The sequence below is a fragment of the Streptomyces sp. NPDC001401 genome, from assembly GCF_042895385.1.
GTDB lineage: Bacteria > Actinomycetota > Actinomycetes > Streptomycetales > Streptomycetaceae > Streptomyces.
Genome location: NZ_JBIAWI010000013.1, coordinates 227,122 through 283,458 on the forward strand (window position 1 = coordinate 227,122; position 56,337 = coordinate 283,458).

Genomic DNA, 56,337 nt, shown 5'->3' on the forward strand with positions numbered 1-56,337 from the left:
CCGCCGTGGTGTCACCCCCGCTGCCGCCTTCGCCTTCCTCCTCTCCGCCCCCGCGATCAACCCGATCGTGCTCACCGCCACGGCCGTCGCCTTCCCGGGAAACCCCGCCATGGTCGCCGCCCGGCTGCTGGCCTCCCTCGTCACCGCAGCCGCGATGGGCTGGCTGTGGCTCTGGCTGGGACGCGAGGAGTGGCTGCGGCCGGCCGCGCGCCATACGGGCCACCGGCCCGGACGCAGTCGCTGGAGGGAGTTCCGCCTCGGCTTCCAGCACGACTTCCTGCACGCAGGAGGCTTCCTGGTGCTGGGCGCCATGGCAGCGGCCACCTTCAACGTGGCCGTGCCGCGCTCGGTCCTCGACACCTTTTCCGGCTCGCCCTGGCTGTCCGTGTTCTTCCTGGCCGCGCTCGCCGTCCTGCTCGCCGTCTGCTCGGAGGCCGACGCGTTCGTCGCTGCCTCGCTCACCGGCTTCTCGCCCACTGCGCGGCTGGTGTTCATGGTGGTCGGCCCGATGGTCGACCTGAAGCTGATCGCCCTTCAGGCGGGCACGTTCGGCCGGGCCTTCGCACTCCGCTTCTCCACTGCGACGACGGTGGTGGCCGTGGCCGCCGGCGTCCTGATCGGAGGCGCACTGCTGTGAAGCGCCACGCCCAAGTCCTCCTGCTGGTCCTGACCGGCCTGGGCCTGCTGCACGCCGCCCTGTTCAGCGACCTCTGCCTGCGCTACGTCAAGGAAGGCCTGCGCCCCCTGCTGATCGCCTCCGGCGTGCTGCTCCTGTTGCTGGGCGTGGCAGGAGCAGCGCTGGACCGCACGGCCCCCGAAGCCGACGCACACGCACACGGCCACGACCACTCCACCGCCCCCCGCATCGCCTGGCTGCTGTTCCTGCCCGCGCTCAGCCTGCTCCTCTACGCCCCGCCCGCCCTCGGCGCATACACGGCCTCGCACACGAACAACAAGGTCGTGGCGAAGGAGCAGCGGTTCGACCCGCTGCCCGCGACCGTCCCCCTGCCGATGACCCTCACCGACTTCACCGCCCGGGTCCAGCAGGACCGGGAACAGGCCGTCAGAGGCCGCAGCATCCGCATGACCGGCTTCGCCACCCCGGCGGGGCAGGGCGGCGGCTGGTATCTGACCCGGATCATCTTCACCTGCTGCGCGGCGGACTCCCAGTCGGTCAAGGTCCGCATGTACGGGACTCCCGCACCGCCTGCCAACACCTGGGTGGCCGTCACCGGAACCTGGCACGCCAACGGCACGCTCGGCACGAAGTCCGCGACGGCGGCCCTCGACATCCACCGCACCGAGCGCATCTCCCCGCCCGTCAACGCATACACGGACGACCTTCCGCTCACCCCCTCGTGAGGCCGCGCAGGTTCGCCGGGCGCGACCGGATCAGACGGGCCCGCAAGGGCGGGTCAGACGTCCTTGCAGGAGGTACTCGTGGTCGGCCTCCAGGGCGTCCAGGACGGAGGGGAGGTCGGTGGGGACCTGGGGGACGCTCGCGTGTTCCTCGGGGGCGAGTTCGTAGAGGTCCTTGTCGACCGGCTCCGGTGGCTCCGTCTTGTTCTTGATGCCGTCCAGGCCCGCCAGGAGCATGGCCGAGAAGGCCAGATACGGGTTGCACGACGGGTCCGGGGCCCGGAACTCCAGGCGTTTGGTCAGGGCGCAGTGGACGAGCGCACGAACTCCCGGATGATCCGGGCCAGTTCCGTCGGTCGGTCCAGGGGGAGCAGCGTGTAGCCGTCGTCCACCTCGACCAGCCGCCCCTGCGGCAGCAACGCCGCGAGACGCCGGCCGTGTTCGGGCGGCATCACCCGGTCCTCGCGCGCCCAGACCACCAGAGCGGGCCGGTCGAAGAGCGGCAGACGTTCGGCGGTCGCTTCGAGCAGGCGGCGGGTGGCCCGGTTCGCGGTGCGCAGCAGTCGTACGGCGTCACGGCGGATCCCAGGCTGCCGCAGCACCGGCCGCATCCAGCGCGCGGTGGCCGCGTCGCCCCGCTTGGTCAGCCAGCCGAACGCGATCGGCAGCCGGCGCACCGTCCGCACCCGCATCTGCTGCATGAACAGCCCGAACATTCGGGGCGAGAGACGACCGGTGAGGACCAGGGTCCGGCCGGTCAGCCCGGGCGGGAAGTTGTCGAACGCGTCGCAGGACACCAGTACTGCCCGCCCCAGCCGCTCCTCCCCGTCGGCCATCAGGAACTGCGCGAGAGCACCACCCGTGTCGTTCCCGACCAGGGTGACCTCCCGCAGATCCAGCCGCTGAAGGAACTCCGCGACGAGCCGCGCCACCCCGGGCAGCGACAGATCCGCGTCCGGGTGCATCGGGTGGCGGTGCGCGCCCAGCGGGAGGGTCGGGGCGATGCACCGGTGGTCGGCGGACAGGTCGGCCGACGGGCCCTCCCACAGCGAGGCATCCATCATCAGGCCGTGCAGCAGCACCAGTACGGGACCGTCGCCGCCGGTGTCCTCGTACGCGATCGTGCCCGCGGAGAGCTCGATCTCGTACGCACCTGCAGTGCGGGCAGTGGTGTTCATGAAGGCCTCCCGTACGCGTCCGCCACGTGTCCGCACTCAAGAGGGCCGAGCGGCCCGGAGTGTGACATCCGACCGGCAGGACACGTCATCCCACCCCGCCCCCGGTGGCAGAATCGGCGGCGTGGACCGGGGGATCCTCGAGCGCGAGCCCGAGCTGGCACAGCTGGCCACGGCCGCACGGGAGGCGGCGGACGGGGCCGGTTCGGTGGTGCTCGTCTTCGGCGAGGCCGGAATCGGCAAGTCGAGCCTGGTGAGGGCCATGCCCGACCGGCTCCCCCTGCAGGCCCGCGTGCTCGTCGGACAGTGCGACGACCTCGCCACCCGGCGGCCCCTGGGCCCGTTCCGCGACCTCGTCGGCAGTGTCGGAGCCGAACTCGCCCGCGCCGTCACCGAGGGCGGCGACCGCCACCGCGTCTACGAGGCCCTGCACGGCGAGCTGGCCGTGACTCCGCATCCTGCAGTACTCGTCGTCGAGGACGTGCACTGGGCCGACGAGGCGTCCCTGGACGCGCTGCGCTTCCTGGTGCGGCGCATGGAGCGGCTGCCCGCCCTCCTCGTTCTCACCTACCGCGACGACGAGTTGAGCCGCGGACACCCCCTGCGCCACCTCCTCGGCCAGGTCTCCCGCGCACCCCGCGTGCACCGCCTGCCCCTGGCCCGGCTGTCACTGGACGCCGTTCGCACGCTCAGCGCTGCCGGCCGGCTCGACCCGGCGCAGGTCTACGAAGTCACGTCCGGGAACCCATTCTTCGTCGCCGAGGTCCTCGCGGCCGGCGGCACCGGGGGAGTGCCCCCGACGGTCGTCGACGCCGTGCTCGCCCGGCTGCGCGGACTGGATCCGGCCACCGTGGACGCGCTCGAGCAGCTCGCCGTCGTCCCGTCGGCGGTCGAACGCCCCCTGGTCGACGCGCTGCTGAACGGTGGGGTGGCGGTTCTCGCCGCGGCCGAGCAGCGCGGGCTGCTGGCCGTTGCCCCGGAACGGGTCGCGTTCCGGCACGAGCTGATCCGGCGGGCGGTCGCCGACTCCGTGCCCGCCGCCCGGAGCATCGACCTCAACCGCAACGTCCTCGCGGCGCTCGTCGCCCGCCCCGGCTCGGACGCCGCCCGCATCGTCCATCACGCCGCCCAGGCCGGAGACCAGGACGCCATCGCCCGCTACGGGCCCGACGCGGCCCGCGACGCCGCCGGAGCCGGCGCCCACCGCGAGGCCGCCGCCCAGCTGCGGCTCGTCCTGCAGCAACGGCACCGCTACACCCCGCCCGACCTCGCCGACCTGCTGGAACGCTATGCCGTGGAGAGCTACACCATCGCCGACTCGGCCGCCGCCGTCAGCGCCCAGCGGGAGGCGGTGGCCCTGCGCCGCTCGCTCGGCGACACCCTCGCCCTCGGCGCCGATCTGCGCTGGCTCTCCCGTATCCACTGGTGGGCCGGGGACGCCGACGAGGCGCAGGACGCCGCCCGCGAGGCCGTCGCCGTCCTGGAACACGCGGGCGACGACCGGCTGCTGGCGCTCGCCGTCAGCAACATCGCCCAGCTGCGGATGCTGTCCGACCGCTACCCCGAGGCCGTCGAACACGCCGAGCGCGCCATCGTGCTGGCCCAGAAGACCGACGACGCGGCGATCCTCTCGCACGCCCTCAACAACATGGGCACGGCCCGCTGGCGGGGCGGGGACCCGGGCGGGCGGCACCAGCTGGAGGAGAGCCTGGAGGTCGCCCTCGACGCCGGTGAGGTCGAACACGCCTGCCGCGCCTACGCCAATCTCATCTGGACCCTGCTCGACCACCTGCAGTACACGGAGGCCGACCGCTTCCTGCCCCCGGCCATGGACCTGGCCGACCGCGCCGAACATCTCGGTTTCCTCACCTATCTCCACGTCGAGCTGGCCATGCGCCGGCTCGCCGCCGCCGACTGGGAGGACGCCGAGCGGCACGCCGAGTTCGGCATCCACGACTTCCTGCCCGCCCGCTGCCCGGCGCTGACCGTCCTGGCCCGCATCCGCACCCGCTGCGGCCGCCCCGGCGTCGGCGAACTCCTCACCGAGGCCCGGGAGATCGCCGTACGGACCCGGGAACTCCAGCGCACCGGCCCCGTCGCGGCAGCACTGGCGGAGGCGGCCTGGCTGCGCGGCGACCACGCCGCCGTCGTCGAGGCCGTCGCCCCGGTCCACGCCCAGGCCCGCCACCTGGCCGGTGTCCCCTACCGCGCCGAACTCGGCTACTGGCTCACCAAGGCCGGGTACCCGGTCCCGGTGGACGACTCGGGGCATCCGTACGCGTTGCAGGCCCGCGGGCAGTGGCGGCGGGCCGCGGCCCTGTGGCACACGGCGGGCTGCCCCTACGAGTACGCCGCCGCGCTCGCGGAGAGCCCGGAACCCGCCGACAAGCTCACCGCCCTCGCCCGGCTCGACGCCCTGGGCGCCGAACCCCTGGCCCGGCTGGTCCGCGCCGAACTGCGCGGGCTCGGCGTGCGCCGCATCCCGCGCGGCCCGCTCGCCGCCACCCGGGGCAACCCGGCCGGTCTCACGGAACGCCAGCTGCAGGTCATGCGGCTGCTGGCCGAGGGCCTGACCAACTCCGAGATCGCCGCCCGCCTCGTCGTGTCCGTCCGGACCGTCGACAACCACGTCCGCGCGGTCCTCGACAAGCTGGACGCACCCACCCGGCGCCACGTCGCCGTCCGCGCCGCGGAGCTCGGACTGCTCGCCGAGCGCGAAACGTAGGTACCCCGCCGGCCCGAGCTAGGTGGCACCCACGGATGCCCGGGCTCGCGCAACCCGAGTAGAACGTGCAGATCGACCCGACTCCGAAAAAACGGGGGATATCCGTATGTCCAGCACACCCGCCCAGGCGGCACGCAGGGAACTGGCCGACTTCACCGGGGAGTTGATCGGAGCCGAGGACTCCGGCTACGAACAGGCCCGCGCCGTCTACAACGCGATGATCGACCGGCGCCCGGCACTGATCGCACGCTGCACCGACGCGGACGCCGTGGCCCGAGTGATCGGCTTCGCCCGAGCGCACGACCTGCCCCTCGCCGTCCGCGGCGGCGGCCACCACGGAGCCGGACTCGGCACCGCGGACGGCGGCGTGGTGGCCGACCTGTCACCCCTGAAGAACATCCAGGTCGACCCCGTGGCCCGCTCCGTGAGGGTCGGCGGCGGCTGCGTCTGGGGCGAGGTGGACCGCGCCACCAACCCGCACGGCCTCGCCACCCCCAGCGGCATCGTCTCCACCACCGGCGTCGGCGGCCTCGCGCTCGGCGGCGGGCTCGGCCACCTCACCCGCAAGTGCGGCCTGACCATCGACAACCTCCTCGCCGCCGACATCGTCCTGGCCGACGGACAGCAGGTGCGCGCGAGCGCCGACGAGAACACCGACCTGTTCTGGGCGATCCGCGGAGGCGGCGGCAACTTCGGCGTCGTCACCTCCTTCCTGTTCCGGCTGCACGAGGTCGGCACCGTCGTCGGCGGCCCGACCTTCTGGCCCGTCGAGATCAGCGCCGAAGTCCTCAGCGCCTACCGGGACTTCCTGCCGAACGCACCGCGCGACCTCAACGCCTTCTTCCTGCACGGCACCGTCCCACCCGCCCCGCCGTTCCCCGAGGACATCCACCTGCGCAAGACGGCCGGCGTCGTCTGGTGCTACGCGGGCGACGACCCCGAGGCCGCCGCACGCGAGATGGCCCCGCTGCTCGACGCCCTGCCGACGCCGATGCTGCACGCCGTCGGGCCGATGCCCCACCCCGACCTGCAGTCCATGTTCGACGGGCTCTACCCGCCCGGCCACCAGTGGTACTGGCGCGCCGACTTCGTCAACGAGATCCCCGACGAGGCCGTCGAACTGCACGCCAAGTTCGGCGCCGAGGTGCCGACGGTCCAGTCGACCATGCACCTGTACCCGATCGACGGCGCAGCCCACGACGTGGGCCCCGACGACACGCCCTGGGCCTACCGCGGCGCCCAGTGGTCCACCGTCTACGCCGGCGTCGACCCCGACCCCGCCAACGCGGACCTCGTCAAGCGGTGGACCGTCGACTACTTCGAGGCCCTGCACCCGTACTCGGCGGGCGGCGCCTACGTGAACATGATGATGGACGAGGGCCAGGACCGCGTCCGGGCCAGCTACCGCGGCAACTACGACCGCCTGGCCAAGGTCAAGGCCGACCGAGACCCGGACAACGTGTTCCGCCTCAACCAGAACATCCGGCCCGGCCGAGGCCCGATGTGATCACCAGGCGTCGATGAACGGGCGGTGCCCCGGGCGGGGGCCGGGGCACCGCTCCAGCGCCGCAAGAATCCAGGCCCGCGACCCGGCCGGGTCGATCACCGCGTCGATCTCCAGCGCGGCCGCCGCGTTGACCGCCTTCCCGCGCTCGTACAACTCGGCGACCCGCTCCTCGAAGACGCGCGCACGCTCGGCCGGGTCCGCGATCGCCGCCAACTCCCTGCGGTAGCCGAGCCGCACGGCGCCCTCCAGCCCCATCCCGCCGAACTCGCCGCTCGGCCAGGCCGCCGTGGCCAGCGGGGCCCGCGTCGAGCCGCCCATCATGGCCATCGCACCGAGCCCGTACGCCTTGCGCAGCACGAGACTCACCAGCGGCACCCGCAGATTGGCGCCGGTCACGAACAGCCGCGCGAAGTGCCGCACGGTGGCGGTCCGTTCGGCGTCCGGGCCGACCATGAACCCCGGGGTGTCGCACAGCGAGACCACCGGCAGCCCGAACGCGTCGCACAACTGCAGGAACCGCGCCGCCTTGTCGGCCGCGTCCCGGTCGATCGCCCCGCCCAGATGCGCCGGGTTGCTGGCCAGCAGCCCCAGCGGACGCCCCTCGATCCGGACCAGACAGGTCAGCACCCCCACGCCGAACTCCGGCCGCAGCTCCAGCACCGAGCCCGTGTCGGCGAGCCCGGTGACCGCCGCCCGCACGTCGTAGGCCCGCCGCCGGTTCTCCGGCACCACCTGCCGCAGCAGCCGCTGATCCAGCGCCTCCCAACTCCCTTGCTCTGACTGGAAGTACGAGAGATACCGCCGCGCCACCTGCACGGCTTCCGCCTCGTCGGCGACCGCGACGTCCACCACCCCATTGGGCACCTGTACCGACAGCGGCCCCACCTCCTCCGGCCGGTACACCCCCAGCCCGCCGCCCTCGATCATCGCGGGCCCGCCCATCCCGATCGTCGCATCGGGCGTGGCGATCACGACGTCGCAGGAGCCGAGCAGCGCCGCATTGCCCGCGAAACACCGCCCCGAGACGATGCCCACCAGCGGGACCAGCCCGCTCAGCCGCCCCATCCGCTGGAACGTGGTCACGTCAAGACCCGCCACGGACGTGGTGTCCGTGTCCCCGGGCCGCCCGCCGCCGCCCTCCGCGAACAGCACCACGGGCAGCCGCCGCTCCTCGGCGATCTCCAGCATCCGGTCGGTCTTGCGGTGGTTCTGCAGCCCCTGGGTGCCGGCGAGGACCGTGTAGTCGTACGACATCGCCACGCACGGCTCGCCGTTCACGCGCCCGGTGCCGGTGACCATGCCGTCCGCCGGCGTCGACCGGATCAGGTCCTCCAGGGAGCGGCGCCTGCGCTGCGCGGCGATGGCGAGGGCACCGAACTCGGTGAAGCTGCCCGCGTCGCACAGGTCCTCGATGTTCTCGCGGGCCGTACGCCTGCCGAGGGCGTGCCGCCCCGCGACCGCCTGCGGCCGGTTCTCGTCGAGACCGAAGGAGTGCCGGCGCACGACCTCGGCACGGTCCGGGCGCACGGCATCCGGATCGACCGCCTCCGCTGCGGGCCCCTCGCCATGCGCACCGGTGACGTCGTCCAGGGTGGCCAACGGGGAGCCCTCGCCCACCGTTTCGCCCACGCGCGCGTGCAGCAGCCGTACCGTCCCGGAGCCGGGAGCCCGCACCACGTGCTCCATCTTCATCGCTTCCAGCACCAGCAACTGCTGCCCGGCACGCACCGGTTCACCGGGGGAGACGTCGACGGAGACGACGGTGCCGCTGAGCGGCGCGACGACCGCGCCGTCCCCAGCCCCCTCCTCGGGAACGACATGGGCCGGCGCAAGCTCCGCCACCACACCCGTGTGCGCCCAGAACCGCGGCCGGGCCAGCACCTCCCGCAGCAGTGGAATCCCGGTCCGCACCCCCTCCACCCCGAACTCGCCCAACGCCCGCCGCGCCCGCGCACAAGCCGCCTCCGCATCGCCCGCCGGGACGTGCGCGACGACCTTGGCGAGCAACGGGTCGTAGCGGACGCCGACCTCGGCCCCCGCGCGGATGGCGGTGTCGACCCGCACACCGGGCCCGGTCGGCACGTCGAAGCGCGTGATCCGCCCCGCCCCCTCGGCAGTGACCCGCGCCTGCACGGCGAACCCGCGCGGCGCAGCCGGCTGCCCCGACAGCCCGAGCTCGTCCAGCGTGGCCCCGGCCGCCAGGCGCAGCTGCACGGCGACCAGGTCGACCCCCGTCACCTCCTCGGTGACCGTGTGCTCCACCTGAAGCCGCGGATTGGCCTCGATGAACCAGAACTCCTCGCCCCGGAGCATGAATTCGAAGGTGACCAGGCTCGAGCAGCGGGCGGCGCGGGCCATCCGCAGCGCGGCGTCGAGTATCCGCTCCCTGGTGTCCTCGGGGAGTCCGGGGGCGGGCGCGATCTCGATCACCTTCTGGTGGCGGCGCTGCGCACTGCAGTCCCGGTCCCACAGATGCGTGACCGCGCCGGTCGCGTCCCCGACGACCTGCACCTCGATGTGCCGGGCGCCCTCCAGCAGCCGTTCCGCATACAACTCGCCCCGTCGGAAGCCCTGTTGGGCCTCGGAGACGCACCGCTCCCAGGCCTCGTCCAGCTCCTCGGCCCGCCGCACGACCCGCATCCCGCGCCCGCCGCCACCGCCGACCGCCTTGATCATCACGGGCCCGGCAGCGAGCAGCTCGCGCGCCCCGTCCCGGCCGTCGGCCCCGGCGAGCACGGGCACCCCCGCCTCGACGGCGAACTCACGGGCACGCGCCTTGTCCCCGAAGACCGCCAGCACCTCGGGCGTGGGCCCGACGAAGGTGACCCCGGCCTCGGCGCAGCGGCGCGCGAAGTCCGCGTTCTCGCTCAGAAAGCCGTACCCCGGGTGGAGGAAGTCGCATCCGGCGGTGCGCGCGGCGGCGAGCAGTGCGCCGCCGTCGAGATAGTCGCCCAACGGCACGGCCTCGTCGGCCTGCCGGGCGTGCGCGTCGTCCCCTTCGACGTACACCGCGACCGAGCGCAGCCCGGCCTCCGACGCGGCCCGCAGGACGCGTACGGCGATCTCCCCGCGGTTGGCGACGAGCACGGCGGCAGTACCCATGGGAGCCCTCCAGGACACGGACCTCATCGACCGGCCCCGCCATGCTCATTGACATTGACGTCAACGTCAATACGCTCCCCGTGTGGCACGCACACACAAGGCCTGGGCGGTCCGCACCGCCCGTGACCGCACCGAGGCCCCGGCCCGCGCCCGGCTGCTGGACGCCGCCGAGGCCGTCTTCGCGCGGCTCGGACTCGGCCCCGCCACCGTCGCCGACATCACCACGGAAGCCGAGGTCTCCCGGGCCGGCTTCTACGTGTACTTCGCCTCCAAGGAGGAGATCTTCCGCGTCCTGGCGGTACGCGTACGGGACGCGTTCCTCGCCGCGCAGGAGGTGCCGGGCATCGACACGGACGACCCGCACGCCGTGGCGGAGGCGTCCATCGGCGCCTTCATCGCCGCCTACGCCCGGCACCGGCCGCTGCTGGGCCTGTTGGAGCAGCAGGCCCGCACCGACCCCGACATGGCGCAGCTGTGGGACGAGATCCGCGAACGGCCCGTCCATCGCCACGCCCGCTACATCCGCCGCCTCATCGACCGGGGCCTGGCCGCCCCGGTCGCCGAACCGCTCACCCTGGCCCGCGCGGTGGGCGGCATGTGCGTCGAGTTCGCCCGCCGTATCGCCGCGCACCCCGACGCGTACGACGACGCCGTTCGCGACGTCACCGCCATGTATCTGCACCTGCTCGGAGCCGCACGAACACGTCAGGAGTAGCCGCACCATGACGCCAACGCCACGCACCGACGAATACCTCGCCGACCTGCGCGCCCGCTGGGCGAAGTCGCGGCGGGGCAGGCAGCCGGACACCGTCACGCACCGCGCGGGTGAGCGGACGGTGCCGGGGTACGTACGGCACTGGGCGCGGGAGGCACCCGACCGGCCCGCGTTCGTCGCCCACGGGCAGACGCTCACCTACCGCGAACTCGACGATGCCACCGACCGGTTGGCCGGCTGGCTCGAGAGCCGGGGCGTGCGCCCGGGTGACCGCGTGGCCGTCCAGCTGCCCAACAGCGTGTTCTTCGCCGTCGCGTTCCTCGCGATCCTGCGGCTCGGAGCGGTCCACGCGCCGGTGAACCCGATGTTCAAGGCGGCGGAGATACGGCACGAGATCGACGACTCCGGAGCCGAACTGGTGCTGTCCTTCGAGCCGTTGCGGGACGTGCTTGCCGAAGCGCTCGACGGCACGGGCGCACGCGCGGTCGTGCTGGAGGACGAGTGGCCCGCCATCATGGAGCACCCGCCCCTGGCCGCGCCGGCCGAGGACCTGGACGCGCTCGCCGCCCTCAACTACACGGGCGGCACGACCGGGCTGCCCAAGGGCGTCGAGCACACCCAGCGCCACATGGTCTACACGGCCACCGCCATCCAGAACGGCATGCCCGGCGCCGAGGACGGCATCGTCTGCCTGTGCTACCTGCCCGTGTTCTGGATCGCGGGCGAGAACCTCGGCCTCCTCGCCCCGCTGGTCTCCGGCGGCACGAGTGTGCTGCTCACCCGCTGGGATCCGGCCGCAGTGCTCGACGCGGTCCAGACACACCGGGTCACCACCCTGGCCGGAACCGTCGAGAACTACCTCGAACTCCTCGACCACCCGGACCTCCCGCGCCGCGACCTCAGCAGCCTCACCGCCCCGCTCGCCATCTCCTTCATCCGCAAACTCACCCCCGAGGTGCGCGCACGCTGGCGGCAGGCCACCGGCGGCATCCTGCGCGAGGCCTCGTACGGCATGACCGAGACCCACACCAGCGACACCAACACCCACGGTTTCCAGGACGGCGACCACGACCTGCTCGGCGACCCCGTGTTCTGCGGACTGCCCGTGCCCGGCACCGAGTTCATGGTCGTCGACTTCACGACCGGCGAGCCGCTGCCGCTGGGCGAACCGGGTGAGATCGTCGTCCGTGGCCCCTCGGTCCTCACCCGCTACTGGCGCGCACCCGAGGCCACCGCCCGCGCGCTGCGCGACGGCTGGCTGCACACCGGCGACATCGGCAGCCTCGACGAGGACGGCTGTCTGCGCTACCTCGGCCGGAACAAGGACATGATCAAGGTGAAGGGGATGAGCGTGTTCCCGACCGAGGTCGAGACCCTGCTCGGACGGCACCCCGAGGTGCTCGCGGCAGCCGTCGTCGCCGTCGCGGACGAGCACAGCGGACAACTGCCGTACGCCTTCGTACGGACCGTGCCGGGTTCGGCGCTGACCGCCGACGAACTGCGCACATGGGCGAAGGGGGCGATGGCGACGTACAAGGTGCCGCTGGTCGAGATCGTGCCCGAACTGCCCCTCACCCCGACCGGAAAGATCAGGAAGACCGAGCTGAGCGCACGAGCCAGTCGAACGCGCCCCGCGCCGTGAACTCAGCCTGACCGCCGCGCAGCAGCAGGTCCGCGGTGGCGAACTCCGGTGCGTCGGCCTGTGCGGCGACGTACGGGATCGCGATGCAGCGCATGCCGGCGGCGTGCGCTGCGGCGGCGCCCGGGGCGGCGTCCTCCAGGACCACGCAGTCGGCCGGGGCCGCCCCCAGGCGCAGGGCCGCCTCCAGGAAGACGTCCGGGGCCGGCTTGCCGCGGGGGACCTCGTCGGCCGAGACGACGGTGCCCAGGTACGCGTCAAGACCGGTGCCGGCCAGGATCGCCTCGATCGCTTCCGACGACGACCCCGAGGCCACGGCCATCGGCACGCCCTCGGTCGCGAGCAGCTCCACGAACTTGCGCATCTGCGGGTACGCGCGCGTGGCGGCGCGGGCCAGCTCCAGATAGCGGCGGTTGGTGTCGGCGAGGAGCTCGGCGACGGGGGCCGCGAGGCCGTACTCCTGCTTCAACAGGACGGCCGTCTCCAGGGTGCTGACACCGACGTACCGCTCGTGCTCCGCCCATGTGAAGTCCGGGACACCGTACTCGGCCAGGGTCTGCCGGCCCGCTTCGTAGTAGTTCGGCTCGCTGTCCACCAGCGTTCCGTCGAGATCGAAGATGACCGAGGTGTTGCCGAACTTGCTCATGCCCTCAGCATCGCAAAGGTCATGTGCGGGCCGCGCGTCCGATCGACTCGACCAGGGGCAGCAGCCGCTGCGGGACGCGCTCGCGCAGCGCCACCTCCGTGCGGGTACGGACCACGCCCGGCAGGCTGATCAGCTTCTGGATCACGTCCTCCAGATGGGCGTTGTCGCGCGCCACGACCCGGGTCAGCAGATCGCCGCCGCCCGTGATCGAGAAGGCCTCGACGATCTCCGGTACGGCGGCCAGCGCGTCGCCCACGTCGTCCAGATGCCCCTGGGTGACCTCGATGTGGACGAACGCGAGCACCGGGTGGCCGAGCGCGGCGGGGGAGAGCGTCGGGCCGGTGCCGGTGATCACTCCGTCCCGCTCCAGCCGGTCCAGGCGGGCCTGCAGGGTGCCCCGGGCGACACCGAGGATCCGGGCGTACTCGCGCACGCTGGTGCGGGGCTGCTCCATCAGCAGCCGCAGGATACGGGTGTCGAGCTCGTCGACGGCCATGGTGCCCGGCCTCCTCGTGCGTGGTCCGTTGGCTCGCTCATGGCCGCCGACAGACCGATATGTCTGTGCCAATGGTCCAGTATATTGGAGCGCACTTGAGCCAGCTGACGTCTTGATGCTGCAATGTTCCCGTCGATGGCGCTGCGGACCCCGCGGCGCCTTTTTCATGCCGGTGTGCGAGGGGTGGGAAGCAGTGCTGCAGAGGGTGTTCGTGGCTCCGGATCCGGGCCGGATCCGGCTGCGTTTCGCCGCGCGGGCCGTCGTCGGCATCGGGCTCGCGGTCGTCGTCTGCGGTCTGGCCGGACTCTCCCTCGTCGGCGCCGTCACCGGCGGGCTGGCCGCGCTGCTCGCCCTGTTCACCGTCACGGACGCCACGGTCCGCGGGCAGGCCGTCACCACCGCGCTGCTGCCCGCGGTCGGGCTGCCGGTGCTCGCCGCCGCAGCCGAACTGCACGACCACCCCGTGGCGCGCGACCTCGCCTTTCTCGCGGTCATCGGCGCAGGCGTGTACGCGCGCCGCTGGGGGCCGCGCGGGCACAGCCTCGGCGTGTTCGCGTTCATGACCTTCTTCGTGGCGCAGTTCCTGCACGCGACCACGGACCGGCTGCCCGAGCTGTACGCGGCCGTCCTGCTGTCCGTGCTCACCGCATCCGCGGTCCGCTTCGGCCTGTGGTGCTACGAGGCCCATCTGCCCCCGGCGCCCGTGCCCGCCCCGCCCGCCGGCACCGGCCTGGCCCGCGTCACCACACGCCAGGCCGTCCAGGCCACCGCGGGGGCGGGCTTCGCCCTCGTCGTGGGCCAGCTGGTGTCGGGGCAGCGCTGGTACTGGGCCGTCGGCGCCACCTGGTGGATCTTCGTCAACACCGCCTCGCGCGGCGAGACCCTGGTCCGCGGCTTCCGCCGGGTCCTGGGCACGGTGATCGGCATCGCCCTGGGAGTGCTGATCGCCGTCCCGGTGAACGGAGCGGCCGCCCCCACCGCCGTACTCCTCGCCGTCTGCGTCTTCGGCATCTTCTACACGGCCGCGGTGTCGTACACCTGGATGATGCTCTGGGTCACTCTTCTCGCCGAACTCCTCTACGGCCTGCTGGGCGTGCTGAACCCGGGTCTGCTCGCCCTGCGCCTCGCGGAGACCGGCGTCGGCGCACTCGGCGCCGTACTCGCCGTGCTCTTGGTCCTGCCCGTCACCACCCACACCATCACTGACGCCTGGATCCAGCGCGCCCTGCGCTGCGTCCACGCGTGCACGGCAGAGGCCGCCGCGCGTCTCGCGGGCTCCACGGCCGCCGACCCGGCGCGACGGATCGCGGAACTGGAGCAACTGCTCGGCCGTGTACGGCTGTCCGTCGCGCCCCTAGTGCACCCGCTCAATCCGATGCTCGGCCGCAAACGACGCGCCCGCCGGGTGCTGGCCCTCCTGGACGACTGCGCCCGCGAGACCCGCGGCCTGGTCGCCGTCGCCGCCGACCCGGAGGCCTCCCACGACGCTCGGCTGGCAGCCGCCTGCTGGCGCGTGGAGGCGGCGGTCGAGGCACTCACGGGCGGCAACCGCGACCACGTCACGGCCGCCCCGGAATCACCGGCCACGGAACCCGCCCTGGCCCACGTACACGGCCTGGAACGGGCCCTCGCGGAACTGGCCGCACCGCTGCGGACACCCCCTGGTTAGGCTGGTCGCAGACCGCTCGGCTCAGCCACGGTCGACGCGGCACCGGGAAAGCAAAAGAGGTGGCGTCATGGCACAGGCACCTGACAGCCAGGCCGGCCCGGACACAGTCCGCCAGTACGACGAGGTGCGCGGGGTCGTGCAGCTCTTCCTCGACGGCGAGGCGAAGGGCGACACCGCGAAGCTCAAGGAGGCCTCGCACCCGGACGCCCGGATGTTCGGCTCGGTCGCGGGCACCCGCTACGACATGCCCATCGCGGAGTTCATCGAACTGGCCGCAAAGGAACCGGGCGACACGGGCAGCCATCGGGCGCGCATCCTCTCGGTACAGCAGACGGGAGACGCGGCCGCGGCCGTGGTGGCCGAGGAGGGCTACTGGGGGTCGCTCTCCTTCATCGACTACTTCCAGCTCGCGCGTATCGGGGGGACGTGGAAGGTGGTCAGCAAGCTGTTCGCCCACACTTTCGGGGACGTGCCCCCATCGACGTAGCCCAAGCCCTCGGCTCCGCCCCGAGGCACTTTTATCGGCCACCTAGAGGGTGGATCAGGCCACACGATGGGTAATCCCGCCGCTATCGGACGCCCGACCCCCGCGGGCCGTGCGGGAGCGGCCCGCGGGCGAGCCGCCTGGGGGTGCACCATGCGGAACTTCCCACGTAGCAACGGACATGGGAAACCTGTGGCCGAGGACGCCGGAGGCTGCCCGCCGCCCCGGGCGGACGATCCCGGCGGGTGGCTGGAGAGGGTCGAGGCCGATGGTTGTCCAGGGGCCCGAGGGGCACGTTCCGCAGTCGCCCAAGTGACCGGACTTCAGGGGCGGGTGCTCACCGGCGGCCCGCCCGTCCCCGTTCGGCGCGATCCGCCGCCGTACGAACTCCTGCGCGCCGCCGCCGAGTTCCTCACCCTGCACCACACCGAGGAACGGCTCGGCGACCCCGCCCGCCGCATCGCCGCCGCGCACGCCGAGATCGCGGCCACCGGCACGTACCGCCACACCACCCAGGAACTCGTCTTCGGCGCCCGGGTGGCCTGGCGCAACGCCAACCGGTGCATAGGGCGCCTGTACTGGCGCTCCCTGCGCGTGCGCGACCTGCGGGACGTGCGCGGCGCGGACGCCGTGGCCGAAGCGTCCGCCGACCATCTGCGGGAGGCCACCCGCGACGGCCGGATCCGCGCTCTCATCTCGGTCTTCGCGCCCGACGAACCCGGCCGCCCCGGACCGCGCATCTGGAACGAACAGCTCGTCCGCTACGCCGGCTACGCCCGCCCCGACGGCAGGGTCACCGGCGACCCGCGCAACACCGGCATCACCGCCCTCGCCCTCCGCCTGGGCTGGCCCGGCGGTCCCGGCACCCCCTTCGACGTCCTGCCGCTGATCGTCCAGGGCGCCGGTGAGGACCGGCCCGACTGGTTCGACGTACCGGAAGACGCCGTACTCGAGGTCGACCTCACTCATCCCGAATACACGTGGTGGCAGACGCTCGGACTGCGCTGGCACGCGGTGCCCGCGCTCGCCAACATGTGCCTGGAGATCGGCGGGATCTGCTATCCGGCGGCCCCGTTCAACGGCTGGTACATGGGCACCGAGATCGGCGCCCGCAACCTCGCCGACGCCGACCGCTACGACCTCCTGCCGCACATCGCAGGCCGCCTCGGCCTCGACACCCGCACCGACCGCACCCTCTGGAAGGACCGCGCACTCGTCGAGCTGAACCGCTCGGTGCTGCACTCCTTCGACCGCGCGGGCGTCACCGTCACCGACCACCACACCGAGTCCCGGCGCTTCATCGACCACCTCGGCCGCGAGGAGCGCAAGGGCCGCCGGGTGGGCGCCGACTGGTCCTGGATCGTGCCGCCGATCTCGGGCAGCACCACACCCGTCTTCCATCGCACCTACGACACCGTGGAGTGCCGCCCCGGCTACGTCCACCACCCCGAGGCCCTCGCCCGGGCGCGCGGCGAGACAGGGGCCGCGTCCATTGCGGCCCGGTCAAATCCCCCGCGTATGGTCTAGACCGCTGGTGATCGACTGCTAACGTCGCCCCGACGGCACAGGACCGAGAGGGGACTGCGGTGACAGACGGCGGCGGGCGGCGACGGAGGGCCTTCATCGGGTCGTTCACGGCAGCGGGAGGCCCCGGGATCGTGACCGCGGCCGTGGCTGCTCAGGGCGGCGCGCTGACCGCCCTGAGCAGGGTGGACGGCGTACCCGATCCCTCGTACCTGGTGCCGGCGCCCGACGGGCGTACCCTCTACGCGGTCAGCGAGACCGCCGAGGGCGCGGTGGCCGCGTACCGGGTGACGGGGGACCGGCCGGAGAAGGCGGGCGCGCCGGTCCCGGTCGGCGGGAACAGCCCCACGCACCTCAGCGTCTTCGCCGGTCATGTCCTCACCGCCAACTACGGCTCCGGCAGTGTCACCGCCGTGCCGGTCCGCTCCGACGGCACCCTCGCGGGCGCCGCGTCGGACGTCCTGCAGCACAAGGGCTCCGGCCCGCACACCCTCCGCCAGCAGGGGCCGCACGCCCACCAGGTGCAGCCCGATCCGAGCGGGCGGTGGGCCGTCAGCGTCGACCTCGGCACGGACTCGGTCCGTGTGTGCACGCTGACCGACGGCCGCCTCGAACTGCACCGGGAGATCGCCCTGCGGCCCGGCTGCGGACCGCGCCACCTGGCCTTCCACCCGGACGGCACGCACGCGTACGTCCTCAACGAGCTGACGCCGACCGTCACTGTCTGCCGCTGGGACGCCCTGGGCGGCTCCCTGGAGCCGCTGACCGAGCGGCAGGTGCTGCCCGGCGCCCCGACCGGCGACGCCTACCCGTCCGGCATCGTCGCCTCGCCCGACGGCCGCTTCGTGTGGACCGCCACCCGCGGCGAGGACGTCCTGTCCACGTTCGCCGTCGAGGGGGAGGAGCTGCGGCTGATCGGCACGGTCCCCTGCGGCGGCCACTGGCCCCGCGCGATCGCCGAGTCGGGAGGATTCCTCTATGCCGCGAACGAGCGCTCCGGCGAGGTGACCTGGTTCGCGCTCGACCCGGACACGGGACTGCCGCGCTACGAGGGCGCACTCGCGGTCCCTGCCGCGTCCTGCGTGGTCTTCGGCTGAGCGCAGCGGCGAGCGGCCGGGCCAAGCCGGTCGGGCGAAGCCCGCCGCCACGCGGCGGAGCCGCATGTCGATACGCAGTCGCGCCCCGAAGGGGCGCGGGGAACTGCGCGACCAGCCACGACAGGCCCGCAGGCGATCCACAGCCAATCGCGGCCCCGCGACGAAGCCGCAGATCGGCACAGTGGGCGGAGCCGCTCCGCAGCCGTGCCGCACGGCGAAGGGCCCGCTCCGGTGCGTGGAGCGGGCCCTTCGGTGTTCGTGCCTTCGTGCGGTGCCGGCGTGCGCGTCAGCGGACCGGCGTGCCCTGCGGCTGCGGCGGGGCGATGCCCAGGGCCGTCGTGTACTTGGCCAGCGCGAGCTTGCCGATCGCCGGGTAGGGGCCGAGCGCCTCGGCGGCGGAGCAGCCCGCCTCCTTGGCCGCCGCCTCGATCAGGCCCGGGTCGATCTCCGGCCCTATCAGGTACGGCGCGAGCGCCAGCTGCTGCGAGCCCGAGCCGCGCAGCTGCTCGGCGACGGCCGCGATCGAGCCGTCCTGGTCCAGAGCCGCCGCCATCACCGGCACGGCGAGACGCGCGGCGAGCAGCATGCCGGTGATCCCGGCCGCCTGAACGGCCTCGTCACCGCCCACCGAGGCCAGGATGATGCCGTCCGCCGCGGTCGCCACCGTGAACAGGCGGGCGCGGTCGGCGCGGGCCAGACCGGCCTCCGACAGGCGCACGTGCAGCGCCTCGGCGAGCAGCGGGTGCGGGCCCAGCACATCGGTCAGGTCGGCCGCCACGCGGCTGTCCATCACGGCCTGGCGGATACGGCGCAGCAGCGCGCCGTCCGGGCCGGCCAGCAGCGGCACGACGACGGCGACGGGCCCGTCCGGCTCCTTGACGTCCAGGCCGGCGGCGCGGGCGTGCTCGAAGCGGGCCGCACGCTCCTCGGCTGCATGCGCGAGCACGGCCTGCAGCGTGGGGAACTCCCCTTCGTCCCCGTCCAGGTACCCGATCCGCGCATCGAGGCCGGGGAGCTCGGAGCGGGCGATGCTCACGACCTCCTCGGCGAGGCTGCGGGTGGGGGCGCCGGGAGTCCCCGGCACCGCGAGGACGAGCGCGGGCGCGCCCTCGGGAGCCGCCAGGGGCTCGGGTCGGCGGTGCCGCCCGGGCTGGCGAGGTCGCGGCATTCGTACTGGCAGGCCGGACGCGGGCCCAGTGGGGGAGCTCATGGCGACGCATGTTACTGGCTTCCTGGGCTCCCCTGTTCGGGGAGGGTGCAGGTGAGCGGTTTCTGTCCCATTTTGTCTGATGAGTTACATGCGGATCAGAAGCTTGCGGCGTGCGGTGATCAGTCCCCGGCGCCGGTCACCACGGACAACATCGCCGCATCACTCGGGAGAGTGAGTGTTCCCGCCGCGAGATCGTCGGCGATACGCACCGAGCCCGCCAGCGGATCGCCGCAGGCCGGCACCAGCGGCGCATGCGGCAACCGCTGCGACACCTCTTCCCCCAGGGGGACGAGCAGGGGGTCCCCCATCTTGAACAGGCCGCCCGTGACGGCCACTCGGGGCTCTCCCGCGGCCGGGCAGACCGCGGCCGCCGACTCGGCCATGTGCCGGGCCGCGGCGCGCAGGATGCCCGCGGCGACCGGGTCGCCGTCGGCGCAGGCGGCCACCTGGGGTGCGAAGGAGGCGAGAACGGCGGGGCGGTCCTGGCGGGGGTAGAGCCTGCCCGGCAGCCCCGGCATCGGACCGAACAACTCCTCGGCGCGGGCCAGCAGCCCGGTCGAACCGCCCGGTCTGCCGTCGTGGCCGCGCAGGGCGGCCTCCAGCCCGGCCCGCCCGATCCAGGCGCCGCTGCCGCAGTCGCCCAGCAGATGCCCCCAGCCGTCCGCGCGGCGCCAGCACGTCAGGTCGGTGCCCACGGCGATCAGGCCCGTACCGGCGGCGACCACGGCACCGGGGCGTGGCCCGAGGGCGCCGACATAGGCGGTGACGGCGTCGGCGACCAGGGCGACGGAACGGATGCCGAACTCCCGCCCCAGCGCACCGGGGAGTTCGGCGCGCAGGGCGTCGCCCAGGGATGCCAGGCCGGCGGCACCCACGGCGGCCGTGCTCAGCGCGGAGACACCGGTCTCGGCGGTCAACGCCCGCACCATCGGCACCAGTTGGGCCATCAGGTGCCCGGGATCGATTCCCCGGGCTCCGGTCCGCACCGGCTCCCGGGACTCCCGCTGGGCCGGTGGACCGCCGTCCGCTCTCTTGACGACGACCCGCAGACCCGAGCCCCCCGAGTCGACCGCGAGGATTCCGGTCGTGCCCGCCCGCGCCCCGTGCCCCGCCGCGTCCGTACCCGATCCGTCCCCCGCACCCCTCACGGCAGGCGCCAGTCCACCGGCTGTCCGCCCTGTCCGACCAGGAGGTCGTTGGCCCGGCTGAAGGGACGCGAGCCGAAGAAGCCGCGGTCGGCCGACATCGGGGACGGGTGGGCGGACTCCACCGACGGGAGAGCGCCGAGCAGCGGGCGCAGGTTGCGGGCGTCCCGGCCCCAGAGGATCGACACCAGGGGCTTGCCACGCCCGGCCAGGGCGCGAATGGCCTGCTCGGTGACCTCCTCCCAGCCCTTGCCGCGGTGCGCACCCGGCTTGCGCGGGGCGGTGGTGAGCGCCCTGTTGAGCAACAGCACGCCCTGCTGGGTCCATGGCGTCAGATCGCCGTTGGAGGGCTGCGGCATTCCTATGTCGGTGTTCAGCTCCCGGAAGATGTTGATGAGACTGCCGGGCAGCGGACGCACCTCGGGCGCCACCGAGAACGACAGCCCCACCGCATGCCCCGGCGTCGGATACGGATCCTGTCCGACGATCAGGACGCGTACGTCGTCGAAGGGTTGCTGGAAGGCCCGCAGAACATTCGGTCCGGCCGGAAGATAGGTGCGCCCCGCGGTGATCTCCGCCCGCAGGAAGTCCCCCATCCCGGCGATCCGTCCGGCCACGGGTTCCAGGGCCTTCGCCCAGCCCGCCTCGACGATTTCATGCAACGGTCGTGGTGCCACGGGCGTCACCCTACTGCCGTACGGGCGACGGAGATCAACCGGTGGCCATGGCCCTGCGGTCCCCCCGCCGGACTCATCCGGCTCATCCGACCACCGCTGCCCGTACGCACAGCACGTCCGGCAGATGCGACATCAACTGCCGCCAGCTGTCGCCGTCGTCGGCCGATGCGTACACCTCGCCGTTGCGGTTGCCGAAGTACACGCCCGCGGGATCCGCGCCGTCGGTGCACAGCGCGTCGCGCAGCACCGTGCCGTAGTGGTCCTCCTGCGGCAGGCCGGCCGACAGTGGCTCCCAGCTCTTGCCCGCGTCGGCCGTGCGGAAGACCCGGCAGCGGTGGCCGGCGGGCACCCGGTCCGCGTCCGCGTTGATCGGGAACACGTACGCCGTGTCGCCGCGGCGCGGGTGGGCGGCCGCGGCGAAGCCGAAGGTGGACGGCAGGCCTTCGCCGATGTCGCTCCAGTGGGCGCCCGCATCGTCGCTGCGGTACACGCCCCAGTGGTTCTGCAGGTACAGCCGGTCCGGGGTCGCCCCATCCTGGGCGATCTTGTGGACGCACTGCCCGAACTCCGGGTTCGGATCGGGCAGGAACACCGCGGAGACACCGGAGTTGGACGGCGCCCAACTCGCTCCGCCGTCAGTGGTCTTGAACACCCCGGCCGTCGACACGGCGACCGTCACCGCCTGCGGGTCGCGCTTGTCGGTGAGCACGGTGTGCAGGCCCTCACCGCCGCCGCCCGGCACCCACTTCGAACGGGTGGGGTGCTCCCACAGGGGGCGGACCAGCTCGAAGGTCTCCCCGCGGTCCTCGGAGCGGTACAGCGCGGCCGGTTCCGTGCCCGCGTACACCACGTCCTGTTCCGCGGCCGCCGGATGCAGCTGCCACACCCGCTCCAGCGAAGCCCCCGTGTCCTTGGGGAACTTGACGGCCGGTTGCGCCGGTTCCGTCCAGGTGCGGCCCAGGTCGTCGGAGTGGAACACGGACGGGCCCCAGTGGGCGCTGTCGCCGCCGGCCAGCAGGCGCGGACGATCGCCGCGGGTGTCGACCGCGACCGAGTACACGGCCTGCGCGTTGAAGTAAGGAGTCTCGTCGAACTCCCATGCGCCACCGCGCCGACGCCCGATGAACAGGCCCTTGCGCGTGCCCACGGCGAGCAGTACCTCGGTCATGCCGATCACCTCCGCTGTGCTTTCGGCGTCATTGCCCCAGACACCGGCCAGTCTGCACCCCGCCACTGACAGTCACCTCTGGGATCGCAGTCGCCGCAGGTCAGAGCGGTGTCGGCGGCTTGAGCGGCGATAACCGGCCCCCTTTGCGCAGACGCCTGCGCGAGCGACGGGACTCGTGCGACCGTCGAGTCCGTGGAGTCGACCTGAGCATCCAGCGGCCTTCGCCCGTATGGGAGGGAGGTTCCGGATGATCGTGCGCTCATGAGGAGGATGCCTTCGATGGCGTTCCGTGGTCCGAAGGTGTGGCTGTGGCGCTGGCGGCGCAACCCGCTCAAGCGTCGCGCCGACGCGGTGGAGGCATGGGTCGTGCTCGGTGCCTGGCTGGTCACCGTCCTGGCCGGGGTGCTCGCAGGTCTGACGGCGACGAGGTCGGTCGAGGACGGTCTGGCCCGTGAGCGGGTCGAGTGGCGGCAGGTCGTGGCCCGGCTGACGGAGAAGGCGCCCGGAACGGCCTCCGACCACATCCCCACGTCCAGCGGCGAACAGGTGTGGGGGAACGTGCGCTGGACCGCACCGGACGGCTCCACGCACACCGGGCAGGTCCGGGTCGGCCCCGGCAGCGGCGCCGGCACGGCGGTCACCATCTGGACCGACCCGCAGGGCCATCTGGTCTCCAGGCCCGCCACCGCCGCCCAGGCCCAGCTGCGTTCCTCGCTGATCGGCGTCCTGGTGGGCATGAGCGCCGCGGCCGTCCCCTTCATCGGCGGCCGCGTCCTGTGCGGGCGCCTGGAACGCCGCCGCATGTCCCGGTGGGACACGGAATGGGCCCGCTTCGGTCCCCTGTGGGGGCGCAAGACGAGCTGACGATCCCGGCTCGCGACGGCGCCGCGGCAGGGCGCCGCGCTGCGGGCTCGTGGACGCTGTGCCATGGTCGTAGGGGACGCCCCGGCGGCGGTGCATCCAGGCGTTGGCTCAGGGCAGAAGTGGTGGCGGTTGCTCCAGTTGATGCTGGGCCCCTGGACGCCTCGCGCCTGACAACTACCCTCGCGGACACAACCATTTCTGGCGGAAGGCGGTGCCTCCCATGGCGGAGCAGACTTCCAGAAGGGGACTGGTCGGCGAACTGTCGGCGGAGTTCCTGGGCACCATGATCCTGATCCTCTTCGGCTGCGGTGTGGTCGCCCAGGTCGTGGCCGCCGGCATCGGCGACCACGACAGCATCGCCTGGGCCTGGGGCCTCGGCGTCACGATGGGCGTGTACGTCGCCGCCCGGCTCAGCGGCGCCCATATCAACCCCGCAGTCACGCTGGCTCTGGCCTGTTTCAAGGGCTTCGAGTGGAAGAAGGTCGTCCCGTACTGGGTGGCGCAGTTCGCCGGCGCCTTCGTCGCCGCGCTGCTGGTGCGCTGGAACTACACCGAGGTCCTGGCCAAGGCCGACCCCGGCCACACCATCAAGACCCAGGGCGTCTTCTCCACCCTCCCGGGCAACGGCGCCCTGCCGGTGAGCGAACTGGGCGCCCTGCGCGACCAGGTGATCGGCACCGCCATCCTGGTCCTGGTCATCTTCGCCGTCACCGACCTGCTCAACACCCCGCCCGGCGCCAACCTGGCCCCGTTCATCATCGGTTTGCTGGTCGTGGCGATCGGCATGGCCTGGGGCACCGACGCCGGTTACGCCATCAACCCGGCCCGCGACTTGGGACCGCGGCTCGCCAGCTACTTCACCGGGTACGGGACCGCCTGGCGGGACCAGTACGGCAACCTCTACTTCTGGGTGCCGATCGTCGGGCCCCTGGTCGGCGGCCCGCTCGGCGCCGCAATCTACCGGCTGTTCATCTCGCCCTTCCTGACCGGAACGGAGGAACAGGAGCCGGGCGACATCCCGACACCCGACGCCACCCGGACGGAGTAGCCGCGACGACCGCGCCGAGCCGGGCGGGCGCGGGCGCTCAGCAGTCGAGCCCGCCGCCCGCCCGGCCGCACTCGGCCCGAAGGGTGCAGCTACCGTCGTACGAGGCGGTGTGCGCCCGTTCGCGCAGGGCGACGAGGTGCCGCACGCCGGGCGAGGAGCGCCACGGGCATGCGCGGGACGGGCGGCAAGGTCACACCGGAGTCCGCGGCGGCCGGGCCGGGGATGCGTCCGTGGCGGTTCGTCCTCGTCTTCGGCACGGTCAGCCTGCTGGCCGACTTCGTCTACGAGGGCGCCCGCTCGATCACCGGCCCCCTGCTCGCCTCGCTCGGTGCGTCCGCCCTGGTCGTCGGCGTGGTCACCGGCGTCGGCGAGGCCGCGGCGCTGGTGCTGCGGCTGGTCTCCGGGCCGCTGACGGACCGCACCCGCCGCTTCTGGACGTGGACGATCGCCGGATACACGCTCACGGTGGTCTCCGTGCCGGTACTCGGTCTGACCGGGGTGCTGTGGGCGGCGAGCGCGCTGGTGATCGCCGAACGCGTCGGCAAGGCGGTGCGTTCACCGGCCAAGGACACCCTCCTGTCGCACGCCACCGCCGCCACCGGCCGCGGCCGCGGCTTTGCCGTCCATGAGGCGATGGACCAGGTCGGAGCGCTCATCGGCCCGCTGGTCGTGGCCGGGATGCTGGCCGCCACCGGCGACGACTACGCGCCCGCGCTGGGCGTCCTGGCCGCCCCCGGAGTCGCCGTACTGGCCCTGCTGGTGTGGCTGCGCCACCGGGTGCCGGATCCGGCCGCCTACGAACCCGGAGCGGAACCCACGGCCGCCGTCGCGCAGGGCGGACGGGCGCCGCTGCCGCGCACCTTCTGGGTGTACGCCGCGTTCACGGCCGCGACGCTGGCCGGGTTCGCGACCTTCGGCGTGCTCTCCTACCACCTGGTCGAGCGGCATCTGCTGCCCACCGCCGCGGTGCCGGTGCTGTACGCCGCCGCCATGGGCGCCGACGCGCTCGCCGCGCTGGCCACCGGCTGGGCCTACGACCGGTACGGCGCCCGCACCTTGGCCGTCCTGCCCGTCCTCGCCGCCGGCGTGCCCCTGCTGGCCTTCACCGACACCGTCGCTCTGGTCGTGGCCGGCGCGCTGCTTTGGGGTGCCGCCATGGGCGTACAGGAATCGACCCTGCGGGCCACTGTCGCCGACCTCGTCCCGCCCAGGCGCCGCGCCACCGCGTATGGCGTGTTCGCCGCCGTGGTGGGCGCGGGCACGCTGGTCGGCGGCATCCTCGCGGGAGCCCTGTACGCCCGCTCGATCCCGGCGCTGATCGTCGTCACTGTGGCCATCCAGGCCCTGGCGCTCGTCCTGCTCGCCGTCACCCGCCCGGGGCATCCGTCCTGAACAGCGCGGATGGGCCGCGGACGAGTGCCCGCGGCCCATCCGATACAGGCTCCTACCGGGCCGCGGCCGCGGGCCCGATGCGCCGCTTGCGGCGGTGCAGGGCGAAGGCGGTGCCGGTGGCGCCGGCGGTGAGCAGACCGGCGGCGACGGCTATCGGCAGGGCCGGGGAGGCCGAGCCGGTGTCGGCGACGTTCTGCGCCTTGAGGTCCTGGACGTAGGGCGGGTAGGCGCCCTGGGCGGAGACGGCGGTGACCGTCCCGCTGTGGTGCGGGATGCCCTTCACGGACTTGACCGAGCCGTCCGTGTTCAGCAGCACCTGCTTGTTGTTGGGGTGCTTGAAGTCGAACAGGCCGCTCAGGGTGCCGGAGCGCCGGTCGAAGGAGGCGTCACCGATGCGGCCGGTGTGCCAGTTGTTCTCGATGAACCTGGTGATCGACGCCTGCTCGGTGGCGGTGTGGTCGATCGAATTGACCTTGCTGTAGGGGGAGATGACCAGCAGCGGCTGCCGGGTGCCGGGGCCGCAGCGGTCCGCGTAGCCGCCGGCCGGGGCCGGGCCGGACTGGCAGGCGGGGCTGTCCAGGGCCTTGCCGTTGGAGCCTGTGGTGGAGTCCTTGGAGCCGTTGAGCACCTTGGCGGCCACGTGGTCGTACCAGCCGTCGGAGTCGTCGTAGGCGAGAACGACCGCGGTGGACTTCCACTGCGGCGACTGCTGCAGCGCGTTGATCTCCTTGATCAGGAAGTGCTGCTCGTCCGTCGGGTCCGAGTAGCCGGCGTGACCGTCCTGGTACTCGGCCGCCTTCAGGAAGCTCACCGCGGGCAGGCTGCCGGCCTTGAGGGCGGCGTCGAAGTCCGTCAGGTCGTAGTTGTGGTTGGCCCGGCCGCCGTGTCCGATCTCGGCGACGCTCTTGGGGGCCAGGTGGTGCGGGTTGGACGTCGACTTGTAGTACTCGAACGGCGAGTGGTGCGGGCTGTAGTCCTCCGACGCGGCGCCGCCGATGTTGGCGTGGGTGGTCCCGCCGCACTTGGCGTAGTCGCCCTGCTTGCCGTCCCAGGCGGTGCTGGGCCGGAAGCCGCCCTGGAACCAACCCCAGCTCACACCCCTGGAGTTGAGCAGGTCACCGATGTTCTTGCCCTGCATCACCGCCAGCGCGTTGGTCGAGGTGTGGTCCTTGTCCGAGCAGTCGTCGAACGCGGGGTCCGGGTCGTTGACCAGCGTGCCGACGCCCTTGGCGTCGGGGGAGAGGACCGTGTACGGGTCCGGCGTCGAGGTCTGCTTCGGGTTCTCCGTGCCGGAGGCCGGGTCGACGGAGATCACGCCGTGGGTCTGGCCCGAGATCAGGTTGAGGGCGCCGGGGGTGGAGGGCCCGTAGACCGAGCTGAACGACTTGTCGTTCAGGGCGTAGTGCTGGGCGTAGTTCCACAGCGCGGTGACGGTGTTGCCGTCGTAGTAGTCCATCACCAGGCCGGGCTCGCCGAAGAGCCCGCTGCACTTGTTGACCTCGGTGTTCTCGACGTACTTGTCGGCCTTGCCGCCGTCGGCCGCGTACTGCTCGGGGCCGTAGGAGTGGTTCTGGTCGCAGGTCATGGCCTGCGAACTGGCCAGCCGCTTGGGCTTGTAGAGGTTCGGGTTGTTCGTCAGCAGCCCGGCGTTGAGGAGGTTGTCGGCCTTCGGGGTGTGCGCCGCTGCCTTGAAGGTGGTGCCGTCGGTGTTGGCGGCCTTCGGATAGGTGGCGAAGTAGTGGTCGAACGAGATGTTCTCGTCGTAGATCACCACCAGGTGCTTGATCGGTGTCGCGGTGTGGGCGCCGGAGTGGCTCTGACCGCCGGAGGCCGCCGTGGCGGGGACGGCACCGCCCGCGCTCGCCAGGGCGGCCGCACCGAGCAGGGCGCCCACGCGGGTCAACCTGCGCCGCGCCCTTGAGGTTCTACCTGTGCCGATCATGCTGTCTCGCCTTCCGAGAGCACTGAGTTCCACTGCATCCCATGGCCGCGGTATCCGTGGCCATGGCATCTACGGCTGGATCCTGGGCAATGGTGGCGGCGGTGCGGCGGAGCGGCAATGACGGGTCAGCGAATGTTCGGTCAGGAATTCCTCATTGTCCTTTGGCGTGTTCTTGACCAGTACGGCGAGGGCGGGATCAGGCCAGCAGGGTGCGCCCCAGCCAGTCGGAGCCGTCCCGCACCCCGGGCAGGGCGAAGAAGTAGCCGCCGCCGAACGGGGTGATGTAGTCGACCAGAGGCTCGCCGGCCAGCCGCTTCTGCACAGTCTCGAACTGGCGGGCAAGGTCCTGCTGGTAGCAGCAGAACAGCAGGCCCATGTCGAGGTTGCCGTTGCTGTCGGTGCCGCGGTCGTAGTTGTAGCCGCGCCGCAGGATGCGCTGCTCGTCGGTGGCGCCGGTGCGCGGATTGGCCCGCCGGATGTGGCTGTCCAGGGGGATCACATCGCCCTGGGGGTCCTGCGGGTAGTTGGGGGTGTCGCTCTCGTGGCGTCCGTCCAGGGGTGCTCCGGTGTCCCGCGCGCGGCCGAACATCCGCTCCTGCTCGCTGATCGAGACCCGGTCCCAGAACTCCACCAGCATGCGGATCAGCCGTACGACCTGATAACTGCCGCCGACCGCCCAGTCCGGCTCACCCGCGCCGCTGCCCACCCACACCAGGCGGTCCATCGCCCGGGCGTCGCGCCGGTCGGGGTTGGCGATGCCGTCCTTGAACCCCATGTGGTTGCGGGGCGTGCCGGCAGGGCGGGGCGGGCTGATGAAGCCGTCCATGCGCCAGCGCACCTGCATGCCGCCGCGGGTGTGCCGGGTGATGTCGCGCAGGGCGTGCAGCACCGTGTCCTGGTTGGCGGCGCAAAGCTGCACACTCAGATCGCCGTGGCACCAGGCGGCATCCAGGTCGTCATCGGGGAACGACGGCATGGTGGTGAGCCGGTGGGGCCTGCGGGAGCCCAGGCCGTACCGTTCGTCGAAGAGCGCGGCGCCGACGCCCACGGTGCAGGTCAGGGCGTCCGCCGGGACCTCCGGGCCGAGCGTGCCGGAGTCGGCGGGCGGGGCGGTGATGCCCAGCTCGTCCGGACTGCCACCGGACGTGAGGAACCGGGCCCGGTCCGTCAACGTCCGCAGAAGATCTGCCAGTTCACGGCGGTTGTCCGCGGTCGAGTCGAAGGACACGAACGCCGTGGCGCGCTGCGCCGGAGTGACGATGCCGGCCTGGTGCCGCCCGTGAAAGCCCACGCTCGCACTCTCGCGGGGCTGCGCGGCGGCGGAGGCGGTCTGGTGGTCGGCGGCCACGAGCCCGGTCCCGGCCACGGCGGCTGCGCCGGCGAGGAAGCCGCGGCGTGCGATGTCGTGTGCCGGATTCACGCGGTCCTCCGGATGTCGGTGGGGGTGGCCAGGGTGGAGGTTTGCTCGGGCGGCTTGCCCGGGTCGGTGTCGGTGGTCTTGTGCTGGGTGTGGGGCTGCGGGGAGGCGGTCTGGTGGTCGGCGGCCATGAGCCCGGTCCCCGCCACGGCCGCCGTGCCGGCGAGGAAGCCGCGGCGTGCGATGTTGTGCGCCGGGTTCACGCGGTCCTCCGTACGTCGGTGAGGGCGGCCACGGCGGAGAGCCGCTCGACCAGCTCGCCCAGGTCGGCGTCGATCTTCTCGCGCTGCGTGCGCGTGAGTCGGTCCAGCGGTGTCCAGTGGCCGTCGCGATCGCAGCCGTCGAGCGTGCGTCGGGTGCGGGCCAGCCAGGAGTCGAGGCCGGACAGGCCCGTGTCGCGGGTCTTCAGCAACGGCCGCAGATACCCGAGCAGCACGCGGGTGCCGTCGAGGTTGGCGCGGGCGCTGGCCAGATTGCTGCCGCTGCCGTAGTCGGTACGGCCCGTCAGCTCGAACTGCACGGTGTTCTCCAGGATCTCGTGCGCGCGCAGGCCGACATCGGCCGGATCCATCCGCTGGTCGGGCCAGCTGTCGCGCAGGGCGTGCACGGCCTTGGCGAGCCGGGCGGCCGGCCCGCGCAGACTGCTCGGCGACTCGCCGTGCCACAGCCCGTACTCGACCCGGTGGAACCCCGTGAAGTCCGCGTCGTGCACCCCGCCGGACAGCCCCGCCGTGGTCCCGTTGATCGCCGAGTCCGCGTCGCCGAAGGTGCCGTAGGCGGCGCCCATCCGCTCGTACACGAGGTGCGCGGGAAGCCAGGCGGCGCGGGCGGCCGCGAGGTCCCCGCGGTCGATCGCGTCGCGCAGGACGTCGGTCTTGTCCGCCAGCTCGACCGTGCGGGCCTGGATCCACTTCTGGTAGGCGAGCGTGGGCGGGATGAGCTGCTGCTGGGTCACCGGGACGGCGGCCGGACCGCTCCGCACGTGCCCGCCGGTTATGTGCACGGTGGGGCCGGTGACGGCGTCGGCGTCGTCGGGCAGGCACTTGAAGGCGTACGTGCCGTTGCCGAGCGTCACGCGTATCGGGCGTTCGGTGCCCGGGGCGAGTCCCTCGATCTCGCCGTAGACGGCGCCCGTCTGCGGGTCGGTCAGATAGACCTCGGCCGCCGTGCCGGAGGTGTTGTGCAGCTCGAAGACCTGACGGCCGGGTTCGGGGTGGGTCCAGCCGCGGCCGCAGTGGGCGGACGTGACCTCGACGGTGGTGCGCCGCAGCCCGTCGGCCGCCCTCGCCGCGTGGGCGCCCCCGCCGGAACCACCGGCAGCCAGCACGCCTGCCGCCACCGCTGCCGCCACGGCCAGGGCACCGCCGGCGAGCAGCACGGTGCGCCGCCGGGCCGGATGGGGCGGGGGCGCTGCGGGACCGGATGCGGCTTCGGCGCCGACCGCGGTTTCGGGCATGCCGGGCCTCCTGGAAGTCGTACGAACGAGGCGGCGTCGAATGATCCTAAGCAGGCCGCCGGAGTGCGACGGCGTTCCTGACCGGGTCCTGACCGGAGGAAAAGCCAGAATTCGTCCGCGGTTCACCCACCGGCCCGGCAGGGCGCCGGACGTCCGGCACCGGCGTCTCACGTGCGGTAATTCCGGGTGATCTTCCCGCGGCGGTGGCCGGCGTGCGGGCCATGGACGTGACGTTCACCAAGGTGCCCCGGGGCCGCTACCGGATGACCGTCGTACGCGAACGCGGGCCGGAACTGGCTCCGCGCCACGGGCCCGGCTACGACGACTGGCGGCCCCACGACGCGGTGCACTCCCTGGTCGAGGCCGAGGCGGGGCTGCCCGGCGGCGTCTTCGGCCGGATCGCCGCCGGCCGGAACAACATCTTCTGGGCAGCCGATCCGGCGATCAGGAAGCGTCAGGCGCGACGGGAGGCGAAGCGGCCGCCGGGCAGGGCCGAGCATGCGGACATGGCCCGGTCCGAGGCGCCGCCCTCCGTGTGCGCGCCGCTGTGGCGGCTGCGGGCGGGGCTGAGCACGGAACTCCCCGACCGGCTCGCCTCGCGGGAGCCGGCCATCGGTGACCCGCAGCTCGTCGAACGCATCCTGACCCGCCTGGACGCGTTCGCCACCCGCCGGCACGCGCTCCCGGCAGGCGGCAGCGTCACCTTGGCGTGGCCCGCGCAGTGGGCGGCGGAGCAGGCAGCGCACTCACGACCGACATGCGTCCGCTACGGCTCAACCCCCGCCCGGCAGCGCACGGTTCAGCACAGCGTCCAGATCGGCGGAGTCGGGCAGCGTGCCGAAGGCGTGTCCCCAGTCGCCGCCCAGCCGGGTCGCGCAGAAGGCGTCGGCGACGGCGGGCGGGGCGTGCCGGACCAGGAGGGAGGCCTGCAGGGTCAGCGCCATCAGCTCCACCAGGCGGCGCGCACCGGACTCGGACCCGGTGACCAGCAGGCCCTCGAGCCGGGCGACGGCGGCATCCAGCCGGGCGTCCGCCCCCTGCGCCAGGGCGAGTTCGTCGAAGAGGGCCTGCGCGGTACCCGGCTCACGCTTCAACGCCCGTAGTACATCAAGGGCGTTGACGTTCCCGGAGCCCTCCCAGATCGACAGCAGCGGAGCCTCGCGGTAGTGGCGGGGCATGCCCGACTCCTCCACATAGCCGTTGCCGCCGAGGCACTCCAGGGCCTCCGCGGTGAAGGCCGGGCCCCGCTTGGTCACCCAGTACTTGCCGACGGCGGTGGCGATCCGCCGGAACGCCGCCTCACCGGAGTCCCCGCGCACTGCCCGGTCCGCGGCGCCCGCCAGCCGCAGGGTGAGCGTCGTGGCGGCCTCGGACTCCAGCGCGAGGTCCGCAAGGACGTTGCGCATCAACGGCTGGTCGACCAGTCGCGCCCCGAACGCGCTGCGGTGGCGCACATGGTGGCCCGCCTCGACGAGCGTCTTGCGCATCAGCGTGGCCGACATCATCACGCAGTCGAGCCGGGTGCAGTTGACCATCTCGATGATCGTCTTGACGCCTCGGCCCTCCGGCCCGACCAGCCAGGCCACCGTCCCGTCGAACTCCGGTTCCGAGGAGGCGTTGGACCGGTTGCCCAGCTTGTCCTTGAGCCGCTGGATGCGGAAGGTGTTGCGGCTCCCGTCGGGCAGGATCCGCGGCACCAGGAAGCACGACAGGCCCTGCGGGGCCTGCGCCAGCACCAGGAACACATCGCACATCGGCGCCGACGTGAACCACTTGTGCCCGCGCAGCTGGTACACGCCGGGCTCGGCCGTCGGCCACGCGGTGGTGGTGTTCGTACGGACGTCGGAGCCGCCCTGTTTCTCGGTCATCCCCATACCGGCGAGCAGACCGCGCTTCTCGGTCGGCACGCGGAGCCCCGGCTCGTACTCCCGGCTGGTCAGCAGGGGTTCGTAGATCTTCGCGAGCTCGGGCTCGGCGCGCAGGGCGGGTACGGCCGCGTACGTCATCGACGTGGGACAGCCATGCCCGGCGTCGGTGTGCCCCCACACCAACCCGCCTGCGGTACGGGCGACATGGGCTCCGGGCCGGTCCTCCGCCCACGGCGTGGCGGCCAGTCCCTCGGCGACCGCGGTCCGCATCAGATGGTGCCAGCTCGGATGGAAGTCGACCTCGTCGACGCGGTTGCCGTAGCGGTCGTGCGTGCGCAGCACCGGCTCGTGGACGTTGGCCTGCTCGGCCCACTCCTGCGCCTCGGCACTCCCGGCCCGCAGCCCGAGCTGCCGGATGCCGTCCTCGGCCCATCCGGCGCCCTCCCGACGCAGCCCCTCCAGCAGGGCGGTGTCCTCGGAGGCGTCGTACGGCGTCAGGGCGGGAGGCTGGTTGGTGACGTCGTGCGTGGCGTACTGCCGGCGGGGCTGCGCGGGCGCGGGTGTCGAGACCATGCCGCCATGTTGCACCTCTTCTGCGGTCGTAGCAATATTGCAACAAGAAGTGCGCACGTAAAGTACCTGCCCATGCGGATGAACATGTCGGTGCAGCCCGGTGAGGTCGACCTGCCGCCGCTGTCCGCGCGGTCGGTCGTGCTGAGCCTGTTGCTGGGCACGCATCCGCCGGAGCTTCCGGTGAAGGAGCTCGTCCGCGCGGTGGAGCCCTTCGGTGTCGGCGGCTCCACGCTGCGTGCCGCCCTCAGCCGGATGGTGGCCGCCGGTGACCTGCGCCGCACCGACGCCGTCTACCGGCTCAGCGACCGCCTGCTGGCCCGCCAGCGCCGCCAGGACGACGCGGTGGACGCCCGCACGCGCGCGTGGGACGGCGACTGGGAGATGGTGGTGGTCACGGCGACCGGCCGCGGCCCCGCCGAACGCGCCGACCTGCGCACCCGGTTGACCACCCTGCGCCTGGCCGAACTCCGCGAGGGCGTCTGGCTTCGCCCCGCCAACCTCAGCCGCCCGCTGCCGGCCGACCTGGAGCAGGTGGCCCAGTCCTACACGGCCCGCCCCGACCGGCCCGCGCGCCAACTGGCCGCGCAGCTTTGGCCGTTGGACGCCTGGGCCGCCACCGCCCGCTCCCTGCTCGCCCATGTCGCCGAGGCGCACCGCCCGGCCGACCGCTTCACCGCCTTCGCCGCGGTCGTCCGCCACCTGCTCGCCGACCCCGTGCTGCCGCCCGAACTCCTTCCCGCCGACTGGCCGGGAGCGACGCTGCGTGCCGCGTACGCGGCGTACCAGGGGGAGATCACCCGGTCGATCGGGCACTGACGCGACGGCGGCCGTACGAAGCGCCGTGCGGGTGCGCTTCGTACGGCCGGGTTCACCGTGGGGGGCCTACTTGTAGGTGATGTCCGAGCTTGCGTACTTGCAGTAGGTGCCGTCGGGACCCGAGCCGTTCTTGGGCGGCTCCGCCCCGGTGTTGTTCCCGATGTACTTCTGGCAGGGCACGATCTTCTTGCTGCTGTCCCCGACGATGGTGATCTTCTTCAGGGTCGCGCTGTCGCCGTAGTTGGTGTTGATCCCGACCAGCGCACTGCCCTTGTAGGTCGCCTCGATGGTGTTGAGGTTGATGGTCCGCTTGTACTACGTCTTGCAGTTGCCGCAACTGCGCACCAGCTTGCCGAAGTTCTGCACCGCGAAGTTCGAGACGTTCAGCGTCCCGGCGCCGTTGAACTGGAACACCTTGTCGCTGGCCTCCTTCGCGCCACCCCCGGAGACGGTGTACACGTTGGACGACGAGGAGCCCCGGAACGTCGCCGCGTCCTCGCCGACGTCCTCCCACCACACGTTCTGCAGCGTGCAGCTGCCCTCGCAGTGGATGCCGTCCGCGGCGGGGGCGCCGATGATGACGTTCTTCAGGACGGTGCCGGCCGCCAGGTCCAGGATCGGGTCCTGGTTCTCGCTCTGGCCGCCGGTGCCCAGGTCGCCGCTGCCGTAGAGGCGCTTCATCCCGTAGTCCTTGGTGCCGGACAGCTTGATGGTGGCGGTGACGGCCTGGCTGCCGTTCGCGGTGGGCCAGGTGGCGGCGTTCGCAGGCGAAGCGCCATCCGTCATGATCATGCCAACCGAGAGGCCGAGTGCGGCCAGGCCTCCGGCGAGTGCGCGCCGGCGGGCGCGCGGAAGTGCTGGTGAAGTCATGTCCCGATGCCTTCCTGAGGGTGGGGGGTGGTCAGAGCTTTCCGGCGCCCGCGCCGCCGGTCACCGAGGCGACGACGGACGAGGCGGGCTCGGCGGCGTAGCTGTAGGGCGGACTGGTGAAGGTGCCGACCTGCGAGATCTCGGTCGCGGCTCCGCCGAGGTCGTTTCCGGACAGGTTGGCGTAGCCGTCCTCGTCGCTGTCGCGGTTGGTGGTGACGGCGACCTGGGTGTCGCGGAACACGTTGTTCTGCACGAGCATCTGGGCGCCTATGCGGGAGTGCACCGCGGTCTCGGCGCCGACGACGTAGTTGTCGTAGAAGTGCCCGGTGCCGAAACGCAGGCTGGGGATGCGGGAGTTGACGTTGTTGAACCAGTTGTGGTGGTACGTCACCCGCAGATGCCCGGTGTCCTCGCTCGCGTTGTTGTCGCTGTGCCCGACGAGCGAGCCCTTGTAGTGGTCCTTGAAGGTGTTCCAGGAGACGGTGACGTAGTCGGCGCCGTGGGTGATGTCGACCAGGCCGTCGTAGTAGTCCTTGCCGTGGTCGCGGTCCGACGACAGCGAGTTGTGGTCGATCCACACCTTCGTCGAGGCCTGGACGGTGATCGCGTCCGTCTTGACTGCCTTGCTGAGGTTCAGGTTGCGGATGACGACGTTGGACACCTTCTTCAGACGCAGCCCGCCGCCGGTGAACCCGGAGGACGAACCGACGCCCAGCACCGTGGTGTTGGAGCCGATGTCGACCTGACCGCTCAGCGAGATCAGGCCGTTGACCTTGACGACCTTCGCGGTGCTGCCGGAGACCGCCGACTTGAAGGCGTCCAGCGTCGAGACGGTGACCGCGGTGGCGCTCCCGCCGCCGGTCGTCCCGGCGCCGAACCCGACCGGCGAGGACTCGGCCGCCCCGGCCGACTGGGGAAGCGTGAGGGCGGACACCGTCGCGAGGGTGGCCGCCGCGGCCACCACCAGGGCGGACCTTTGCGCGTGTGTACGTGGGGGGTGAGTACGCATGCGGGTGCGTCCCTTCAGGAGGACTTGCTCGATCGTGTACGTGAACGATGTACGTACTGCTGAACTCCGCGCGCGAGCAGGGCTGGCCATGTAGGCCCGCAAGGAGGCCCGTCGGTCACACTGCTGAACGGAACGTAGGGGGCAAGCGCTTTCTAGTCAACGCTTTGCGCAGAAGGCATCAGGGAAGGCCAGGTGAGGGGCAAGGGCTGTCTCAAACCGTGCGGGGAGGTCGCGGGCGCGCTGTGGGGAAGTGGTGTGGGAGCGCTTCCATGGCAGTCGTGTCCATGTCACCATGCGGGCGGACGTTCCCTTTTCCGAGAGGTTCCGAAAGGGGCGAGTCGATGACGACTCCGCGCACGCGTACGTTCGCCGGCGCACTGGTGCTGCTCCTGATGGCGGTCGGCTCGCTGGCCTGTCACCGGACCCGGTGGCCGCCGACGGCAGGAGAGCCGGCCGGGCGGACCCGCTCCCCGGGCCGTTCACCTGGTCCTCCGGCGGCCCGCTGGTCAGTCCGAAGCCGGACCCGGCCAGTTGGAGGCAACTCCCTTGGCGCCCGGGCCTGCTGACCCAGACGAACTCCTCGCGCTGAGAACTCCTGTCGAGAAAGGGGCAAGGACGTGTCCACCCGCACCCGTACGACCCCGAGGGGACCGCTGCGGACAGCGCTCCTGGCACTGGTCACCGCACTGGTGCCGTTACTCGCCGCGGTGACCCTCACCGCGCCCCCGGCCGCCGCACGCACCGCCGTGCCCACCGCGACCCTCACCGAGGTCACCGACTTCGGCGCCAACCCCAGCAACCTCCAGATGTACCTCTACGTGCCGGACAGTGTCACCGCACATCCCGCGGTCGTGGTCGCCGTGCACTACTGCACCGGCTCCGGACCGGCGATGTACAACGGCACCGAATGGGCCCAACTGGCCGATACCTACGGCTTCGTGGTGATCTACCCGTCGGTCACCCGCGCCAGCAAGTGCTTCGACGTCTCCTCGCCCCAGGCGCTCAAGCGGGGCGGCGGCAGCGATCCCGTCGGCATCAAGTCGATGATCGACTGGGTCACCCGCACCTACTCCGCGGACACGAGCAGGATCTACGCCACCGGCATCTCCTCCGGCGCGATGATGACGAACGTCCTGCTGGGCGACTACCCGGACGTGTTCGCGGCCGGCGCCGCCTTCTCCGGCGTGCCCTTCGGCTGCTTCGCCACCACCGACGGCTCCGAGTGGAACAGCGCCTGCGCGAACGGCACCGTCACCCACACCCCGCAGGAATGGGGCGACCTGGTCCGAACCGCAGATCCCGGCTACACCGGCCACCGTCCCCGCATGCAGCTGTGGCACGGCACCGAGGACGCAACGCTGCGGTATCCCAACTTCGGCGAGGAGATCAAGCAGTGGACCAACGTCCTGGGTGTCAGTCAGACCCCCGCCGCCACGGACTCGCCCGCCTCCGGCTGGACCCGCACCCGCTACGGCTCCACCGGTGACCAGGCCCCCGTCGAGGCCATCAGCCTCCAGGATGTCGGCCACAACCTCTACACCTACGGCATGGCGTCCCGAGCGCTGACCTTCTTCGGCCTCGACAGCTCCGGCCCCGCACCCCAACCCCAGCCCGGCGCCTGCAAGGTGACCGTAACCACCAACGCCTGGAACACGGGCCTGACCGCCTCCGTGACCATCGCCAACACCGGCACGACGACCATCAACGGCTGGCAGCTCGCCTTCACACTGCCCACCGGACAGGCCGTCACCAACGGCTGGGGCGCCACATACACACCGGCGACCGGCGAGGTGACGGCCACGAACGCCTCGTACGACGGCACACTCGCCCCGAACGCGAGCGTCACCATCGGCTACCAGGCGAGCCATACGGGCAACAGCGCGGCGCCGACCGCTTTCGCTCTGAACGGGACGGCCTGTACGGCCGGTTGAGGCCAGGAAGCCGGGCGCATCCGGGGTCCGGCATTGGAAGACCTCGTTCAACACCTCGGCGAACTGGGGGTCCAGGTCGACGCGGCCCTGCTCTCCACGGCGCTCACTCTGACCCCGCGCCGCATGTGGGCCGACGGCACGCCCGGAGGCTACCTCAACTTCGTCGACGGCCGGTGGGACGTGTGGGGTGAGGTGGATCGTGCCGACTGGTTCAACGTTGCAGGTTTCGGGCAACGCTGATCGACGTGTTCGGCTGATCAGACCGACCGGTGGTACTGATCCGGCACACGCACGTCCCCGCCCAGCTCCCGTGCCGCATGCCGCGCCCACGACGGGTTGCGCAGCAGCTCGCGACCGAGGAGTACGGCGTCGGCCTCGTCGTTCGCCAGGATCTTCTCGGCCTGTTCGGCCTCGGTGATCAGGCCCACGGCGGCGACCGGGAGGGGGGTCTCGGACTTCACGCGGGCCGCGAACGGGACCTGGTAGCCGGGGCCGGTCGGGATGTGGACGCCGGAGGCGTTGCCGCCGGTGGAGACGTCGAGGAGGTCGATGCCGTGGGCGTGGAGGTCGGCTGCGAGGCGGACGGTGTCGTCGGCCGTCCAGCCCCCGTCCGCCAGCCACTCGGTGGCCGAGATGCGGAAGAACAGCGGCTTGTCGTCCGGCCACACCTCCCGTACGGCGTCCACGACTTCGAGGGCGAAGCGGGTGCGGTTCTCGTACGAGCCGCCGTAGGCGTCCGTGCGGTGGTTGGAGTGCGGGGAGAGGAACTCGTTGATCAGGTAGCCGTGGGCGCCGTGGATCTCGGCGACCTCGAAGCCGGCTGCGAGGGCGCGGCGGGCGGCGTCCGCGAACTGGCCGACGATCTCCCGGATCTGGTCGACCGTCAGCTCGGCCGGCACCGGGTGCTTGTCGTCGAAAGCGACCGCGCTCGGCGCGAGGCTCTGCCACCCGTATGCGTCCGGGCCGACCGGCGCGCCGCCCTTCCAGGGCCGGTCGGTCGAGGCCTTGCGGCCGGCGTGTGCGAGCTGGATGCCGGGGACCGTGCCCTGGGAGACGAGGAAGCGGGTGATCCGGCGGAACGCCTCGACCTGGGTTTCGTTCCAGATGCCCAGGTCGTACGGGGAGATCCGGCCCTCGGGCGACACGGCCGTGGCCTCGGTGAGGATCAGGCCTGTGCCGCCGGTCGCGCGGGCCGCGAGGTGGGTGAAGTGCCAGTCGTGCGGAGCGCCGGTCCCGGGCCCCTCGGGTTCGGCCGAGTACTGGCACATCGGGGCCATCCAGACCCGGTTCGGGATGGTCAGTTCGCGCAGGGTGAAGGGCTGGAAGAGGGCGCTCATGGCGAGCTGCTCCGTTCTCGCGGGACCGAAGGACGCCTCGTACGATAGGCATCGTAGTACGTCGGATGTCAAACTACGATGGTTCTCGTACAATGGGCGCGTGAGTACCGCCGCCTCCGCCGCCAGCAGCCGGGACCTGCCGCACCCCGAGCGTGCGGACATCCGGCTGGAAGCCGTGCTGCACGCGCTCTCCGACCCGATGCGGCTGCAGATCGTGCGAGAGCTCGCCGCCGACGGCGGCGAGCTCTCGTGTTCGCGCATCGACCTGCCGGTCACCAAGTCCACGTCCACGCACCACTTCCGGGTGCTGCGCGAGGCGGGGGTGGTCCGGCAGTGCTACCGGGGCACGGCCAAGATGAACGGCCTGCGCCGGGAGGACCTAGACGATCTCTTCCCGGGGCTGCTCGACAGCCTGCTCGCCGCCGCCGCTCGGCAGACCGTCCGGCTCGGTGGCTGAAGTGGCCTTCGAGGGAAGGTGGTTGAAGAGCAGGTTCAGCACGATCGCCGTCAGGCAGCCCGCGCTGATGCCGCTGTTCATCACCGTCTGGAACCAGTCCGGGAACTTCGCGTAGACCGTCGGCACCCCGACCGGCAGCATGCCCACGGCCACCGAGACCGCCACGACCGTGAGGTTGTGGTTGTCCTTGAAGTCGACCTGGGCGAGGGTCCTGAGGCCGCTCGCGGCCACCGTCCCGAACATCACCAGGCCCGCACCGCCCAGTACCGGCGCCGGAATGGCCGCCACGATCGCGCCCAGCTTGGGCAGCAGACCGAGCAGCACCAGAATGCCGCCCGCGGCGGCCACCACCCAGCGGCTGCGTACCCGCGTCAGGCCCACAAGGCCCACGTTCTGCGCGTACGCCGTGTACGGGAAGGTGTTGAACACGCCGCCCAGCACGGTCGACAGGCCGTCGGCGCGCAGGCCGTCGGCCAGCGAGCGCTGCTCGACCGTGCGCCCCGTCATCTCGCCGACCGCTATCAGGTCACCGGTCGTTTCGGTCATCGTCACCAGTGCCACGACCAGCATCGAGATGATCGCCGACGCCTCGAAGCTGGGCGCCCCGAAGTGGAACGGTGTACTGATGCCCACCCAGTCGGCGGCGCCGACCCCGCTGAAGTCCGTGAACCCGAAGGGGACCGCCACCGCCAGGCCCACCGCGATGCCGATCAGCACCGCGATCCGGCTCAGGAACGCCGGAGCGAATCGCTGCACCCCCAGCACCACGGCCAGCACAAAGCCGGCCAGCGCCAGGTTCTTCGGCTCCCCGAAGTCCTTCGCACCGACCCCGCCCGCGGCCCAGTTGCCCGCCACCGGCAGCAGCGAGGCACCGATGATCAGGATGACGGTGCCGGTGACCAACGGCGGGAAGAAGCGGAGCAGCCTGCCGAAGACCGGAGCGAGCAGCATGATCGCGAGCCCTGCGACGATCACCGACCCGTAGATCGCAGGCAGTCCGCCGCCCGTCGTACCGATGAGCACCATCGGCGACACCGCCGCGAACGTACAGCCCTGCATGATCGGCAGCCGCACGCCGAAGCGCCAGAAGCCCACGCACTGGATGAGCGTCGCGATGCCGCACACCAGCAGATCGGCGGTGATCAGATACGCCAGGTCCGCGGGCGACAGCTTCATCGCACTGCCCACGATCAGCGGCACCGCCACCGCGCCCGCGTACATCGCGAGCACGTGCTGCAGACCGAAGGCGGCCAACTGCCGTACGGGTGGGACCTCGTCGACGGGATGGACGGGGGTGGTCGTGGCCATGGGCACTCCAGAGCGGCGGCAAGGGAGGGGGACATCCGAACAGCACGAGACCGTATGAGGCTTGAACAGTTTGTTGATTTCCGGGTTGTTGCTGCTGTGTGTCCTGCCCACTGGACGGGTTCCGACTCTGCTACGACGCCTGCTGCGAGCCCGTCGCCCGCGCCGCCGTCAGCAGCGACTCCCAGTCCGCCAGCTTGACGACACTGCGCCCCAGCGAGGCTCCGAGCGCCGCCTCGGCCCGCTCGATCGCCTGCCACCCCGCCCACTGAACCGGCTCGATCCCTGCCCTGCGCAGCAGCGTGAGGGGATCCTCCAGGAGCTCCTTGCGTACGAGCGCCGGGGCGTCCTCGAGCAGTGACAGCACCGTCTCCTTCGCGCACGGACGGTTCGTGCCGATGACGCCGGTCGGGCCGCGCTTGATCCAGCCGGCCACGTACTCGCCCGGTGCGACCACGCCCGCGCGCAGGACGCGTCCGGCCAGATGTGGCACGGTGCCGCTCGCCGCATCGAACGGCAGCCCCTCCAGCGGCACCCCGCGGTAGCCCACCGAACGCAGCACCAACTGCGCCTCGATGTCCTCGTACCGTCCTGTGCCTGTCACTCCGCCCTGTCCGTCGGGCGCCGTCCGTTCGAAGCGCACGGCGCCCACGCGTCCGCCCTCGGCGAGCAGTTCGACGGGCCGCAGGAAGAAGCGCAGCCGGATGTGGCGCGGGGCGTCCTCGGGCGGAGCCTGGGCCCAGCCGCGCAGCACCTCCACGTTGCGGCGCTGGACCGCGGGCAGCGCGGAAGGATCCGCGTATGCCGGATCCATCGCCAACTCCGCCGGATCCACGGCGAGTTCGGTGTCCGGGAGGCCGCCCAGCTCGCGCAGTTCCTTGGTGGTGAAGCGGGCCTGGGACGGGCCGCGGCGGCCCACCATGTGGATGGCGCTCACCCGGCTCGCGGCGAGCGAGCTGAGCGCCGCCTGCGGCATGTCGGTGGGGCTCAGCTCGGCCGGTCCCCGAGCCAGCATCCGTGTGACGTCCACCGCGACGTTCCCCACGCCGATGACCACGGCCGACCGGGCGTCGCGTACGAAACCGTCGTCGGCGGAGTCCGGATGGGCGCTGTACCAGGACACGAACTGCGTCGCCGACCAGCTGCCCGGCAGATCCTCGCCCGGGATCCCCAGATGGCGGTCGGTGGCGGCACCCACGCAGTACACGACCGCGTGGTACCACTCGCGCAGCCGGGCGGCCGGCAGTCCGCCGGGACCGACCTGGATGCCGCCGAGGAACCGCACCCGCTCGTGCTCCAGGACCGTACGCAGGTTGTTCTGCAGTGATTTGATCTTCTCGTGGTCCGGCGCGACGCCGTAGCGCACCAGGCCGTAGGGGCACGGCAACCGGTCCAGGACGTCGACGAGCACCCCGGAGTCCAGCTGGACGAGGTTCTGGGCGGTGTAGACCCCGCTCGGCCCGGAACCGACGACGGCGACACGCAGCACGGCGGAACTCCTTACGAGAGGAGATCGCTGACGGCTCCAGGATCGCACCACCGGTGCTCCGCTGACAGGGTGCAGGCGAGGCACGGACGTGCGTGTCCGCTCTTGCTGAATGTGATCAAGTGGTTACGTTCCGCGTGTGCTAGACGCATCCTTTCTTAATCTTTCTGATCGTTGTCCGACGGACGGCACGGTGTCCGTATGGCCCGCGTGGGAAGTGCGGGAGGACGAGCGCGCCACCTCGTGGTTCACCGTCCGGCTTGCGTTCACCGACGGTGCCCGGATCGACGCGCTCGCCGTGGTCTGCGAGGGCTGCGCCTCGCTCGAGGAGGTCCGGTCCCAGCCGGCCCTGTCCCTGCACGACCTCGCCGAACTGGCCGACTGGATCGAGGAGCCGCTCTTCCAGGCGTGCGGCCCCGGGGCGGATCCGGCCGCCGGGAGCGACGGATCCGCCGTCGCCCGGCGGGCCCGGCCTGCCTGGCCCCCAGGTGTCGAGGGCCGCTGGCTCGTCGCCCAGGAGTACCGCGCGGCACAGGAAGGGGGCTTCGATCCGGTCCTCGCGGTGATGTGCGCGACCGGCCACAGCCGCCGCAAGTCGCTCAGGCTGATCTCGCAGGCACGCGACTCGGGCTTTCTGACGCCACGTCATGCGCGGCGCTGACAAGCGCGGTTACTGCTTCGGCCGGCCGAGCCGAGTTTCTGACTCCTCGCCGGTCGCGAAGAACCGCGACAGATCCGTCTCGTATGTCGTGTCGGACGCCGCCCCGCTGTCCGGCGGCACGCCCATCTTCCAGTCCAGCCGGTAGCGCTCGAACAGCTCGGCCCGCATGGTCGTGATCGACATCGGCACGTTCGGCAGCACCATCGCGTAGACGGCGCCCATCAGCAGCGAGCGCAGCATCGGATAGTCCACATCGACGTCCTGCGACCCGTGCCGGGCGACGACGTCCCGCAGCAGTTCGGCGAGGCGCTGCTGCTCCGGGCACTGCACGAAGCCCTCCGCCTGCAGCAGCCCGGCCATGTGCTGGCGCATCAGTACGGGCCGGTCCCGGGCCAGTCGCAGAATCGCGTCGATGGCCCGCGCCATCCGCTCCCGGCCGTCCTCGGTGCGCGGTTCCCGCTCCACCGACTCCTCCAGTGTGCGGTGCATCAGCCGGTGCACCGCGGACTGCACGAGCTGGCGTTTTCCCGGGAAGTAGTACGACACGAGGCCGCGCGCCGAGCCGGCTCTGTCGGCGATGTCGCCGAGCGTCGTCGCCTCGTATCCGTGCTCGCCGACGAGCTCGACGGCCGCCTGCAGGAGCCGCTCCCGGGAACGTCTCCGCAACTCTTCATTGACCGAGGCGCTGCGCGGGGACATGCTGTAACTCCTGCGTTGACTGGCTGCCAGCCAACTATACTCAGAACGTCCTGATCGGAGCTCCGTAGGGGCTGGTCAGGGCTGCCGTCTGCTTCGGGCGACGCGGGGGATCGTCCGAGGCGGGCGGCCTCATCGCCCTGAAGGTGTCCTCAGGCTACTTTCCGGGCCTCGGGCACTTCCGCCGCACAGCCGTCGCGTCGTCCCTACAGTGGTCGGTAGTGCCGAGCCGAGGAGCGTGCGGACATGGAACAGGACCAGCGGATCCTGGCCAGGATCACGGAGATGGTCGAGGACGAGCGCAAGCTCCGGGAGTCCCTCGCCTCCGGCGAGATCGACGGCGCGACGGAACATCAGCGGCTCGGCGTGCTGGAACGCGAACTCGACCAGTGCTGGGACCTGTTGCGGCAGCGGCGCGCGAAGGCCGAGTTCGGGGAGAACCCGGACGACGCGCAGGCGCGGCCGTCGTCGCAGGTGGAGGGCTATCTGGAGTGACCGGGCAGCGCTGAGGTCAGTCCGCCAGGTCCAGCACCGGACGCAGCCCGTCCGGCCGCTCGGCCGCCGGCAGATGGTCCACGAAGTGCACCTGGCACCCCAGGGCCGCCGCGCCGCCGTCCGCCCGCCGGTCGTCGCCGACCATCAGGGTGTCCCGCGGGTCGACCTCGAGTGCCTCGCAGGCCGCTGCGAACAGCCGGAGGTCGGGCTTCTGGATGCCGTGCTCGTACGACAGGACGTATGCGTCCACGTATCGGTCGAGGCCGTGTTCGCGGAAGACCGGGCGCAGGTCCCAGCCGATGTTGCTGACCACACCGATGCCGATCCCGCGCTCGCACAGCCCGTACAGCACCTCGGCGGCGTCGGGATAGGGCGTCCAGGCGGCGGGTGTCATGTGCCGGTCGTAGAGCGCATCGTGCAATTCGGGTTCGGGGAGCCGCACTTGGCGGGAGAGCCCGGTGTAGGCGGCCCGGTGCAGTTCGGCGCTCTGGTCCCGGATCCTCCACATCTCGGCGAGATCCTCGGGCAGTTGCGCCGGATCCGCCCCGCCGGGCAGTGCCCCCGCGACCTGCAGCGCCTTCGCCGCCTGGGTCAACTCCGGTTCCGGGAGCGCGATCCGGGCCTCGTCCAGCACGGCACGCAGCCACGACTCGGTGGATTCGATGCGGAAGAGGGTGCCGGAGAAGTCGAACAGGACAGCCATCATCATGAGTGGATCTTACGCTCGTGGACCACCACGGCCAGCGCCACGAGCATCGCCCCCAGAAGCCAGCCGCCCACCACGTCGGACGGCCAGTGCACGCCCAGCCACACGCGTGTCAGGCCCACCCCGAGCACGGAGACCACCCCCACCGTCAGCGCCGTATGCCACACGGCGCGGCCGGGGCCGTAACGGTGCAGGAGCCACAGCAGGAGGCCGCAGACGACTGTGGCGGTCATCGCGTGGCCAGAGGGGAAGGCCGCGTAGTGCGCCGAGTCGACGGGGTCGGGCCAGGCGGGGCGAGGGCGGTCGATCGCGGCCTTGAGGGTCTGTTGCAGCAGGCTGCCCAGGGCGCAGGTGGCCGCAAGCCACAGCGCCGTCCGCCATGCCGAGCGCCGCCGCACCAGCCACACCACGGCGACGGCGCACACCAGACGCATCGTCCAGGGGTCCCAGACCCAGTCCGTCAGGATGCGGAACGCGTGGGTGAGGCCGGACTCGTCGACGGCCCAGCGGTGGGTGGTGCGGGCGATGTCGCCGTCGACGCCGATCAGCGGGCGCCACTCGACGGCAACCAGGGTGAGCAGCAGCGCGGAGCACAGAGTGAGGGCGGCCGCGGCGCGGGCGGCGGTGCGGTGGTCCGGCGGGCGGGGCGGGGAGTCGACGGGCGGGGTGTGCATGCAGTGATCCTCGCCGACCGGCGGGGTGCCGGGCCAACGCCCGGGTGACCCCGCCCCTCTCGGCGCCCGCAGCCCCGGCTTGCGTCAGAGCGTGATCAGCATCGCGACCATCGCGATCCCCATGGACAGCCGGCACGCCCGCGCCAGCTCCGGCCGGTCGCTCCATCCCGCCGTCCCGCCGGCGGTGGCCACGACGGGCATCAGCCGGACACCGGACAGCAGCACGTACCCCATGAAGTAGAGCAGCAGCACCCCTGTCACCAGCGGGACTCCGGACGAACCCCCGTGCCCGGCATGGTGTCCCGGAGCGGTGGCCATCGCGACCGCCATGTAGACCATGGCCGAGGCGCCCACCAGGTGATGCAGATGGTGCGCGTTCGTCCGCGCCGCCCACAGGGCGCGCAGCGCGGCGGTGCCGAAGACGGCCGCATAGCCGGGCCAGGCCCATGTCGGCGGGGTGAACGCCGCCGCCGGCACGGCCATGGCCGCCATGCCGAGGCCCATCAGCGCCTCGCCGCCCGCGGCCCGGCGCTGCTCCTCGGCCGCGCTGCGCATCCGCAGCAGGCAGTAGGCCCCGGTCGCCGCGCACAGCGCGACCATGAGCCAGCCGGGCGAAGCCGGTCCGTGCACGCGCACCTCCCCGCTCGACGGTGTCGACAGACGGTGGTTGCCCGCACGACGCGGCGCGCACGCAAGCGCAAGGGTGTACACGGGGAGCATTCGCCGGAGCACAGCAGGTGAGCGCGTCCCTTCCGAGATTCTTCACGGGTAAAACACCTGCTAATCTTACGAACCATGAGCCGTGCGACCCCTGTCCCCGCCACCCCACGCGTCCATCGCCTCCCCCTGGCGGGTGTCCTGCGCGTGGGCCGCCCCGCGGACATCTGGTTCAAGCCCGCCCTGAGCGTGGTCGCCTCGGTCGCCCCGCCCAATCTGACGCTGCTGGCCCTCGGCCGGCTCGACCTGGCCATGTACACGATGGCCGGGTCGCTGTGCGCGCTGTACGCCCACAACCGCCCCTACGCCGCCCGGGCCCGCGCCCTGGCCTGGGTGGTCCTCGGCATGGTCGGCGGTCTCGCCGTCTCCCTGGTCGCCGCCTCGCTCACCGGCAGCGCCGTCGTGCTCGTCACTGTCGGCGCCCTGCTGGCCGCCCTGCAGAAGGCGCTCTGCGACGCGACCCGCATCGGCCCGCCCGGCAATGTCGTCCTGACCTTCATCACCTCCGCGTCCCTCTTCGCCCCGCAGACCCTCGGCCAGGTCCCCGCCCACCTCGCGCTGGCCCTCGCGGCGGGCGGCTGGGCCTGGCTGGTCGGCATGGCCCCCGGGCTGCTGCGCCCGCACGGCCCGGAGCGCCGGGCCACCGCGGGAGCCCTGAAGGCCGCGGCCGCGTACGCCGTCACGCGCGGCACCGCAGACGGCCATGCCCGGGCCCGGGCCGCGGCGGCCGCCGCCGTCCAGGCCGCCTGGCAGCCGCTCCTGGCCACCCGCGAAACCCACACCCGGCGCGCCCTCGAACGCCTCGTCGTCCGCGCCGAAGTCGCCCTCGCCGCCCCCGCCGACACCGACCCGGAGCAGCTGCGCACCTGGGCGCGCGAGCTGACCGGCAGTGGTCCGATCCCGGAGGTCCACGACCCGGCAGCCGCCGCCGAACTCCTCGGTGTCGACGCCGAACTCGCCTCCCCGTCCCGCCCGTTGTGGCAGCGACTCGGCCCGCTCACCCCGATCGCCGTACGCACCGCCCTGGGCTGCGCCCTCGCCGGCTACGCCTCCCTGGCTCTCGGTGTCGGCCGCCCCTACTGGGCCCTGGTCACCGCCGCCTCCCTCTACCAGGCCAACCTCGCCCTCACCTGGAGCCGGGGCGTCCAGCGCGTCGTCGGCAACCTCGTCGGCGTCCTGCTCTTCGCCGCCGTGGTCCCGCTCGCCCACCTCGGCCCGGCGGCCCTCGTGCTGTGCTGCCTCGCCCTCAACTTCGGAGCCGAGGCCCTGATGGGTCGCAACTACTGGCTCGGCAGCGTCTGCGTGACCCCTATGGCGCTGCTCATCACCGAGTTCACCCGATTCCAGGAACCCGGGCAGCTGATCACCGAGCGGGTCGTGGACACCGTCGTCGGCGCGCTGGTCGGTTTCCTCGCCGCGGTCGCCGTCACGAACCGGCGGGCCGGCGACCGCGTGGAGCACGCACTGGCCGCCGTCGAGCGCTTCCGTGAGCACACCGCCCGCCTCCTGGGCGAGCCCGCCCCCGCACCCGCCGCCCTGGAAGCCGCCCGCCGCTCCCTGGCCGCCTCCCTGGCCGACCTGCGCGCCACCGTCGACGCCGCGTCCGGCGAGTGGTGGCAGCGCGCCCTGCCCCAGGAGCGGGTCGTGCGCGCCGAGCAGGCCGGACACCGTACGCTCGCGACGACGGCAAGGCGGCAGGGGCTGCACCGGAGCGCGAGAGCGGAGGGCATACGGCCATGACGGCAGCGAACGGACGGCAGGCGGGCGCGACCAGGGACGACGACACCGTCTCCGCGGTCGTCCGGCAGTGGCAGGCCGTCCACCCCGACCTCGACACCGGCCCCATGGAGATCATCGGCCGTATCAACCGCTGTGCCGCCCTCCTGCAGCAGGCCGAGGACGCCCCGCTGCGCCGGGCGGGCCTCAGCCGCCCCGAGTTCGACCTGCTCGGCGCGCTGCGCCGCACCGGCCACGAACTGACCCCCGGCGAACTCGCCCGTGAGACCTTCTCCTCGGGCGCCGCCGTCACCAAACGCCTCAAGCAGCTCACCGAGCGCGGTCTGGTCGAGCGCCGCGGCGACACCCGCGACCGCCGCGTCGCCCACCTCCGCCTCACGGACGCAGGCCGCGATCTCGTCGACGGCATCCTCCCCGAGCAGCTGACCTACGAGACCTCCGTACTGGCCGTCCTGGATCCGCAGGGACAGGGTGAACTGGCCGGGCTGCTGGGCGAGTTGCTCGGCCGGCTCGAGGGCCGCCTCGGCGCGCTGCGGGTCTGAGGGGCCGCTGAGCGGCAGCCTCCGGAACTTTCGGACGCCATGCGCCCGTTGACGTGATCGACACCCACTCCCTACGTTCGACCAGGCCGGTTCGGATCACCGACTGGCGTACGAGATGCCGAACGAGAGGGCGATGCCGTGACAGCCGAAACGCTCACTGTCGATCTGGGCACGGAGACCGGCCCCTTCCACGGCGGTGCGAGCGGCACCCTCTACGGTCTGTACGGCGACGGTGTGCCCAGCCGTGCCGTCGTCGAGGGCATGTACGTCCGCACGGTCACCACCAAGGCCCAGGACGGCATCCAGCACCCCGGCGCCGACGCCCTGGAGATCGTGCCGTCCTTCGTCGCGGCGGGCGGCAAGGACGTCTACATCTACCTGACCGACATCCACCGCGGCTTCCCCTACGAGTGGCCGGGCGCCAGCGGCGAGGAACGGCTCACCGCCTACCTTGAGAGCATCCGCCGCCAGGTCGGGCAGGTGCAGACGCTCGGCGCACTCAAGTCCCACGTCGTGTACGTGCCGTTCAACGAGCCCGAGGGCAACATGTTCGGCACGGGGGAGTGGAGCTACGACGGCGTCTCCTGGCACACCGAACCGGGCCCCTACTTCGCGGCCTGGCGGGAGGCCTACCACCTGATCAAGGGCCTGGACCCCGAGGCGCGCATCGCCGGCCCCAACACCTGCGTCCTCTACCCCGAGGTGCGCGGATTCCTGGAGTTCGCGCGCGAGCACGGCGTACTCCCTGATGTGATCACCTGGCACGAGCTGTCCTCGCCGGACGAGGTCCGCACGAACGTCGCCGAGTACCGGGAGCTGGAGCGCGAGCTGGGCATCGGCCCGCTGCCCGTCAACCTCAACGAGTACGCGCACAACTACCACCTGTCCGTCCCCGGGCAGATGATCCAGTGGATCGCCGCGATCGAAGAGTCCAAGGTCGACGCCGACATGGCGTACTGGAACATCGCCGGCAACCTCAACGACTCGGCCGTCGAGGCGGGCAAGGGCAACGGCCAGTGGTGGCTGTTCAACGCCTACGGGCAACTGTCCGGGAACACCGTCCGCGTCACCGCACCGCACCCCAACGTCCAGTACACGCTGCAGGGCCTCGCCACGCTCGACCGGCTCAAGCGGCAGGCCCGCGTGCTGTTCGGCGGCGCGAGCGGCGCCGCAGACCTCGTCCTCGAGGGCGTCGACGCGGACGTGTTCGGTGCGACGGTCCACGTACGGCTCCAGGAGATCCCCTGGAGCGGCCAGGTCGGCGCGGGCGCCCAGCCGTTGCGGCTGCTCGACGCCGAGCTGCCCGTCACGCACGGCCGGGTGACACTGCCGCTGACCGACCTCGACGAGATGTCCGCCTACCAGCTGATCCTGGCCCCCGGCGGCCACGGTGCCACGCCACTGCCGCCCCCGGCGGGCCGGCGGCTGACGTACGAGGCCGAGGACGCCACGTACACGGGCGGCGGCTACATGAAGAACGGCCCCGAGGGATCCCCCTCCGACGTCGACAAGTTCGCGACCTCCGGCGGCTACCACATCGGCGGCCTGCGCACCGGTTCCGACGGCGTGCTCGCCTTCGACGTCGGGGCCCCGCACGACGGGACCTACGACCTCCGGGTCTTCGCCAACTCCCACAACCTGGCCGACCTGGTGCGCGAGAACGGCCCCACCAACGTCTTCCTGCGCGTCGACGGCAAGGACGCGCGCGAACTGCGGCTGCCGCTCGGCTACAAATGGGCGGTGTGGGGCCACACCGACACCGAGGTCGAACTGACCGCCGGCCCGCACCGCATCACCCTCGCCGCACAGGATCCCGACCTCGGCACGACCCAGGGCGACGCGGTCGTCGACAAGCTGGACCTCGCCCTGTGCGACGGCCGGGAGGCCCTGTACGACGCCGAGTTCGCCGCGCTCGACGCGGGCGCACGGGTCAGCTACGCCAACCTAGGCGCCTCCGGACCCGGCGCCGCCGTCCTCCCCCGGGGCGGCACCGTCACCTTCTGGGTGCATGCCGCCGACGACGGCGAGGCGACGGTCACCGTCGACCTGCTCGGCCCCGGCGAGGGTCTGCTCACGGTCAACGGCGAGGAGCTCGGAGGCGTGCAGCGAGGCGCCGTCCCGCTGTTCCTGGCCGGCGGCATCAACAAGGTCACGGTCACCGGGACTTCGGAACGCCTGGTCGTGGACCGGCTGCGCGTCACCCCCTCCCGCGGACTGCTGCCCATGTGCGTGGCCGCCGCCGAGGAAGGCATCCTGACCGGCGCCGCAAGGGTGACGGGATACTCGTACGCCACCGGCGGCAAGGCGGTCGACGGCATCGGCGCAGGCGCCGGCAATGCTCTGACCCTGACGGTGACGGCCGAGCGCGCCGGACGGCACGCGCTCACGATCCGCTACTCCAACGGCGAGCAGGCCCCCGCCACCCACTACAACCCCGACCCGGTCTGCCGCCACGCGGACATCTCCGTCAACGGCGCCGCCCCGCACCGCGTCCTGTTCCCCACCACCTTCCACTTCAACAACTTCTGGAACCTCTCCGTCCCCGTCACGCTGAACCAGGGCTCCAACACGGTCGCGTTCACCGCCGACGAACTTCCCGACTTCGACGGCCACTCCAAAAACGCCTACGGCCAGCGTTCGGCGTACGCCCCGGTCATCGACCAGGTCACGGTGACGCCGCTTGCCTGAGGGCCCCTATCGTGGCGGGCACGAGGAAGGGGCCTGATTGTGGAGTTCACGTTCGCCGGCCGGGTGATCGAGTGGCGCGGCCCGGCGCCCTACTACTACCTGCCCGTGCCCGACGAGGAGTCCGCGGACATCCGCGAGGTCGCGGCGATGGCCAGCTACGGCTGGGGCGTGATCCCCGTGGTCGCGCGGATCGGCGACGTCGACTTCGAGACCTCCCTGTTCCCCAAGGACGGCGGCTATCTGCTGCCGCTGAAGGCCGCCGTCCGCACGCCGCAGCAGATCACCGTCGGCGACGCGATCAGCGTCGAGATGACCGTCCGGATCCAGCAGTGATCAGTGCTCGTCGCCCGCCCGGTACACGCCGAACACCGCCCCCTGCGGATCCCGCAGCACCGCGATCCGCGGCCCGGCCGGCACGGAGGCGGGTTCCATGAGGACGGCGCCGCCCGCCTCCGTCGCCGCGGCCGCGGAGGCGTCCACGTCGGCCACCGCGAAGTACGGCAGCCAGTGCGGCGGCACCTCGGGCGGGAACTTGTCGTCCATGCGCACCATGCCGCCGAAGTCCGCGCCGCCGAGGCCCCACTGTGTGTAGTGCTCCGAGGCGTTGACGCTCCAGCCGAACACAGTCGTGTAGAAGTCGACCGCCCGCTCGGGCCCCCGGGTCAGCAGTTCCACCCAGCCCAGCGAACCGGGAGCGTTGAACACCCCGGCGCCGGGAAAGGCCCGCGCCTGCCACATCTGGAAGACCGCACCCGTCGGATCGACAGCCACAGTGAAGCGACCCACGTCCAACACATCCATCGGGCCGAGCAGCACCGTCCCACCCGCCGCGCTCACCTGCCCGGCGGCGGCGTCCGCATCCGCCACCGCGAACGACACGTTCCACGCGACGGGCTGCGACTCCTGGTACAGCGGGGTCAGCGCGGCGACCGCGGCGTCGCCGAGGTGCGCGACCGTGTAGCCGCCCGCCTCCCGGCGCGGATCCGTCTCGCTGCGCCAGCCGAACAGCTCCGCGTAGAACCGCTTGGCCGCCGCCAGGTCGCTGGTCCCCAGCTCGGTCCAGCAGGGCCCGCCGGCCACCGGCTTGTCGAGCTTCATGGTGTCCTTCCGAAGCCTTGGGCGAACAAGGGCCCCTCCAGCACGCTAAGCCCGGCCCCGCCCTCCGGCCATCCGGCCAAACCCCCTCGCGCACGGCGCCGCCCCCGACGTACGCTCGCCCATGTACCGCACCGCATGGCGGCCTCCAGCCCATCACCCCTGTTCCGGAGGTCCCGCATGCCCGCGCTCACGGTGCGCCCCTTCCGCCGCGACGACCGCGACCAGCTCACCGACCTGATCAACGCGCATGTCGCCGCCGTCGTCCCCGGCGTCTCCGTCTCGGTGAACACCGTCCTCAGCGACCTGGAGCGACAGCCCGGCGAGTTCATCACCGACCCCTGGGTCGCCGAGCGCGTCACGCTCGTCGCCGAGCAGCGCCGGTACGTGGTGGCCGCCGCCCATCTGCTGCGCTACCGCTCCGGCGAGGAGGTCGGCGAGAACTACCGGGACGCCGGCGAGATCGACTGGTTCGTCTGCCGTCCGCCGGCCTCCTTCTGGCCCGACTCCGAGGAGGCCGCGGACCGGCTGATGGCCGCGTGCCTGGCCCAGCTCGCCCGCTGGAACGTACGCGTCCGGTACGCCGACGGCGCCGTCCCGGCCCCCGTCGTTCACGGGCTGCCCCACAACTGGCCGCACATCCGCGCCGTCTACGAACGCTCCGGCTTCCGGCACCTCGGCGACACGGAGGTCATCCTGCTCGCACGGGTGGCCGACCTGCCCGCACCCGAACCCCGGCCCGGCATGACGGTCGAGCGCACGCTGGGGGAGTGCGGCACCCGCTTCACGGCCTACGCCGGCACGCGCGCCCTCGGCTTCATCGAGGTCGACACCGCCCTGGCCCGCCCCGAGCGACAGGCCCGTGCGGCCGGCCTCGCCGACATCGGCAACCTGCACATCGACCCGACCGCCCACGGCGAGGGCCTGGAGCACCGGCTCCTGGCCGAGGCGGCCGACTGGCTGCGCCTGTGCGGGGCGGACCGCCTCCTCGCCTACGAGCAGGCCGACGCCAAGGCGGCGATCGACCTGCTGCTCAGCGCAGGCTTCCGGGAACTGACCCGCACCGACCGCCGCTGGGAACACCGCCCCCGCTGACCTCAGATCCCCGGCCGATACCGGATCGGATGGTCCGCCGGCACCTCCACGAGCACGATCCGCGTCCCGTCCGGATCCGCGATCCACATCTCGACCAGCCCCCACGGCTCCTTCACCGGCGCCCGCACGATCTCGACGCCCTTCGCCCGCAGCTCCTCGTGCGCCGCGGCCACGTCCTCGACCTGCAGCCACAACTGCACGGCGGGGGAGGGCGGGGTCTCGGACCGGCCCGAGACCTCCAGGAAGCCGCCCCCGAGGAAGTAGACGGTGCCGCGCTGCGGTCCCGTGCCGAACTCGCGGTAGACGGCGAGGCCCAGCTGCTCGCCGTAGAACGTGCGGGAGCGCTCGGGATCGGTCGGGTGGAGAAGGGTCCGGCTGCTGAGAACGTGCACCATGCATCCGGAGCCTAGTGGCGGCGATACCCTCGTCCGTGCCCGTGCCGCGCCCAGAAATCGGAGTAACACCCATGGAGACCGCCGCCACCGGACTGACCTTCCGCGATGCCACCGACGCCGATGTGGACGTCCTGGTCGCGCTCATAGAGTCGGCGTACCGCGGGGACTCCAGCCGGGCCGGGTGGACCACCGAGGCGGACATCCTGCAGGGGCAGCGCACCGACCCGGAGGGCGTGCTCGCCGTCATCAAGTCGCCCGACAGCCGGCTGCTGACGGTCGAGCGGGACGGTGTCGTCGTCGCCTGCTGCCAGCTCGAACACCGCGGTGAACACGCCTACTTCGGGATGTTCGCCGTCAGCCCGCAGCTGCAAGGCGCAGGCTTCGGCAAGGTGATCATCGCCGAGGCGGAGCGCACGGCGCGCGAGGGCTGGGGCGTGCGCGAGATGCACATGACCGTGATCTCCGTGCGAGGCGACCTCATCGCCTGGTACGAGCGCCGCGGCTACCGCCGTACGGGCCGGATGACCCCGTTCCCGTACGGCGACGAGCGCTTCGGCATTCCGCAGCGCGACGACCTGCAGTTCGAGCTCCTGGTCAAGGAGCTGGCGTGACCCTCGAGCGGTCGTTCACGCGGTGAAGCGGCCGGTGCGCTTGATCTCCGGGTAGTCGGTGGTCGCGCCGTCCAGCTGCAGCGCCCGTACGAGCCGCAGGTGGTCCTGCGTGTTCACCACCCAGCCGATGATCCTCAGGTCCGCCTTGCGGGCCTGCTCCACGACCTCCAGGGTGAGGCGGCGGATGTTGAGGCAGACGGTCGCGGCACCGGCTTCCACGGCGCGTTCCACGATGTCGGTGCCGTAGCGGCTGCCGATCAGCGCGGTCCGTACACCTGGCACCAGGCGGGTGATCTCGGCGATCGCCTCGTCGTGGAACGAGGACACCTCGACCCGGGAGACCAGGTCCCGTTTGAGCATGAGCTCGGCCAGCGCCCGTGCCGCCGCGATGTCCTTGATCTCGGCCTGCAGCGGTGCCCGCACGGCTTCGAGGACCTCCTCGAAGACCGGGACGCGCTCCCCGCGGCCCGCGTCCAGGGCGCGCAGCTCGGCAAGGGTCTTCTCGGCGATCGGGCCGGTGCCGTCGGTCGTGCGGTCCACGTCGGTGTCGTGCATGACGACGAGGGCGCCGTCCTTGCTCAGGTGCAGATCGAGTTCGATCACGTCGAGCCCGGCCTGCTGGGCGGCGACGAAGGAACGGAGGGTGTTCTCGGGTTCGGTACCCATGACTCCGCGATGACCGATGGTAAGGAAGTTCAAGGTTCAACTCGCTTCCGTCGACGGCGGCTCGGCTCCGCGCGCGGCGGGAGCGGACGGCCGCGCGGGCAGAGCCGCAGCCTAACGGCCCGGCCCGGCGATGAACCCGCGCGTACACGGGGGATTGGCGTGCCGCCAGGGGCAGGCCTGGCCTGTATCCGCGAGGCGATCACCCTGGCGTGGGCGAGTCCTCCCGCCATTGACCAGTGGCCGGTTTCGGTGCTCCGGTCCCCGGGTAGCCGCGCGGTACCCAAATGTCTGCCGGACCGGTTTCCGGCAGGAAAAAGTTCGGTGACCATGGGGAGGTGCAGAATAATCTCCCGAGATTCCTCTTGCTGAGAGGAAGCACGTATGTATACGGTCTCCATACGCGAGGCTCTCCCGTGGAGGATGGGACATGACGGAAATTCTTGTGCAGGCGGCTTCGGGGGGCCAGGTTCCTCCCGTGACCAGGGTGGTGGAGCACCCGGCATGGGCCGTGCTCAAGAATGCCGTGGAGCAGATCCGGCCATGGCAGTCCAAGGACGGATCGATCGACCTCGAGGCCGCGGGCGCGCCCGGGTGCGCGGACGCCGAGGCGGTCGTACGGCGTGTCGTGGAGGCCGTCGAGGAGCTCTCCCCGCTGCTCCCGCACGACGGCGACTACCACGAGGCCCTGGCCAAGGACCTGCTCCGGTGGGCCGACGGCGGTTTCCAGGTGCCCGACTTCCTCGACTCGCTGCTGGCCTTCCAGCCCGCCGCGAATCGCACGGACGGCCTGCAGCACCTGGTTGTCTTCCCGATGTACACGCAGAACGGCAACCCGGACCGCAATCTCGAGGCGGTCGTGGTGCGCATGGTCTGGCCCGACTGGCTGGCCGAGCTGGAGCGCACCCGCTACGACAACCCGCTGTTCTGCGGCATCAAGTTCGAGGACTTCACGGCCGGCTACGACACCAACTCCGCCGTCCTCTTCCCCGAGACCATCGCCGTGCGCGAGGCGCCGGAACGTTTCTCCTGGGGTGGCATCTTCTGTGACCGTGAGGCCGCACGCTTCCGTCGCGTGACCGACGCCGCCGTCGACATCCTGGGCCTCGAGCTGCCCGAGGACATCGCCGCGATGGTCCACGACCAGAAGCGCTGCGAGGAGGCCTTCGTGCTGTGGGACATGGTCCACGACCGCACCCACAGCCACGGCGACCTGCCCTTCGACCCGTTCATGATCAAGCAGCGCCAGCCGTTCTGGATGTACGGCCTCGAAGAGCTGCGCTGCGACCTCACCGCCTTCAAGGAGGCCGTGAAGCTGGAGGCCGACGGCGTCCCGCAGGCCCGTGACGTGCAGTACGCGGTGCTCTTCGACCGCATGTTCCGCTTCCCGGTCACGGGTGATCGCGTGCGCAACTACGACGGCGTCGGCGGCCAGCTCCTCTTCGCCTACCTG

Annotated in this window: 51 protein-coding genes and 2 pseudogenes (2 of these 53 cut by a window edge); 26 read left to right on the plus strand and 27 right to left on the minus strand. The window is 72.0% G+C overall.

Going from position 1 to position 56,337, the window contains the following annotated elements:
- Both ACFY10_RS36130 and ACFY10_RS36135 read left to right on the plus strand, forming a co-directional pair.
- Positions 1–637: the 3' portion of a permease gene (locus tag ACFY10_RS36130; RefSeq protein WP_390669472.1), read on the plus strand. The gene continues 398 nt to the left of window position 1, outside the view; only the last 637 of its 1,035 coding nucleotides appear in the window; its start codon lies beyond the left edge, outside the window; it ends in the stop codon at positions 635–637.
- Complete coding sequence (locus ACFY10_RS36135) at positions 634–1,362, plus strand: TIGR03943 family putative permease subunit (RefSeq protein WP_390669473.1); 729 nt, start codon at positions 634–636, stop codon at positions 1,360–1,362. Before ACFY10_RS36130 ends, ACFY10_RS36135 begins: the two co-directional genes overlap by 4 nt.
- A 45-nt stretch (positions 1,363–1,407) precedes the next feature.
- Here the strand turns inward: ACFY10_RS36135 and ACFY10_RS36140 are convergent.
- Both ACFY10_RS36140 and ACFY10_RS36145 read right to left on the minus strand, forming a co-directional pair.
- A pseudogene (locus ACFY10_RS36140) lies at positions 1,408–1,656 on the minus strand (type I glutamate--ammonia ligase); the annotation flags it as partial.
- Positions 1,657–1,658: 2 nt separating this feature from the next.
- Positions 1,659–2,537 carry an alpha/beta fold hydrolase gene (locus ACFY10_RS36145; RefSeq protein WP_390669474.1) on the minus strand — a complete coding sequence of 293 codons (879 nt, stop codon included), beginning with the start codon at positions 2,535–2,537 and terminating at the stop codon, positions 1,659–1,661.
- A 121-nt stretch (positions 2,538–2,658) separates the two neighbouring features.
- Here ACFY10_RS36145 and ACFY10_RS36150 point away from each other — a divergent pair, with 121 nt between their 5' ends.
- Both ACFY10_RS36150 and ACFY10_RS36155 read left to right on the plus strand, forming a co-directional pair.
- Positions 2,659–5,259 (plus strand): ATP-binding protein, encoded by a 2,601-nt coding sequence (locus ACFY10_RS36150; protein ID WP_390669475.1) that lies wholly within the window; start codon positions 2,659–2,661, stop codon positions 5,257–5,259.
- A gap of 106 nt (positions 5,260–5,365) precedes the next feature.
- Positions 5,366–6,766, plus strand: a complete 1,401-nt coding sequence (locus ACFY10_RS36155) for an FAD-binding oxidoreductase (protein ID WP_390669476.1) — start codon at positions 5,366–5,368, stop codon at positions 6,764–6,766.
- Here ACFY10_RS36155 and ACFY10_RS36160 read toward each other — a convergent pair whose 3' ends face one another.
- Entirely contained in the window at positions 6,767–9,868 is a 3,102-nt protein-coding gene (locus ACFY10_RS36160; protein ID WP_390669477.1) for a carboxyl transferase domain-containing protein, read from the minus strand.
- 82 nt (positions 9,869–9,950) lie between these two features.
- Here ACFY10_RS36160 and ACFY10_RS36165 point away from each other — a divergent pair, with 82 nt between their 5' ends.
- Complete coding sequence (locus tag ACFY10_RS36165) at positions 9,951–10,583, plus strand: TetR family transcriptional regulator (protein ID WP_390669478.1); 633 nt, start codon at positions 9,951–9,953, stop codon at positions 10,581–10,583.
- A 7-nt stretch (positions 10,584–10,590) separates the two neighbouring features.
- Entirely contained in the window at positions 10,591–12,225 is a 1,635-nt protein-coding gene (locus ACFY10_RS36170) for an AMP-binding protein (protein WP_390669479.1), read from the plus strand.
- Here the strand turns inward: ACFY10_RS36170 and ACFY10_RS36175 are convergent.
- On the minus strand, positions 12,173–12,868 hold the full coding sequence (locus ACFY10_RS36175; RefSeq protein WP_390669480.1) for an HAD family hydrolase: 696 nt from the start codon (positions 12,866–12,868) through the stop codon (positions 12,173–12,175). The two genes, ACFY10_RS36170 and ACFY10_RS36175, sit on opposite strands and share 53 nt — an antisense overlap.
- Before the next feature lie 19 nt (positions 12,869–12,887).
- Entirely contained in the window at positions 12,888–13,364 is a 477-nt protein-coding gene (locus tag ACFY10_RS36180; protein ID WP_390669481.1) for an Lrp/AsnC family transcriptional regulator, read from the minus strand.
- A gap of 193 nt (positions 13,365–13,557) precedes the next feature.
- Here ACFY10_RS36180 and ACFY10_RS36185 point away from each other — a divergent pair, with 193 nt between their 5' ends.
- The 4 genes from ACFY10_RS36185 (at position 13,558) to ACFY10_RS36200 (ending at position 18,138) form a co-directional block, all read left to right on the plus strand.
- Entirely contained in the window at positions 13,558–15,033 is a 1,476-nt protein-coding gene (locus ACFY10_RS36185; protein WP_390669482.1) for an FUSC family protein, read from the plus strand.
- Between the two features lie 67 nt (positions 15,034–15,100).
- Positions 15,101–15,520, plus strand: coding sequence for a nuclear transport factor 2 family protein (locus tag ACFY10_RS36190; RefSeq protein ID WP_390669483.1), 420 nt, complete (start codon positions 15,101–15,103; stop codon positions 15,518–15,520).
- 387 nt (positions 15,521–15,907) lie between these two features.
- A complete protein-coding gene (locus ACFY10_RS36195) occupies positions 15,908–17,044 on the plus strand; it encodes a nitric oxide synthase oxygenase (RefSeq protein WP_390669541.1) in 1,137 nt (378 codons plus the stop codon).
- Between the two features lie 59 nt (positions 17,045–17,103).
- Complete coding sequence (locus ACFY10_RS36200; protein WP_390669484.1) at positions 17,104–18,138, plus strand: lactonase family protein; 1,035 nt, start codon at positions 17,104–17,106, stop codon at positions 18,136–18,138.
- A 286-nt stretch (positions 18,139–18,424) separates the two neighbouring features.
- Here the strand turns inward: ACFY10_RS36200 and ACFY10_RS36205 are convergent, their stop codons facing one another.
- The 4 genes from ACFY10_RS36205 to ACFY10_RS36220 form a co-directional block, all read right to left on the minus strand.
- A complete protein-coding gene (locus ACFY10_RS36205; RefSeq protein ID WP_390669485.1) occupies positions 18,425–19,348 on the minus strand; it encodes a sirohydrochlorin chelatase in 924 nt (307 codons plus the stop codon).
- A 119-nt stretch (positions 19,349–19,467) separates the two neighbouring features.
- Complete coding sequence (locus ACFY10_RS36210; protein WP_390669542.1) at positions 19,468–20,427, minus strand: N-acetylglucosamine kinase; 960 nt, start codon at positions 20,425–20,427, stop codon at positions 19,468–19,470.
- 65 nt (positions 20,428–20,492) lie between these two features.
- The gene (locus ACFY10_RS36215; protein WP_390669486.1) at positions 20,493–21,170 is read right to left on the minus strand and encodes a uracil-DNA glycosylase; all 678 of its coding nucleotides are present in this window, start codon (positions 21,168–21,170) and stop codon (positions 20,493–20,495) included.
- Between the two features lie 82 nt (positions 21,171–21,252).
- Positions 21,253–22,404, minus strand: coding sequence for a WD40/YVTN/BNR-like repeat-containing protein (locus ACFY10_RS36220; protein WP_390669487.1), 1,152 nt, complete (start codon positions 22,402–22,404; stop codon positions 21,253–21,255).
- A gap of 213 nt (positions 22,405–22,617) precedes the next feature.
- On the opposite strand from ACFY10_RS36220, the gene ACFY10_RS36225 reads away from it, so the two are divergent.
- From ACFY10_RS36225 to ACFY10_RS36235, 3 genes are all read left to right on the plus strand, one after another.
- On the plus strand, positions 22,618–23,202 hold the full coding sequence (locus ACFY10_RS36225; RefSeq protein WP_390669488.1) for a hypothetical protein: 585 nt from the start codon (positions 22,618–22,620) through the stop codon (positions 23,200–23,202).
- 220 nt (positions 23,203–23,422) lie between these two features.
- Positions 23,423–24,250 carry an MIP/aquaporin family protein gene (locus tag ACFY10_RS36230; RefSeq protein ID WP_390669490.1) on the plus strand — a complete coding sequence of 276 codons (828 nt, stop codon included), beginning with the start codon at positions 23,423–23,425 and terminating at the stop codon, positions 24,248–24,250.
- A gap of 168 nt (positions 24,251–24,418) precedes the next feature.
- On the plus strand, positions 24,419–25,642 hold the full coding sequence (locus ACFY10_RS36235; protein ID WP_390669491.1) for an MFS transporter: 1,224 nt from the start codon (positions 24,419–24,421) through the stop codon (positions 25,640–25,642).
- 52 nt (positions 25,643–25,694) lie between these two features.
- On the opposite strand, the gene ACFY10_RS36240 is transcribed toward ACFY10_RS36235, so the two are convergent.
- The 6 genes from ACFY10_RS36240 to ACFY10_RS36265 form a co-directional block, all read right to left on the minus strand.
- Positions 25,695–27,584: a phospholipase C gene (locus tag ACFY10_RS36240; RefSeq protein WP_390669492.1), complete on the minus strand. Its 1,890-nt coding sequence runs from the start codon at positions 27,582–27,584 to the stop codon at positions 25,695–25,697.
- Positions 27,585–27,780: 196 nt separating this feature from the next.
- Positions 27,781–29,004: an iron uptake transporter deferrochelatase/peroxidase subunit gene (gene efeB / locus ACFY10_RS36245; RefSeq protein ID WP_390669493.1), complete on the minus strand. Its 1,224-nt coding sequence runs from the start codon at positions 29,002–29,004 to the stop codon at positions 27,781–27,783.
- Positions 29,001–29,204, minus strand: coding sequence for a twin-arginine translocation signal domain-containing protein (locus ACFY10_RS36250; protein ID WP_390669494.1), 204 nt, complete (start codon positions 29,202–29,204; stop codon positions 29,001–29,003). The genes efeB and ACFY10_RS36250 overlap by 4 nt, the downstream gene beginning before the upstream one ends.
- Entirely contained in the window at positions 29,201–30,457 is a 1,257-nt protein-coding gene (locus tag ACFY10_RS36255) for an EfeM/EfeO family lipoprotein (RefSeq protein ID WP_390669495.1), read from the minus strand. The genes ACFY10_RS36250 and ACFY10_RS36255 overlap by 4 nt, the downstream gene beginning before the upstream one ends.
- A gap of 454 nt (positions 30,458–30,911) precedes the next feature.
- On the minus strand, positions 30,912–31,097 hold the full coding sequence (locus ACFY10_RS36260) for a hypothetical protein (protein ID WP_390669496.1): 186 nt from the start codon (positions 31,095–31,097) through the stop codon (positions 30,912–30,914).
- Between the two features lie 133 nt (positions 31,098–31,230).
- Positions 31,231–32,898: a DNA alkylation response protein gene (locus ACFY10_RS36265; RefSeq protein ID WP_390669497.1), complete on the minus strand. Its 1,668-nt coding sequence runs from the start codon at positions 32,896–32,898 to the stop codon at positions 31,231–31,233.
- Positions 32,899–32,970: 72 nt separating this feature from the next.
- Between ACFY10_RS36265 and ACFY10_RS36270 the strand changes: the two genes are divergently transcribed.
- The gene (locus tag ACFY10_RS36270) at positions 32,971–33,714 is read left to right on the plus strand and encodes a PaaX family transcriptional regulator C-terminal domain-containing protein (protein ID WP_390669498.1); all 744 of its coding nucleotides are present in this window, start codon (positions 32,971–32,973) and stop codon (positions 33,712–33,714) included.
- 66 nt (positions 33,715–33,780) lie between these two features.
- Here the strand turns inward: ACFY10_RS36270 and ACFY10_RS36275 are convergent.
- Positions 33,781–34,584, minus strand: a pseudogene (locus ACFY10_RS36275) (pectate lyase).
- A 31-nt stretch (positions 34,585–34,615) separates the two neighbouring features.
- Positions 34,616–35,593, minus strand: a complete 978-nt coding sequence (locus tag ACFY10_RS36280; RefSeq protein WP_390669499.1) for a polysaccharide lyase family 1 protein — start codon at positions 35,591–35,593, stop codon at positions 34,616–34,618.
- A 617-nt stretch (positions 35,594–36,210) separates the two neighbouring features.
- Here ACFY10_RS36280 and ACFY10_RS36285 point away from each other — a divergent pair.
- Positions 36,211–37,524 (plus strand): PHB depolymerase family esterase, encoded by a 1,314-nt coding sequence (locus ACFY10_RS36285; RefSeq protein ID WP_390669500.1) that lies wholly within the window; start codon positions 36,211–36,213, stop codon positions 37,522–37,524.
- Positions 37,525–37,557: 33 nt separating this feature from the next.
- Positions 37,558–37,764 (plus strand): hypothetical protein, encoded by a 207-nt coding sequence (locus ACFY10_RS36290; protein WP_390669501.1) that lies wholly within the window; start codon positions 37,558–37,560, stop codon positions 37,762–37,764.
- Between the two features lie 17 nt (positions 37,765–37,781).
- On the opposite strand, the gene ACFY10_RS36295 is transcribed toward ACFY10_RS36290, so the two are convergent.
- On the minus strand, positions 37,782–38,861 hold the full coding sequence (locus ACFY10_RS36295) for an NADH:flavin oxidoreductase/NADH oxidase (protein ID WP_390669502.1): 1,080 nt from the start codon (positions 38,859–38,861) through the stop codon (positions 37,782–37,784).
- Positions 38,862–38,961: 100 nt separating this feature from the next.
- On the opposite strand from ACFY10_RS36295, the gene ACFY10_RS36300 reads away from it, so the two are divergent.
- Complete coding sequence (locus ACFY10_RS36300) at positions 38,962–39,318, plus strand: ArsR/SmtB family transcription factor (RefSeq protein WP_390669503.1); 357 nt, start codon at positions 38,962–38,964, stop codon at positions 39,316–39,318.
- Here ACFY10_RS36300 and ACFY10_RS36305 read toward each other — a convergent pair.
- Positions 39,241–40,626, minus strand: coding sequence for a nucleobase:cation symporter-2 family protein (locus tag ACFY10_RS36305; RefSeq protein ID WP_390669504.1), 1,386 nt, complete (start codon positions 40,624–40,626; stop codon positions 39,241–39,243). The genes ACFY10_RS36300 and ACFY10_RS36305 overlap by 78 nt on opposite strands.
- Positions 40,627–40,756: 130 nt before the next feature.
- Entirely contained in the window at positions 40,757–42,112 is a 1,356-nt protein-coding gene (locus ACFY10_RS36310) for an FAD-dependent oxidoreductase (RefSeq protein ID WP_390669505.1), read from the minus strand.
- 190 nt (positions 42,113–42,302) lie between these two features.
- Between ACFY10_RS36310 and ACFY10_RS36315 the strand changes: the two genes are divergently transcribed.
- Complete coding sequence (locus tag ACFY10_RS36315) at positions 42,303–42,770, plus strand: DUF6214 family protein (protein ID WP_390669506.1); 468 nt, start codon at positions 42,303–42,305, stop codon at positions 42,768–42,770.
- Positions 42,771–42,779: 9 nt separating this feature from the next.
- On the opposite strand, the gene ACFY10_RS36320 is transcribed toward ACFY10_RS36315, so the two are convergent.
- Positions 42,780–43,469, minus strand: coding sequence for a TetR/AcrR family transcriptional regulator (locus ACFY10_RS36320; RefSeq protein WP_390669507.1), 690 nt, complete (start codon positions 43,467–43,469; stop codon positions 42,780–42,782).
- Between the two features lie 243 nt (positions 43,470–43,712).
- Here ACFY10_RS36320 and ACFY10_RS36325 point away from each other — a divergent pair, with 243 nt between their 5' ends.
- Entirely contained in the window at positions 43,713–43,961 is a 249-nt protein-coding gene (locus tag ACFY10_RS36325) for a DUF2630 family protein (protein ID WP_390669508.1), read from the plus strand.
- Positions 43,962–43,977: 16 nt separating this feature from the next.
- Here ACFY10_RS36325 and ACFY10_RS36330 read toward each other — a convergent pair whose 3' ends face one another.
- The 3 genes from ACFY10_RS36330 to ACFY10_RS36340 all read right to left on the minus strand — a co-directional run bounded on the left by ACFY10_RS36330 (position 43,978) and on the right by ACFY10_RS36340 (position 45,971).
- On the minus strand, positions 43,978–44,667 hold the full coding sequence (locus ACFY10_RS36330) for an HAD family hydrolase (protein WP_390669543.1): 690 nt from the start codon (positions 44,665–44,667) through the stop codon (positions 43,978–43,980).
- Entirely contained in the window at positions 44,667–45,341 is a 675-nt protein-coding gene (locus ACFY10_RS36335) for a phosphatase PAP2 family protein (RefSeq protein ID WP_390669509.1), read from the minus strand. Before ACFY10_RS36335 ends, ACFY10_RS36330 begins: the two co-directional genes overlap by 1 nt.
- A gap of 84 nt (positions 45,342–45,425) precedes the next feature.
- Positions 45,426–45,971 (minus strand): DUF5134 domain-containing protein, encoded by a 546-nt coding sequence (locus ACFY10_RS36340; RefSeq protein ID WP_390669510.1) that lies wholly within the window; start codon positions 45,969–45,971, stop codon positions 45,426–45,428.
- Between the two features lie 165 nt (positions 45,972–46,136).
- Here ACFY10_RS36340 and ACFY10_RS36345 point away from each other — a divergent pair, with 165 nt between their 5' ends.
- From ACFY10_RS36345 to ACFY10_RS36360, 4 genes are all read left to right on the plus strand, one after another.
- Positions 46,137–47,798, plus strand: a complete 1,662-nt coding sequence (locus ACFY10_RS36345; RefSeq protein WP_390669511.1) for an FUSC family protein — start codon at positions 46,137–46,139, stop codon at positions 47,796–47,798.
- The gene (locus tag ACFY10_RS36350) at positions 47,795–48,337 is read left to right on the plus strand and encodes a MarR family winged helix-turn-helix transcriptional regulator (protein ID WP_390669512.1); all 543 of its coding nucleotides are present in this window, start codon (positions 47,795–47,797) and stop codon (positions 48,335–48,337) included. The genes ACFY10_RS36345 and ACFY10_RS36350 overlap by 4 nt, the downstream gene beginning before the upstream one ends.
- Positions 48,338–48,475: 138 nt before the next feature.
- Positions 48,476–51,025 carry a cellulosome protein gene (locus ACFY10_RS36355; protein WP_390669513.1) on the plus strand — a complete coding sequence of 850 codons (2,550 nt, stop codon included), beginning with the start codon at positions 48,476–48,478 and terminating at the stop codon, positions 51,023–51,025.
- Positions 51,026–51,064: 39 nt separating this feature from the next.
- Positions 51,065–51,358 (plus strand): DUF1905 domain-containing protein, encoded by a 294-nt coding sequence (locus ACFY10_RS36360; protein WP_390669514.1) that lies wholly within the window; start codon positions 51,065–51,067, stop codon positions 51,356–51,358.
- On the opposite strand, the gene ACFY10_RS36365 is transcribed toward ACFY10_RS36360, so the two are convergent.
- On the minus strand, positions 51,359–52,123 hold the full coding sequence (locus tag ACFY10_RS36365; RefSeq protein ID WP_390669515.1) for a VOC family protein: 765 nt from the start codon (positions 52,121–52,123) through the stop codon (positions 51,359–51,361).
- Positions 52,124–52,300: 177 nt separating this feature from the next.
- Here ACFY10_RS36365 and ACFY10_RS36370 point away from each other — a divergent pair, with 177 nt between their 5' ends.
- A complete protein-coding gene (locus ACFY10_RS36370) occupies positions 52,301–53,215 on the plus strand; it encodes a GNAT family N-acetyltransferase (protein WP_390669516.1) in 915 nt (304 codons plus the stop codon).
- A gap of 2 nt (positions 53,216–53,217) precedes the next feature.
- Here ACFY10_RS36370 and ACFY10_RS36375 read toward each other — a convergent pair whose 3' ends face one another.
- The gene (locus ACFY10_RS36375; RefSeq protein WP_390669517.1) at positions 53,218–53,610 is read right to left on the minus strand and encodes a VOC family protein; all 393 of its coding nucleotides are present in this window, start codon (positions 53,608–53,610) and stop codon (positions 53,218–53,220) included.
- Positions 53,611–53,681: 71 nt separating this feature from the next.
- On the opposite strand from ACFY10_RS36375, the gene ACFY10_RS36380 reads away from it, so the two are divergent.
- Positions 53,682–54,221 carry a GNAT family N-acetyltransferase gene (locus ACFY10_RS36380; protein ID WP_390669518.1) on the plus strand — a complete coding sequence of 180 codons (540 nt, stop codon included), beginning with the start codon at positions 53,682–53,684 and terminating at the stop codon, positions 54,219–54,221.
- Positions 54,222–54,236: 15 nt separating this feature from the next.
- Here ACFY10_RS36380 and ACFY10_RS36385 read toward each other — a convergent pair whose 3' ends face one another.
- Positions 54,237–54,920 (minus strand): glycerophosphodiester phosphodiesterase, encoded by a 684-nt coding sequence (locus tag ACFY10_RS36385; RefSeq protein WP_390669519.1) that lies wholly within the window; start codon positions 54,918–54,920, stop codon positions 54,237–54,239.
- A 394-nt stretch (positions 54,921–55,314) separates the two neighbouring features.
- Between ACFY10_RS36385 and ACFY10_RS36390 the strand changes: the two genes are divergently transcribed.
- A protein-coding gene (locus ACFY10_RS36390) for a DUF6421 family protein (RefSeq protein WP_390669520.1) crosses the window boundary here: on the plus strand, positions 55,315–56,337 show its 5' portion. It continues 375 nt past the right edge of the window; the window shows 1,023 of its 1,398 coding nt (coding positions 1–1,023); the start codon lies at positions 55,315–55,317; its stop codon lies beyond the right edge, outside the window.

What these genes read in the sequence shown, in the direction of transcription:
- ACFY10_RS36145 (WP_390669474.1), bottom strand. Translation starts at nt 2,537, where the DNA reads ATGAACACCACTGCCCGCACTGCAGGTGCGTACGAGATCGAGCTCTCC.
- ACFY10_RS36155 (WP_390669476.1), top strand. Translation starts at nt 5,366, where the DNA reads ATGTCCAGCACACCCGCCCAGGCGGCACGCAGGGAACTGGCCGACTTC.
- ACFY10_RS36160 (WP_390669477.1), bottom strand. Translation starts at nt 9,868, where the DNA reads ATGGGTACTGCCGCCGTGCTCGTCGCCAACCGCGGGGAGATCGCCGTA.
- ACFY10_RS36170 (WP_390669479.1), top strand. Translation starts at nt 10,591, where the DNA reads ATGACGCCAACGCCACGCACCGACGAATACCTCGCCGACCTGCGCGCC.
- ACFY10_RS36175 (WP_390669480.1), bottom strand. Translation starts at nt 12,868, where the DNA reads ATGAGCAAGTTCGGCAACACCTCGGTCATCTTCGATCTCGACGGAACG.
- ACFY10_RS36180 (WP_390669481.1), bottom strand. Translation starts at nt 13,364, where the DNA reads ATGGCCGTCGACGAGCTCGACACCCGTATCCTGCGGCTGCTGATGGAG.
- ACFY10_RS36190 (WP_390669483.1), top strand. Translation starts at nt 15,101, where the DNA reads ATGGCACAGGCACCTGACAGCCAGGCCGGCCCGGACACAGTCCGCCAG.
- ACFY10_RS36205 (WP_390669485.1), bottom strand. Translation starts at nt 19,348, where the DNA reads ATGAGCTCCCCCACTGGGCCCGCGTCCGGCCTGCCAGTACGAATGCCG.
- ACFY10_RS36225 (WP_390669488.1), top strand. Translation starts at nt 22,618, where the DNA reads ATGGCGTTCCGTGGTCCGAAGGTGTGGCTGTGGCGCTGGCGGCGCAAC.
- ACFY10_RS36230 (WP_390669490.1), top strand. Translation starts at nt 23,423, where the DNA reads ATGGCGGAGCAGACTTCCAGAAGGGGACTGGTCGGCGAACTGTCGGCG.
- ACFY10_RS36235 (WP_390669491.1), top strand. Translation starts at nt 24,419, where the DNA reads ATGCGCGGGACGGGCGGCAAGGTCACACCGGAGTCCGCGGCGGCCGGG.
- ACFY10_RS36240 (WP_390669492.1), bottom strand. Translation starts at nt 27,584, where the DNA reads ATGATCGGCACAGGTAGAACCTCAAGGGCGCGGCGCAGGTTGACCCGC.
- ACFY10_RS36255 (WP_390669495.1), bottom strand. Translation starts at nt 30,457, where the DNA reads ATGCCCGAAACCGCGGTCGGCGCCGAAGCCGCATCCGGTCCCGCAGCG.
- ACFY10_RS36260 (WP_390669496.1), bottom strand. Translation starts at nt 31,097, where the DNA reads ATGCGTTCGACGAGCTGCGGGTCACCGATGGCCGGCTCCCGCGAGGCG.
- ACFY10_RS36265 (WP_390669497.1), bottom strand. Translation starts at nt 32,898, where the DNA reads ATGGTCTCGACACCCGCGCCCGCGCAGCCCCGCCGGCAGTACGCCACG.
- ACFY10_RS36270 (WP_390669498.1), top strand. Translation starts at nt 32,971, where the DNA reads ATGCGGATGAACATGTCGGTGCAGCCCGGTGAGGTCGACCTGCCGCCG.
- ACFY10_RS36280 (WP_390669499.1), bottom strand. Translation starts at nt 35,593, where the DNA reads ATGCGTACTCACCCCCCACGTACACACGCGCAAAGGTCCGCCCTGGTG.
- ACFY10_RS36295 (WP_390669502.1), bottom strand. Translation starts at nt 38,861, where the DNA reads ATGAGCGCCCTCTTCCAGCCCTTCACCCTGCGCGAACTGACCATCCCG.
- ACFY10_RS36305 (WP_390669504.1), bottom strand. Translation starts at nt 40,626, where the DNA reads ATGGCCACGACCACCCCCGTCCATCCCGTCGACGAGGTCCCACCCGTA.
- ACFY10_RS36320 (WP_390669507.1), bottom strand. Translation starts at nt 43,469, where the DNA reads ATGTCCCCGCGCAGCGCCTCGGTCAATGAAGAGTTGCGGAGACGTTCC.
- ACFY10_RS36325 (WP_390669508.1), top strand. Translation starts at nt 43,713, where the DNA reads ATGGAACAGGACCAGCGGATCCTGGCCAGGATCACGGAGATGGTCGAG.
- ACFY10_RS36330 (WP_390669543.1), bottom strand. Translation starts at nt 44,667, where the DNA reads ATGATGGCTGTCCTGTTCGACTTCTCCGGCACCCTCTTCCGCATCGAA.
- ACFY10_RS36335 (WP_390669509.1), bottom strand. Translation starts at nt 45,341, where the DNA reads ATGCACACCCCGCCCGTCGACTCCCCGCCCCGCCCGCCGGACCACCGC.
- ACFY10_RS36345 (WP_390669511.1), top strand. Translation starts at nt 46,137, where the DNA reads ATGAGCCGTGCGACCCCTGTCCCCGCCACCCCACGCGTCCATCGCCTC.
- ACFY10_RS36350 (WP_390669512.1), top strand. Translation starts at nt 47,795, where the DNA reads ATGACGGCAGCGAACGGACGGCAGGCGGGCGCGACCAGGGACGACGAC.
- ACFY10_RS36365 (WP_390669515.1), bottom strand. Translation starts at nt 52,123, where the DNA reads ATGAAGCTCGACAAGCCGGTGGCCGGCGGGCCCTGCTGGACCGAGCTG.
- ACFY10_RS36370 (WP_390669516.1), top strand. Translation starts at nt 52,301, where the DNA reads ATGCCCGCGCTCACGGTGCGCCCCTTCCGCCGCGACGACCGCGACCAG.
- ACFY10_RS36375 (WP_390669517.1), bottom strand. Translation starts at nt 53,610, where the DNA reads ATGGTGCACGTTCTCAGCAGCCGGACCCTTCTCCACCCGACCGATCCC.
- ACFY10_RS36380 (WP_390669518.1), top strand. Translation starts at nt 53,682, where the DNA reads ATGGAGACCGCCGCCACCGGACTGACCTTCCGCGATGCCACCGACGCC.